This is a genomic window from Alistipes shahii WAL 8301, assembly GCF_025145845.1.
Taxonomy (GTDB): domain Bacteria; phylum Bacteroidota; class Bacteroidia; order Bacteroidales; family Rikenellaceae; genus Alistipes; species Alistipes shahii.
This window is the reverse complement of record NZ_CP102253.1, coordinates 57,025-113,417: the sequence shown is the minus strand read 5'-3', so window position 1 is coordinate 113,417 and position 56,393 is coordinate 57,025. Positions and strand designations below refer to the sequence as shown.

General features: G+C 56.9%; 55 protein-coding genes, 1 tRNA gene, 1 other RNA gene and 1 riboswitch (2 of these 58 only partly in view). Of the genes, 37 read left to right on the top strand and 20 right to left on the bottom strand.

Annotation, left to right across the window (positions count from 1 at the left end; translation table 11 throughout):
- The 5 genes from NQ492_RS00555 to NQ492_RS00535 all read left to right on the top strand — a co-directional run.
- Positions 1 to 1,034, top strand: the 3' portion of a protein-coding gene (locus NQ492_RS00555) for a DUF4906 domain-containing protein (protein ID WP_015547820.1). It extends 910 nt beyond the left edge of the window; 1,034 of the gene's 1,944 nt are visible here — the last part of the coding sequence; its start codon lies beyond the left edge, outside the window; its stop codon occupies positions 1,032 to 1,034.
- 48 nt (positions 1,035 to 1,082) lie between these two features.
- A complete protein-coding gene (locus tag NQ492_RS00550; RefSeq protein WP_231839933.1) occupies positions 1,083 to 2,333 on the top strand; it encodes a DUF6047 family protein in 1,251 nt (416 codons plus the stop codon).
- Positions 2,334 to 2,455: 122 nt separating this feature from the next.
- On the top strand, positions 2,456 to 2,815 hold the full coding sequence (locus NQ492_RS00545; protein WP_044054571.1) for a hypothetical protein: 360 nt from the start codon (positions 2,456 to 2,458) through the stop codon (positions 2,813 to 2,815).
- 26 nt (positions 2,816 to 2,841) lie between these two features.
- Positions 2,842 to 3,123 carry a helix-turn-helix domain-containing protein gene (locus NQ492_RS00540; protein ID WP_015547818.1) on the top strand — a complete coding sequence of 94 codons (282 nt, stop codon included), beginning with the start codon at positions 2,842 to 2,844 and terminating at the stop codon, positions 3,121 to 3,123.
- Position 3,124: 1 nt separating this feature from the next.
- Positions 3,125 to 3,427 carry a helix-turn-helix domain-containing protein gene (locus tag NQ492_RS00535; RefSeq protein WP_015547817.1) on the top strand — a complete coding sequence of 101 codons (303 nt, stop codon included), beginning with the start codon at positions 3,125 to 3,127 and terminating at the stop codon, positions 3,425 to 3,427.
- Positions 3,428 to 3,469: 42 nt separating this feature from the next.
- On the opposite strand, the gene NQ492_RS00530 is transcribed toward NQ492_RS00535, so the two are convergent.
- Both NQ492_RS00530 and NQ492_RS00525 read right to left on the bottom strand, forming a co-directional pair.
- Positions 3,470 to 4,732 carry a site-specific integrase gene (locus NQ492_RS00530; protein WP_015547816.1) on the bottom strand — a complete coding sequence of 421 codons (1,263 nt, stop codon included), beginning with the start codon at positions 4,730 to 4,732 and terminating at the stop codon, positions 3,470 to 3,472.
- Positions 4,733 to 5,039: 307 nt separating this feature from the next.
- A complete protein-coding gene (locus NQ492_RS00525; protein WP_015547815.1) occupies positions 5,040 to 5,315 on the bottom strand; it encodes a putative quinol monooxygenase in 276 nt (91 codons plus the stop codon).
- A 217-nt stretch (positions 5,316 to 5,532) separates the two neighbouring features.
- On the opposite strand from NQ492_RS00525, the gene NQ492_RS00520 reads away from it, so the two are divergent.
- A complete protein-coding gene (locus NQ492_RS00520) occupies positions 5,533 to 6,351 on the top strand; it encodes an NYN domain-containing protein (RefSeq protein ID WP_015547814.1) in 819 nt (272 codons plus the stop codon).
- Positions 6,352 to 6,374: 23 nt separating this feature from the next.
- Here the strand turns inward: NQ492_RS00520 and NQ492_RS00515 are convergent, their stop codons facing one another.
- On the bottom strand, positions 6,375 to 7,316 hold the full coding sequence (locus NQ492_RS00515; protein ID WP_044054867.1) for an NAD(P)H-dependent flavin oxidoreductase: 942 nt from the start codon (positions 7,314 to 7,316) through the stop codon (positions 6,375 to 6,377).
- Positions 7,317 to 7,442: 126 nt separating this feature from the next.
- An RNA gene (gene ffs, locus NQ492_RS00510) (signal recognition particle sRNA small type) lies at positions 7,443 to 7,540 on the bottom strand.
- Between the two features lie 48 nt (positions 7,541 to 7,588).
- Here ffs and mltG point away from each other — a divergent pair.
- The 10 genes from mltG (at position 7,589) to NQ492_RS00460 (ending at position 20,340) form a co-directional block, all read left to right on the top strand.
- Positions 7,589 to 8,602 carry an endolytic transglycosylase MltG gene (mltG, locus tag NQ492_RS00505; RefSeq protein WP_015547813.1) on the top strand — a complete coding sequence of 338 codons (1,014 nt, stop codon included), beginning with the start codon at positions 7,589 to 7,591 and terminating at the stop codon, positions 8,600 to 8,602.
- 21 nt (positions 8,603 to 8,623) lie between these two features.
- Positions 8,624 to 9,226, top strand: a complete 603-nt coding sequence (locus tag NQ492_RS00500) for an L-threonylcarbamoyladenylate synthase (RefSeq protein WP_015547812.1) — start codon at positions 8,624 to 8,626, stop codon at positions 9,224 to 9,226.
- A gap of 65 nt (positions 9,227 to 9,291) precedes the next feature.
- On the top strand, positions 9,292 to 9,807 hold the full coding sequence (locus NQ492_RS00495) for a DUF4199 domain-containing protein (protein ID WP_015547811.1): 516 nt from the start codon (positions 9,292 to 9,294) through the stop codon (positions 9,805 to 9,807).
- 2 nt (positions 9,808 to 9,809) lie between these two features.
- Positions 9,810 to 10,766, top strand: a complete 957-nt coding sequence (locus tag NQ492_RS00490; protein ID WP_015547810.1) for a glycosyltransferase family 2 protein — start codon at positions 9,810 to 9,812, stop codon at positions 10,764 to 10,766.
- A complete protein-coding gene (locus NQ492_RS00485) occupies positions 10,767 to 11,234 on the top strand; it encodes a DUF4293 domain-containing protein (RefSeq protein ID WP_015547809.1) in 468 nt (155 codons plus the stop codon).
- 246 nt (positions 11,235 to 11,480) lie between these two features.
- On the top strand, positions 11,481 to 13,817 hold the full coding sequence (locus NQ492_RS00480; RefSeq protein WP_044054570.1) for a BACON domain-containing protein: 2,337 nt from the start codon (positions 11,481 to 11,483) through the stop codon (positions 13,815 to 13,817).
- A gap of 116 nt (positions 13,818 to 13,933) precedes the next feature.
- Positions 13,934 to 15,160, top strand: a complete 1,227-nt coding sequence (locus tag NQ492_RS00475) for a DNA/RNA non-specific endonuclease (RefSeq protein ID WP_259873405.1) — start codon at positions 13,934 to 13,936, stop codon at positions 15,158 to 15,160.
- Positions 15,161 to 15,204: 44 nt separating this feature from the next.
- Positions 15,205 to 16,239, top strand: coding sequence for an endonuclease/exonuclease/phosphatase family protein (locus tag NQ492_RS00470; RefSeq protein ID WP_015547807.1), 1,035 nt, complete (start codon positions 15,205 to 15,207; stop codon positions 16,237 to 16,239).
- An 18-nt stretch (positions 16,240 to 16,257) separates the two neighbouring features.
- The gene (locus NQ492_RS00465; RefSeq protein WP_015547806.1) at positions 16,258 to 19,092 is read left to right on the top strand and encodes a TonB-dependent receptor; all 2,835 of its coding nucleotides are present in this window, start codon (positions 16,258 to 16,260) and stop codon (positions 19,090 to 19,092) included.
- Between the two features lie 18 nt (positions 19,093 to 19,110).
- Positions 19,111 to 20,340 (top strand): DUF5689 domain-containing protein, encoded by a 1,230-nt coding sequence (locus tag NQ492_RS00460; RefSeq protein WP_044054569.1) that lies wholly within the window; start codon positions 19,111 to 19,113, stop codon positions 20,338 to 20,340.
- Between the two features lie 69 nt (positions 20,341 to 20,409).
- Here NQ492_RS00460 and NQ492_RS00455 read toward each other — a convergent pair whose 3' ends face one another.
- From NQ492_RS00455 to NQ492_RS00435, 5 genes are all read right to left on the bottom strand, one after another.
- Complete coding sequence (locus tag NQ492_RS00455) at positions 20,410 to 22,467, bottom strand: LTA synthase family protein (protein ID WP_015547805.1); 2,058 nt, start codon at positions 22,465 to 22,467, stop codon at positions 20,410 to 20,412.
- 120 nt (positions 22,468 to 22,587) lie between these two features.
- Positions 22,588 to 25,386: a M16 family metallopeptidase gene (locus NQ492_RS00450; RefSeq protein WP_259874109.1), complete on the bottom strand. Its 2,799-nt coding sequence runs from the start codon at positions 25,384 to 25,386 to the stop codon at positions 22,588 to 22,590.
- A gap of 35 nt (positions 25,387 to 25,421) precedes the next feature.
- Positions 25,422 to 25,643 (bottom strand): helix-turn-helix domain-containing protein, encoded by a 222-nt coding sequence (locus NQ492_RS00445; RefSeq protein WP_044054568.1) that lies wholly within the window; start codon positions 25,641 to 25,643, stop codon positions 25,422 to 25,424.
- 51 nt (positions 25,644 to 25,694) lie between these two features.
- A complete protein-coding gene (locus tag NQ492_RS00440; RefSeq protein ID WP_015547802.1) occupies positions 25,695 to 26,408 on the bottom strand; it encodes a DUF2975 domain-containing protein in 714 nt (237 codons plus the stop codon).
- Between the two features lie 144 nt (positions 26,409 to 26,552).
- The gene (locus NQ492_RS00435; protein ID WP_015547801.1) at positions 26,553 to 27,164 is read right to left on the bottom strand and encodes a hypothetical protein; all 612 of its coding nucleotides are present in this window, start codon (positions 27,162 to 27,164) and stop codon (positions 26,553 to 26,555) included.
- Positions 27,165 to 27,249: 85 nt separating this feature from the next.
- On the opposite strand from NQ492_RS00435, the gene NQ492_RS00430 reads away from it, so the two are divergent.
- The 6 genes from NQ492_RS00430 (at position 27,250) to NQ492_RS00405 (ending at position 33,210) form a co-directional block, all read left to right on the top strand.
- Entirely contained in the window at positions 27,250 to 27,978 is a 729-nt protein-coding gene (locus tag NQ492_RS00430; protein ID WP_015547800.1) for an acyl-[acyl-carrier-protein] thioesterase, read from the top strand.
- 74 nt (positions 27,979 to 28,052) lie between these two features.
- Positions 28,053 to 28,595 carry a ferritin-like domain-containing protein gene (locus tag NQ492_RS00425; RefSeq protein ID WP_044054567.1) on the top strand — a complete coding sequence of 181 codons (543 nt, stop codon included), beginning with the start codon at positions 28,053 to 28,055 and terminating at the stop codon, positions 28,593 to 28,595.
- 244 nt (positions 28,596 to 28,839) lie between these two features.
- Positions 28,840 to 29,985 (top strand): glycosyltransferase, encoded by a 1,146-nt coding sequence (locus NQ492_RS00420; protein WP_022062534.1) that lies wholly within the window; start codon positions 28,840 to 28,842, stop codon positions 29,983 to 29,985.
- A 135-nt stretch (positions 29,986 to 30,120) separates the two neighbouring features.
- Positions 30,121 to 32,031: a glycosyltransferase 87 family protein gene (locus tag NQ492_RS00415; protein ID WP_254886356.1), complete on the top strand. Its 1,911-nt coding sequence runs from the start codon at positions 30,121 to 30,123 to the stop codon at positions 32,029 to 32,031.
- Entirely contained in the window at positions 32,028 to 32,807 is a 780-nt protein-coding gene (locus tag NQ492_RS00410) for a polysaccharide deacetylase family protein (RefSeq protein WP_015547796.1), read from the top strand. The genes NQ492_RS00415 and NQ492_RS00410 overlap by 4 nt, the downstream gene beginning before the upstream one ends.
- Complete coding sequence (locus tag NQ492_RS00405) at positions 32,800 to 33,210, top strand: GtrA family protein (protein WP_118406461.1); 411 nt, start codon at positions 32,800 to 32,802, stop codon at positions 33,208 to 33,210. Before NQ492_RS00410 ends, NQ492_RS00405 begins: the two co-directional genes overlap by 8 nt.
- 67 nt (positions 33,211 to 33,277) lie before the next feature.
- Here the strand turns inward: NQ492_RS00405 and NQ492_RS00400 are convergent, their stop codons facing one another.
- The 3 genes from NQ492_RS00400 to era are packed head-to-tail and all read right to left on the bottom strand — an operon-like array spanning position 33,278 to position 37,596.
- Positions 33,278 to 34,666, bottom strand: a complete 1,389-nt coding sequence (locus NQ492_RS00400) for an MFS transporter (RefSeq protein WP_171024723.1) — start codon at positions 34,664 to 34,666, stop codon at positions 33,278 to 33,280.
- 16 nt (positions 34,667 to 34,682) lie between these two features.
- Complete coding sequence (locus tag NQ492_RS00395) at positions 34,683 to 36,671, bottom strand: tetratricopeptide repeat protein (protein ID WP_015547793.1); 1,989 nt, start codon at positions 36,669 to 36,671, stop codon at positions 34,683 to 34,685.
- Positions 36,672 to 36,714: 43 nt separating this feature from the next.
- Positions 36,715 to 37,596: a GTPase Era gene (gene era, locus NQ492_RS00390; RefSeq protein WP_015547792.1), complete on the bottom strand. Its 882-nt coding sequence runs from the start codon at positions 37,594 to 37,596 to the stop codon at positions 36,715 to 36,717.
- Positions 37,597 to 37,953: 357 nt separating this feature from the next.
- Here era and NQ492_RS00385 point away from each other — a divergent pair, with 357 nt between their 5' ends.
- Together NQ492_RS00385 and NQ492_RS00380 are read left to right on the top strand one after the other, a co-directional pair.
- Positions 37,954 to 38,124 carry a hypothetical protein gene (locus NQ492_RS00385; RefSeq protein ID WP_229108317.1) on the top strand — a complete coding sequence of 57 codons (171 nt, stop codon included), beginning with the start codon at positions 37,954 to 37,956 and terminating at the stop codon, positions 38,122 to 38,124.
- A 47-nt stretch (positions 38,125 to 38,171) separates the two neighbouring features.
- Complete coding sequence (locus NQ492_RS00380) at positions 38,172 to 38,582, top strand: hypothetical protein (RefSeq protein ID WP_138266124.1); 411 nt, start codon at positions 38,172 to 38,174, stop codon at positions 38,580 to 38,582.
- A gap of 83 nt (positions 38,583 to 38,665) precedes the next feature.
- Here NQ492_RS00380 and ffh read toward each other — a convergent pair whose 3' ends face one another.
- On the bottom strand, positions 38,666 to 39,997 hold the full coding sequence (gene ffh / locus NQ492_RS00375) for a signal recognition particle protein (protein WP_015547789.1): 1,332 nt from the start codon (positions 39,995 to 39,997) through the stop codon (positions 38,666 to 38,668).
- Positions 39,998 to 40,117: 120 nt separating this feature from the next.
- Between ffh and NQ492_RS00370 the strand changes: the two genes are divergently transcribed.
- Positions 40,118 to 40,861 (top strand): hypothetical protein, encoded by a 744-nt coding sequence (locus NQ492_RS00370; RefSeq protein ID WP_015547788.1) that lies wholly within the window; start codon positions 40,118 to 40,120, stop codon positions 40,859 to 40,861.
- A 62-nt stretch (positions 40,862 to 40,923) separates the two neighbouring features.
- Here NQ492_RS00370 and NQ492_RS00365 read toward each other — a convergent pair whose 3' ends face one another.
- Positions 40,924 to 41,499, bottom strand: a complete 576-nt coding sequence (locus NQ492_RS00365; protein WP_022062544.1) for a DUF4294 domain-containing protein — start codon at positions 41,497 to 41,499, stop codon at positions 40,924 to 40,926.
- Positions 41,500 to 41,632: 133 nt separating this feature from the next.
- Here NQ492_RS00365 and NQ492_RS00360 point away from each other — a divergent pair, with 133 nt between their 5' ends.
- From NQ492_RS00360 to NQ492_RS00345, 4 genes are all read left to right on the top strand, one after another.
- Entirely contained in the window at positions 41,633 to 42,007 is a 375-nt protein-coding gene (locus tag NQ492_RS00360) for a thioesterase family protein (RefSeq protein WP_015547787.1), read from the top strand.
- Positions 42,008 to 42,326: 319 nt separating this feature from the next.
- A complete protein-coding gene (locus tag NQ492_RS00355) occupies positions 42,327 to 42,836 on the top strand; it encodes a hypothetical protein (protein WP_015547786.1) in 510 nt (169 codons plus the stop codon).
- A gap of 57 nt (positions 42,837 to 42,893) precedes the next feature.
- A complete protein-coding gene (locus NQ492_RS00350; RefSeq protein WP_015547785.1) occupies positions 42,894 to 43,664 on the top strand; it encodes a hypothetical protein in 771 nt (256 codons plus the stop codon).
- A complete protein-coding gene (locus NQ492_RS00345) occupies positions 43,657 to 44,790 on the top strand; it encodes a S8 family peptidase (protein WP_161989166.1) in 1,134 nt (377 codons plus the stop codon). The genes NQ492_RS00350 and NQ492_RS00345 overlap by 8 nt, the downstream gene beginning before the upstream one ends.
- Positions 44,791 to 44,946: 156 nt before the next feature.
- On the opposite strand, the gene nhaD is transcribed toward NQ492_RS00345, so the two are convergent.
- Positions 44,947 to 46,293, bottom strand: a complete 1,347-nt coding sequence (gene nhaD, locus NQ492_RS00340) for a sodium:proton antiporter NhaD (protein WP_015547783.1) — start codon at positions 46,291 to 46,293, stop codon at positions 44,947 to 44,949.
- A 145-nt stretch (positions 46,294 to 46,438) separates the two neighbouring features.
- On the opposite strand from nhaD, the gene NQ492_RS00335 reads away from it, so the two are divergent.
- Positions 46,439 to 46,509 (top strand) — tRNA-Gln (locus NQ492_RS00335).
- Positions 46,510 to 46,555: 46 nt separating this feature from the next.
- On the opposite strand, the gene NQ492_RS00330 is transcribed toward NQ492_RS00335, so the two are convergent.
- Positions 46,556 to 46,807 (bottom strand): GlsB/YeaQ/YmgE family stress response membrane protein, encoded by a 252-nt coding sequence (locus NQ492_RS00330; protein ID WP_015547782.1) that lies wholly within the window; start codon positions 46,805 to 46,807, stop codon positions 46,556 to 46,558.
- A gap of 62 nt (positions 46,808 to 46,869) precedes the next feature.
- A complete protein-coding gene (locus NQ492_RS00325) occupies positions 46,870 to 47,118 on the bottom strand; it encodes a TIGR03905 family TSCPD domain-containing protein (RefSeq protein ID WP_015547781.1) in 249 nt (82 codons plus the stop codon).
- 109 nt (positions 47,119 to 47,227) lie between these two features.
- A riboswitch (cobalamin riboswitch) is annotated at positions 47,228 to 47,428 on the top strand.
- 51 nt (positions 47,429 to 47,479) lie between these two features.
- Between NQ492_RS00325 and NQ492_RS00320 the strand changes: the two genes are divergently transcribed.
- Entirely contained in the window at positions 47,480 to 49,867 is a 2,388-nt protein-coding gene (locus NQ492_RS00320) for an anaerobic ribonucleoside triphosphate reductase (RefSeq protein WP_015547780.1), read from the top strand.
- A 305-nt stretch (positions 49,868 to 50,172) separates the two neighbouring features.
- Positions 50,173 to 50,658 carry an anaerobic ribonucleoside-triphosphate reductase activating protein gene (gene nrdG / locus NQ492_RS00315; RefSeq protein WP_015547779.1) on the top strand — a complete coding sequence of 162 codons (486 nt, stop codon included), beginning with the start codon at positions 50,173 to 50,175 and terminating at the stop codon, positions 50,656 to 50,658.
- A 56-nt stretch (positions 50,659 to 50,714) separates the two neighbouring features.
- Here the strand turns inward: nrdG and yajC are convergent, their stop codons facing one another.
- The 3 genes from yajC to NQ492_RS00300 form a co-directional block, all read right to left on the bottom strand.
- Positions 50,715 to 51,035 (bottom strand): preprotein translocase subunit YajC, encoded by a 321-nt coding sequence (yajC, locus tag NQ492_RS00310; RefSeq protein ID WP_050794787.1) that lies wholly within the window; start codon positions 51,033 to 51,035, stop codon positions 50,715 to 50,717.
- A gap of 73 nt (positions 51,036 to 51,108) precedes the next feature.
- A complete protein-coding gene (locus NQ492_RS00305; RefSeq protein ID WP_015547777.1) occupies positions 51,109 to 51,522 on the bottom strand; it encodes a DUF1573 domain-containing protein in 414 nt (137 codons plus the stop codon).
- Between the two features lie 12 nt (positions 51,523 to 51,534).
- Positions 51,535 to 52,470: a transcription antitermination protein NusB gene (locus tag NQ492_RS00300; protein WP_015547776.1), complete on the bottom strand. Its 936-nt coding sequence runs from the start codon at positions 52,468 to 52,470 to the stop codon at positions 51,535 to 51,537.
- 154 nt (positions 52,471 to 52,624) lie between these two features.
- On the opposite strand from NQ492_RS00300, the gene NQ492_RS00295 reads away from it, so the two are divergent.
- The 5 genes from NQ492_RS00295 to NQ492_RS00275 form a co-directional block, all read left to right on the top strand.
- Complete coding sequence (locus tag NQ492_RS00295) at positions 52,625 to 53,209, top strand: hypothetical protein (protein WP_157359497.1); 585 nt, start codon at positions 52,625 to 52,627, stop codon at positions 53,207 to 53,209.
- 273 nt (positions 53,210 to 53,482) lie between these two features.
- A complete protein-coding gene (locus tag NQ492_RS00290; protein ID WP_259872901.1) occupies positions 53,483 to 54,397 on the top strand; it encodes a transposase in 915 nt (304 codons plus the stop codon).
- A gap of 47 nt (positions 54,398 to 54,444) precedes the next feature.
- On the top strand, positions 54,445 to 55,716 hold the full coding sequence (locus NQ492_RS00285; RefSeq protein WP_015547774.1) for a BaiN/RdsA family NAD(P)/FAD-dependent oxidoreductase: 1,272 nt from the start codon (positions 54,445 to 54,447) through the stop codon (positions 55,714 to 55,716).
- Between the two features lie 5 nt (positions 55,717 to 55,721).
- Positions 55,722 to 56,234 (top strand): hypothetical protein, encoded by a 513-nt coding sequence (locus tag NQ492_RS00280; RefSeq protein ID WP_015547773.1) that lies wholly within the window; start codon positions 55,722 to 55,724, stop codon positions 56,232 to 56,234.
- On the top strand, positions 56,231 to 56,393 hold the beginning of the coding sequence (locus tag NQ492_RS00275; protein WP_015547772.1) for a cob(I)yrinic acid a,c-diamide adenosyltransferase. Its footprint extends 389 nt past the window's final position; 163 of the gene's 552 nt are visible here — the first part of the coding sequence; the start codon lies at positions 56,231 to 56,233; the stop codon falls past the right edge of the window. The genes NQ492_RS00280 and NQ492_RS00275 overlap by 4 nt, the downstream gene beginning before the upstream one ends.

Here is a 56,393-nt window from a genome sequence, read left to right as displayed (position 1 = left end):
ACGACGGCCTGTATTACGGAACGGCGAACTGCCATATCTGCTCCGGCGATCAGGTTACGTTCGATATTACCCCGTATCGCACGTCCCGCAGCCGCAATTACGCCTATCTGGGAATCGAGGCGGGCGATGAATACGCTCCGGCATCCGCCGGGCTGCTGTGGCAGGACAACAAGATCGTGACGGGATTCACGCTTGCGGACAACCGTCTTACGGTGCGCACGAACGGTCAGCGGGGCAATGCGCTCGTCGCGGTGTACGATGCTGGCGGGACGATTCTCTGGAGCTGGCATATATGGTGCCTGCCCAACGATCGGCCGCAGGACGAACGATATACGAACCGGGCGGGTGAACAGTTCCTTGTCATGGATCGGAATCTGGGAGCCATCGGTACGGATTTGAAAACCCGCTACGGACTGGTCTACACATGGGGGCGCAAAGATCCCTTTACGTCGAACGAGGTCTACAACGCCGCAGGACGTAAGGATCGGTTCATAAACCATTGGCCGACAATCTACACCTCGAACGGATCCGAAGCCAAAACATACGATCTGACCTATATGACCCGGCACCCGACGACGTATGTCTATACGGGGTGGTACGCCAAACTTTATACCTATTACGACAATGCCCTTTGGGGCGATCCCGCGCCTGTGGACACTTACGGTTGGGCGAGTGCGAAAAGCGTGTATGACCCCTGTCCCGAAGGGTACCGGCTGCCGAGCCGTTATACATGGACGGCTTTCGAGAATTACGTTTTTCCCGGAGAACCATATGTGGTCGGAGCGTTCGACAACGGCTATTGGTTCCAGCGCTTCAGGGGAGATACGAAGGGGACGTTTTATCCCGTACCGGTCGGGAACGACGATTTTCGGCTGGATCGTGACGGCGTTGCCGTCATGCTGACCGGAGCGGCGTCCGAACCGACATCCGCTACGCCGTATCCGACCGTCTATTTCAAATTCGAGATCAACAGCGGGTGGACGAACTTCGAAGGCGGAAAAGGCAAAGGGCTGGTGCGTTGTGTCAGGGAATAGATATTATTTCCGATTCTGTCTTGTAAAATCCTCTGAAATTTACCGTTCATGTCCCGAATCGCAGATTTTTTAGACCGCCTCATGAGGCGCAAGGTTCCGGCGAGTGTTTTCGTTACGATGAATCCGCAGATGCAGGCCGTGCGTATCGCCGTCCGAGAAAACGGACGTCAGTCTTTCGAAGATTATATACGCGAACAGGTTGCCGCCTGCTCCCGTTCATCGGTCGTTCCCGACCACACGCTGCTGCATCTGACCTTTCCCGACAGCAAAGCGATTCCGTCGCGCCGAAGTACGACGAACGAGTATTTTTACGGGAAGCTGGCTCCGGCTTTTATCCGGCAGGATATACACCCCGAGCCGGCCGTTTCGCTCCGGGATGCGGCTTTCGCACTCTCGAAAGGTCTTTCGCCCCTCTCTCCGGCAGGGCGGCGGGAACAGCTGATGCGCGATTCCGAATACCGGAGATTTACGATGCATTGTGCCCGTACGGCGCCCGACGATGCACCGCTCTATCGGGCTGTAACCTCTTCGCAGGGAACTTATCTCTTCAGCGATACGCCCAAGGGCCGGCGGGCCATGTACTGCTATATGCAATACATGACGGATCGTTTCTTCGGAATGCGGACTGATGCAGATACGCTGAAAATCTATGAATTGAAACATTTGCCGCCCCGAATCGCCGCGATGGCGGACAAGTGTATCGACAAATTCGTGAAAAGCGACCTGAAAAGCGAGTATCCGGGACTGGAGAGATCCCGATACAGTTTTACCGAGGAGAAGTGGATTCCGACATCGGTACTTTCGGAAGGCGTATGTTCGGCAGCATATTCCATATCGCCGTGCTACGAGGACTTCGAGAGGTTCGTTGCCGGGAACCGGACACAGGTATCGTCAGGCAATCACGATCTCGCAACGCTGTTGTATATCGCGGAAAACGGGTACGCCGCATCTGTGGCCGACGACGGGTTGCATCGTTTCAGACATCGGGAGTTCTTCTCCGAGGTGGCGTCGAAACTCCGGGATTGCGACCGGGCGCGTATGGGAAACCGGCAATCGACGCACGACTTCGGGTACGGTGCCTTGCAGCAGCAGGCCCGTGAAATCGCAGCGGGTATTCTTCGCACGGAATACAACATTCAGAACGGGAGATTCCTGACGGAATACAAAGAGTCATCGCCGGATGCGAAACAGCATGTTTCCCTGCCCGGAACGGGCACCGTAACCAAAAGGCGGGAAACGGAACGCAGGCTGCGGCATTCCCGTCCTGTCAGCGGCAAACGTGCCGCAATAAAAATGTAACGAATATGCGGGAAGACCGGATACGAAGTATTTACCTGACGCTCGACTGAACGCTGCATGCCGTACGTTTCGCTGTCGGAACGAACGGCGAAGAGGGTTTCAGGCATCACATCTCCGAAGAGTTGAAAAAGACGACACCCGGACGGGCGCTCGAAAACCTGTTCTATCTGCAATACGATCTGCCTCCGGAAGCATCCTTCCATGCGACGACGGAAGAAGCGAAGCGGCCCGATGAACTATACATGCGGAAATTATTGCCGGAATTGACTCGTCTGAAGTTACAGCCCCGTCATGTCGTGGCGAATGACGAGGCGTATTATGCGGTGATGAAAGGCGTAATGCTCTTTACACCGGAAGCAGAAAAGCTGATGCTGACGGAGGATTACTTTTCGGTACGACGGCAAATCCGGCTGTGTGCACCGGATTTGAAACGACGAAATGAAACACGACGGCATCCGATGCCGGTGCTTAAATTATACTAAATACTAATTCATAAAACATTCGACTTATGGAAGTAACCATGATGGAACACGATGCCTATCTGGAACTGAGAAGGCGTCTGTGCGGCCTGTCGGTCGCCGTAACGGAATTGTATCGTAAGGTAGCTCCGCCCACACGGGAGAAATGGCTCAGCACGCAGGAAGTATGCGAGGCGCTGCATATCTCGCAGCGGGCTTTGCAGAATTACCGCGATCGGGGAATCATCCCATATTCCACGATAGGTTCCAAATTCTATTACCGGGAGACCGACGTCGAACGTGTCATCCGCGAAGCTTTGATCCGCAGATAGTATGTCGGACATTATTACGAAGCGATCCGAAGAGTTCAAGGAACTGACGGATTGGATGGTGCAAACCACGCGCGAGATCGAAACGGCCATGAAACATTTGCGGCCGACGATCGGTCAGGAGCATTATCTGACCGGAGATGAGATTTGCAGACGCTTCCATGTGTGCAAACGGACGTTGCAGACCTTGCGGGATACGAAAGCGATTCCCTATACGACGCTCGGTGGAAAAATCCTCTATCCCGAATCCGGTATCTTCGAGGTGCTGAAGAAAAACTACCGCGACTTCCGGCCCTGGAATAAGTAAACGGACGGCGACCAGACTGATCTGGTCGCCGTTCGTTTAGGGTTAAGCCTCTTTGGAAAGCAGCCGGGTCGTAGGCTGTGTGAGTTCATACAGATTGCCGATGCGCTGCGTAAGAAGACGTACGTCTTCCTTCATCTTGTTGGCGGTTAATTTGGCGTAGATTTGAGTCGTCGTAATTTGCTTATGTCCGAGCATTTCCGAAACGGTTTCGATAGGTACTCCTTTCTCCAATGTGACCGTCGTTCCGAACGTATGGCGTCCGATATGCGTCGATAGATTCTTGGTAATACCGCACTTTTGGGCAATGCGTTTTATTGTCGTACACATACTTTTTCGACTTTTCACGGGAAAGACCCGCGTTTCGTCGATCTTACCCGGATACCCTCTATATCGTTCGATAAACTCCTGCGCAATGGGCAGCAACATGATGTGATAAGGCGTACCGGTCTTCTGACGGCGATTGTAGATATATTGTTCTCCCGTCGGAGTTGTTACGATATGATCGTAAGTCAGATTCTTCAGATCTATATAAGCCAGTCCGGTGAAACAACAGAAAATAAACATATCCCGCACGGCCCGCTGCCGATGATAACGCAATTCTATATTCATAAGCCGTTGTATTTCTTCGTCGGACAGGAACATGCGGGGCTTATAATCCGGTGCACATTTGAACGCCAGAAAGGGATGACGGTCTATCCAGCCTTGCTCAACGGCTACATATAGAACACATTTCAACGTCTGGGTGCGTTTGAAAGCCGTTGTCTTGCCGCAATGTCCGTCTGAGAGCATCCATGCGTAATATCTTTCGATGAACGTAACATCCAACTCCTTCAAAGTCACATCTTCCAGTTTTTTCAGAACCAGATACCGCATCAGGCAACGGCGTTCTTCCATCAGCCTATCGTAAGTACGTTGCGCTCTGTCACGTCCGATTCTCGCTTTTATAGAATCGGCATGGTAGTCGAAAGCTGCGATAAGCGTTTTATATCGGTCGCCGAAACCATGGTAAGCATTCTTGACCTTATTGGCCGTGACATACGCATCACGGTCACTGATCGACTGATAGTGTTTGGCGATTTGCGCTTTGATGTTTTCAAGCATCTGGTGAATTTCGCGCGAAAGCGTATTTCGTTGCGATTTCAGATAATTGGTTTTCTCATCCCATAGCGCTGGGTCGATATTCAACTTGCAACTGAAACCGGCTTGCGTGCCATTGACCGTGATGCGCCCCATGACCGGAACTTTCCCGTCTTTCGAGATTTTATCCTTTTTCAGATAAAACAGAACTTTGAACGTACTTTTCATAACTCAACAATTTTTAATGTGACAAAGGTATCGGTTGTTGAGTTCTCAAGAATTACGTATATTTGCGCAAGAAATTGTAATTCAGTCGCATATATGCTATTATAAAGCAATTCGACGGGGTTACGATTTGGTAACGAAACTCCCGTCGAATTCTACTTTTAATAGCCTTTGCATCCGAAATCCGTGTAAATAACGGAATTTTAATATATTGATTTTCCGCTATTTACATTTTGTCTATTCCAATTATAAAAAAACACTCATCCTGTAAACCGCGGAGGTTTTTTTGTGCCCGGGTCGCGGGAACGGATCAGAAGACGAACTTTTCGATTTTCAGTTCGCCCAGCTGTTCCAGACGCGGCACGAGGGTCGTGAAGTGCGACGCCTGTTCGTGGGCCGCGAGGGCCTTTGCATTGCTCCAGGTTTCGCAGATCATCAGCACGTCGCTGCGCGTGGCGCTTTCGAACAGGTCGTAGGCCACGCATCCCTCGTCCTTGAGCGAAGCGGCTGCCAGCTCCTTGGCTGTGCGCACCAGTTCTTCGCGGTTGCTTTCCGTCGTGCGGATAAATACATTGAGACGTATCATTGTTTTCCAGTTTTTTGGTTTTGTCGTTTTGCAAATATAACGAATTTTTCGGTGACGGTGCGCCGTCGGCGGAAACAAATTGTCGACTTCCCCGGAAATCCCGCCGGAAGTCCCGCTTCTGCGGCGTCGGGGAGGAGTCCGCGAGGGAACCGTCCGGCGGCTGCGGGGTGCGAGTTGCCGGAATTTTTCGTATCTTGTGCCTTTAACCGCATTAATTATGGAACTGAACGACAAGAAATTCGCAGTGCTGGTCGATGCCGACAACATCTCGCACCGCAAGATAAAGGATATTCTGGATGAGATCGCCAACTACGGCACACCGACGATAAAACGCATTTACGGGGATTTCACCAATCCGAAATTCGCCGCCTGGAAAGAGGTGCTGCTGGAGAACTCCATCACGCCCATTCAGCAGTACGCCTATACGACGGGCAAGAACGCGACCGATTCGGCGCTGATCATCGACGCGATGGACATTCTGCACAAGGAGGGCGTGAACGGATTCTGCATCGTGTCGAGCGACAGCGACTACACGCGTCTGGCCAGCCGTATCCGCGAATCGGGCCGGGAGGTGCTGGGGTTCGGCGAGAAGAAGACGCCGAAGCCGTTCATCAAGTCCTGCGACAAATTCATCTACGTCGAAATCCTCGGGCAGACGCCGCCGGAGAAGGCGGCCCCTGCGAAGAAAAAGGCGGACGCGAAAAGATCCGCCGGGGCCGAAGCGCCTGTGGGTCCGGCCGCCGAAACTGCCGGGGAAAAGAAACCGTCGCCGGATGCGGGGCACGCCTCGACGATCATCCGTCCGTTCGACGACGAATTCCGCACGCTGCTTGAGAACACGATCGACGATGCCGCCGACGACAGCGGCTGGGCCTCTCTGGGCGACGTGGGCAGCGTGCTGTCGAAGAAGATGCCGGATTTCGACCCCCGCAACTACGGCTACAAGAAACTTTCGCTCCTGGTCCGGGCGCTTTCCGATGCCGTCGACATGAAGACGGAGCAGCAGCGGGTCTACGTCCGCAACCGGGTGGGGTAGGGCTTTCCGTATTTCGGGAGGGATCAGAGCGGGCCGAGGCTCCCGCGGGCGGCTTCGTATTCGGCAACGAGACGGCGGAGGATCTCGCCGGCCGGCGGCAGGTCTTCGATGAGCGCGGCGATCTGTCCGATCTCCAGTTCCCCTTCGTCGAGGTCGCCTTCGAAAATCCCCCGTTTCGGGCGTCCGCGGCCGATCAGGGCCGACAATTCTTCGGCGTCGGCGCCGCGCGATTCGGCCTCCTCGACCGTGCGGCAGAAACCGTTGCGGACGAGGCGCGTCGGGATCACCTTTTTGAGCGTCAGGATCGTGCCGCCCTCCTGTACCTCTACGCACCGCCGTTTGAACGCCTCGCAGGCCGAACTCTCCCGCGACAGCGCAAAGCGCGTCCCTAACTGGCATCCTTCGGCGCCCAGGGCGAAAGCGGCCAGCATGCCGGCCCCCGTGGCGATGCCTCCCGCGGCGATGAGCGGCAGGTCGACGGCCTGCCGCACCTGCGGGACGAGGGCCATCGTCGTCGTCTCCTCACGGCCGTTGTGACCCCCGGCCTCGAATCCCTCGGCCACCACGGCGTCCACACCCGCTTCGCGGCTCTTGAGCGCGAATTTCGAACTCGACACCACGTGCGCCACGCGGCAGCCTGCGTCGTGCAGGCGTGCGGTCCAGGTCGCGGGGTTGCCCGCCGAGGTGAAGACGGCCGGGACGCGCTCTTCCGTGATGACGTCCATCAGCTGGGGCGCATAACGGTAGGCCAGCGGCACGTTGACGCCGAACGGCCGGGAGGTGGCCGCACGGCATTTGCGGATGTGCTCGCGCAGCAGTTCGGGGGTCATCGAGCCGGAGCCGATCAGCCCCAGCCCGCCGGCCTCGCTGACGGCGGCGGCCAGCCGCCAGCCGCTGCACCAGACCATCCCGCCTGCGACGACGGGGTAGCGGATGCCGAAAAGGGTCGTGATTCTGTTTTCCATCGTTTTCTGGTTTTCTGCGGGATTAAGATACAATTATTTTTCCAAAACGGGAGCGGATGTTCCGGAAGGTATGCGCAAAAAAAACGGCGCTTCGACCCGCCGGGTCAAAACGCCGTTATGAAAAAAAAGGGTGAGCTACTTACATCGCACCGCTACGACCACATACCCTTGCTCGATTCCTCGCCTGGGGGATTCTGTAGGAGCTGGTCGTGTAAGACTCACCCGGGCACAAAAGTAGGAAAATTTTATATCTTTGCAAAAAAAAAACTGAAATGCGTAAGAAAATATTAGGTTGGGGCCTGCTGGCGGCGTTCGTCCTGACAGCCGGCGCAGGGCTTGTCCTGCGGCAGCAGTTCTATGGAAATGCGGTCGTTACGGAGCGGGACCTCTACGTGAGCGCCCGGGCCGAATACGGGCAGGTCGCGGACTCACTGCTGCCGCAGATCAAACACCGCCGGGCTTTCGACGCCTATGCCCGGAGGATCAACCTGGCCGAAACCTTCAAGCCCGGGCATTACGTGCTCAAACACGGCATGAGCGTCATCGAAATCGCGCGCATGCTCAAGCTGGGGTTGCAGACCCCCGTGCGGGTGACGATCAACAACGTGCGCATCCCGGCCCAGCTGGCGCAGAAACTCGCACGGCAGATCGACGCCGATTCCACGGCGATCATGCAGGCGTTGACCTCGAAGGAGCTGGCCGCGGAGGTCGGATTCGACAGCGTGACGCTCTTTTCGATGTTCATTCCCGACAGCTACGAGTTCTACTGGACGGTGACGCCCGGGGAGTTCGTCAGGCGCATGAAGCGCGAGTACGACCGTTTCTGGACTTCCGAACGCGATGCAAAACGCAAGCGCAGCGGATTGAGCCGGCTGGAGGTGATGACGCTGGCTTCGATCGTCTACGAGGAGACCCGCAAGAGCGACGAGATGCCCCGCGTGGCCGGGGTCTACGTCAACCGCCTGAAGAAGGGCATCAAGTTGCAGGCCGACCCGACGGTGAAGTACGCCATGCAGGATTTCGGCCTGCGCCGCATCCTCTACCGCCATCTGAAATACGATTCTCCCTATAATACGTATGTGAACGAGGGGCTGCCGCCCTCGCCGATCTGCATGCCCGGAAAGAACGCCATCGACGCCGTGCTGAACTACGAAAAGCACGACTATATCTTCTTCTGCGCACGGCCCGAATTCGACGGTTACCACAACTTCGCCAAAACCCTTCGCGAGCACAATAAGAACGCCCGGGCGTACAGCGACGAACTCAATCGGCGTAAGATTAAATAATTTTCGTATCTTTGTCATCCCATGCTTGCGAAGATATACGAACAGAACCCCTCGGAGAAGGAGTTGCAGCGCGTCGTAGACGCCCTGGAGCGGGATGAAATCATCATTTATCCCACCGACAGCGTCTATGCCTTCGGCTGTTCGCTGCGCTCGCCGAAGGCCATCGAGCGGCTGCGCCGCATCCGGGGCAAGAGCGAGGAGAAGTTCACCGTGGTCTTCGAAAACATCGCCCAGGTCGCGGAGTACTGCCGGGTGGACAATGCCGTTTTCCGGATTCTGAAGCGCAATCTGCCCGGGCCGTTCACCTTCGTGCTGGCGGCTTCAGCGCGCATTCCGGACAAGGCGCTCGAACGGCGCCGCACGATCGGCGTCCGCATTCCGGCCAGCCCCGTCGCGCGGGCCGTGGTCGGGGCGCTGGGGTGTCCGATGATCACCACGTCGGTCAAGGACGACGACCAGGTGGTGGAGTATACGACCGATCCCGAGCTGATCCACGAGCGTTACGGCCGCGAGGTCGCGCTGGTCATCGACGGAGGCATCGGCGACAACGTCCCCACGACGGTCGTGGACCTGACGGGCGACGGGCCGGAGATACTGCGCGAAGGCAAGGGTGAACTGCAATGAAGAGGGGCTTGATGCCGCCGCGCGGCAAGGCTGGCGCCTCGGAGTGTTAAAAACAAAATAGAAAAATGGAGAAGAAGAATTTCTGGAACGATGCCGCGAAATACGGCGTGATCATGGCTCTGGTCGCGATCCTTTTCGACGTGCTGGGCTTTTACGTGCAGAACACGCTGCTGTCCCTGCTGTCGCTCGTCATTTTCGTCCTGCTGCTGGGGTATCTCACCAAACGCCGCGCGGAACGCTTCGGAGCCAGGGGATACGGCTACGGGCAGTGCCTGGGTTTCATGGTCAGCGTGATGCTCTGCGCCGGGTTTATCGAGGGAGCCTTCATGGGCGTCGCCTCCAACTGGCTCTTTGCGGCCAGATACGAGGCGATGATCGGTCCATCGATCGCCATGCTGGAGAACACCGGGTTCTACACGGGCGACCAGATCGAGATGATGATGAAACTGATGCGTTCGCCGCTGGTGCAGCTCTTCAGCGGAATGCTCGCCTCGGCTATCAAGGGCGGCTTTTTCGGTCTGTTTATTGCTGCCTTCACCAAGCGTGATCCCGACGTTTTCTCGGAAGGCACTAACCAATAAGGATGGATAAACTGAATATATCGGTCGTCGTGCCGCTCTACAACGAGGCGGAGTCCCTGCCCGAACTGGCGGCATGGATCGACCGCGTGATGCGCGAAAACGGGTTTTCGTACGAGCTTATTCTGATCGACGACGGTTCGTCGGACGGCTCGTGGGAGGAGGTCGAACGGCTCAAGACGCAGTATCCGGCCATCCGGGGCATCGGTTTCGCGCGCAACTACGGCAAGTCCGCGGCCCTCTACTGCGGATTCGCGGCTGCGGAAGGCGAGGTCGTCATTACGATGGACGCCGACTTGCAGGATTCGCCCGACGAAATCCCCGAGCTGCGCCGCATGATCCTCGAAGAGGGCTACGACCTGGTCTCGGGGTGGAAAAAGAAACGCCACGACCCGATCGGCAAACGCTGGCCCAGCAAATTCTTCAACTGGACGGCCCGGGCCGCGTCGGGCATCCGGCTCCACGATTTCAACTGCGGGCTGAAAGCCTACCGCCGCAAGGTGGTGAAGGCCATCGAGGTCTACGGCGAGATGCACCGCTTCATTCCGTTCCTGGCCAAGCAGGCCGGGTTCGGCCGCATCGGCGAGAAGGTCGTCGACCATCGCGCCCGCAAGTACGGCAGTTCGAAATTCGGCCTCGAACGCACGGTGAAAGGGTATCTGGACCTGATCACGGTGCTGTTTATGACGCATTTCGGGCGTTCGCCGATGTACTTCTTCGGCAGCCTCGGAACGCTGATGTTCCTCATGGGCGGCGGCACGACGGTGTGGATCATCGCCGAGAAGCTCTGGAAGCAGAGCCGCGCCCTGCCCCTGCGGGCGGTTACGGACCAGCCGCTGTTTTATCTGGCGATTTTGGCCGTAATTCTCGGCGTTCAGCTGTTTTTGGCCGGATTTTTGGGCGAGCTGATCAACAGAGGGTCTTCCGAGCGGAACAAATACCTGATCGACAAAACTTTGTAAATGATGATACAACGAATCCAAACGCTTTATTTGCTGATCATTGCGGCGCTTATGGCCGTGACGCTCTTTTCGGGGCTGGCGTGGTTTGCGGGTGACGCCGGCGAGTTCGGGCTTTACGCCTTCGGGTTGAAAACCGCCGAAGGGGAGCTTGTCCAGTCCACCGTCTATATGGGCGTCCTGCTGGCGCTGGCCTGTGCGCTGCCGCTGGTGACGATTTTCCTGTTCCGTCGCCGTTTGCTGCAAATACGCCTCTGTGTGGTGGAAATGGTGTTGCTGTTAGGCTCGCTGGTGATGGAAGGCGTCTATTACTTTTTGAGCTGGCGGGTCTTCTCCGACCTGACGTTCCATACGCAGGGCTTCAAGCCCGCCATTGTGCTGCCTCTGGTCTGCCTGCTGTTTGCCTATTTGGCGGCCCGTGCGATTTTCCGCGACGAACTGCTGGTGCGCGCAGCCGACAGAATACGCTGATCGAGCGGATACTGCTGACCCGGAGTATGCCCGAGCGCATGTTCCGGGTCTTCTGTCCCCGTCGGCGAACTGCTGTTCGGACGGAAAAGGGTTGCAATTCGGACCGATCTGATTATTAAAAGAATGTTACAAACCTTTGCAGGTCCGGAAAATAATTTTAACTTTGAGGCATAATATTGTCATTATGTAGTGAATTTAAAGAATTTTGGCTACAAACAATACATTTTTTAACTAACACTCAACTCTATGAAAGTAGTAAATTTTTGGAAGACATTGTTCTGTGCAGCGCTGGCCGTGACGGCTTTTAGCGCATGTTCGGACGATGACGAAGAGGGCGGTTATTCGGGCATGCCCGAAATTACCGTGAACGGCGGCGAGTCGGTGACTGTCGCCGGGAAACTCGAGGGCGGCAAGCTCGAACAGACGGTCGAGGTCGTTTCGAAAGGCGACTGGACCCTGACATTCAAGAACTCCGGGGATTCGCAGTGGGTTACTCCCAGCGCGATGTCGGGCAAGACCGGTACGACGCAGCTTACCTTCACGCTGGGTCAGGCTTCGGGAGAGCGCAGCGCAATCCTTGTTCTGACCGCCAGCTCCACGGTCGAGGGCTTCCCGCTTACGGACGAGGCTACGATCACGGTCGTACAGAGCGACAGCGATGTTCCGACGGGTAACGCTCTTTACAGCGAGAACTGCGGCACGAAGGTCGAGAAAGTCGATGGCTACTGGCCTTATGTGGACAAGTTCGAAGGTTGGACCCGCGGCGGTTCGCTCGATCAGAAGGCCGTTACTTACACCGGCAACAGCGCTTCGGTAGCCAACAGCGGCAAGGTTTTCGATCCTGCCGAGGATGAAACGACGGTAGTTACGGGTCCTCCCTATGTTTCGATGAACAAATCGACTTCGGTTTTCAACATCAATGACATCAATATCGCATCGAACACCAATTTCACCTTCACGTTTACTGCCGCTCAACAGATTAACTATTCCAATGGCGTAGTGCTGGGCGACATGACGGATGAAACGATTCGGTTCTCGGTGTCTACCGATGGTTCGAGCTATGCTCCCGTTGCTCTGAAAGTCAAAAAAGTCGCTTCCGGCTACTGGTATCTCTGCACCGCCGAATTCAAACTGCCCGCCGGTGTTTCGACCGACAAGATCTGGGTTCGTTTCGACGGCTATGCAGGACTTGAAAACCACGGTCTGCGTATCGACGACTTCAAACTTTATGAAGGCGGCAACGGTTCGGAACTCGTCGTTCCTTCGGTGGATTATACGAAGGGTACGGTTGCCGAGGCTATCGCAGCCGGAGCCGGCAAGAACTACGAGGTCGCCGCTACGGTCGTAGCCATGCACACGCAGGGTATCCTGATCGGCGATGCGTCGGGTGTCATGCTGGCGTTCCTTGGCGAGGCTCCTGCGGTAGCTGTTAACGATGCCGTTACCGTTAAGGGAACGACCGAATTGCGGAATGGCGTCATTCAGTTCGGCAAGGAGGGTCTTTCGGTCGCCAAGACCGGCACGGGCAGCTATAACACGCCTGCTCCCGAGGTGATGGACGGCACGGCTGTCACGGCCTATATCGCAACGGCCTTGGAAAATAAGGCTGTGTACAAGTATGTGAAATACAACGGTGAGTTTACTGTCAGCGGCAACTATTACAATGTCGTTATCGCCGGTACGACCACGAAAGGCTCTGTTGCCTATGGCAAATCGGAGTGGGCGTCGTTTAATGGCAAACCGGTGACTGTCGAAGGCTGGCTGCTCGGCGGTACGGCCAACTATCTCCAGACGATGGCTACGTCGGTGACGGTCGATTCTTCGACGCCGATTGTTAAAATCTCCGCTCCCCAGCAGTTCGCTGCAACCTCTCCCGTGGCTCAAACGCTCAACTATACGGTTACCAACACGACGGCTTCGGCTGTAACGTTCGCAATCGAGGGTACGAATGTCGACAAGTTCTCGCTCGGCGCCAAGACTGATAACACCATCGTCGTAAGCGCGAAAGGCGACAACACGGATAAGACAGCCTATACGGCCAATCTGGTTGCCAAAGTTGCCGGTGCGACGGTTGCAACGGTTGCTCTGAAGCAGGCTGCGCCTACGAGCGGTTCTGGCTATGCGAAGATTGAAAAGGTTGCCGATCTGAAAGAAGGAACGGGCTATCTGGCAGGCCTTGTTAATGGTAAATATCAGACTTGGACAGGAGTACTTACCAATAAGCAGTGTGAGACAGTTCCTTATTCATATACCGAGGCAACGGGTGCATTTGTTGCTGATGATGCCGCAGGTGCAGAGATTTCACTTGTAGCTGTAAGCGGTGTTTCTAATGCTTATTATATTAAGTATGGTGAAAAATATCTGACAGTTGGTGCTGCCGGTAAGAATCAACTTGTATTGGCTGATTCTGCGGGCGATAACTATTGGACGTTTACTGATGACACTGATGGTGTTAAGGCAACCGCAAAAGCATTTGCGTCTATTATGATGACATCGACTGGAGCTATGTCGAAATATATTCGGTCGTATGCGACGATGAATACGTCTGGTGTTGCCGGTGTTGTATTCTTCCTGGCAAAATAACAACAGTCGAGGAAACCGACTTGTAAAACCAACCACTCTTGGCGGGGATAACTCCCCGTCAAGAGTTTGGTTTCTAAATGGGTCTGCGGACCAAATGTTATACTTTATTCTGAATGATGTTGAAAATTAAACAGATAGGCATGCTGCTCGTGACGATGTCGGCGATGCTTGTCCTGTTTGCGGGATGCGGCGACAAGGACGACGGGGGCGACAAGGAGTCCCTCGCGACGCTCGTTGCAGAGACCGTGAGCAGTTCAACCACAACGAACAAGATTTCGACCCAAGGCCCGTCGGGCATCACCTTCGAGGCGACGATCGTCTCGCAGGGCGGGGATGCGGAGTGGTGTTCGTTCGATTTGAATAAGCAGGTATCCTCCGCCGGCGGAAACGTCGGGGACCCGGCCTACCTCTATTTGGACAAAAACAATTCCGACGACGACCGCACGGCGCGGATCGACGTAACCTATACCAACGGTTATTCCACCTCCCTGACGCTGACGCAGAGGGCCGCGGGCTTCATCGACTACGACCGTTCGTGGGGCGAGCAGCCCGAATATCGTTCCGACGACGCTTATATCTATAAGACCTATTATGCGACGTTTGTGAGCAATCAGTTCTTTCCGGGCGGAAAACTGCGCAACTATTCGGTATGCTACGATGTCGACCGGCATATTTCGCATTGGGTGGCTTATCCGATCTTCAAGAAGGTCTACGAAACGCCCGTTTTGAGCCGGGTCAACGATTTCAATTACGATCCCAATGACCAGCTGCCCGTGATTCCCACCCGCGACCAGCAATACATCGGGACAGGCGGCAACGGCCGCGGTTACGGTGCAGGGGGTTACGACCGCGGGCACATGCTTCCGCAGGCTTCGCGTTACAACAATTACGAGCCGAACCGGATGACTTACTACGGCACCAACATGATGCCCCAGAACAGCACGCTGAATCAGAATATCTGGGCCTCGCTGGAGGGCAAAGTCCGTGGCTGGGGAGGCTTGCAGACCTACGATACGCTCTATGTGGTGACGGGAGCCGCTTTCAAGAGCACGAAGACCATCGACAATGCCAACGGACCGATCGCCGTGCCGTCGCATTGCTGGAAAGTGCTGCTGCGCCAGCGGGGCAACCAGAACCGGCAGATCTCTCAATTCAAGGCGGATGAACTGAAAGCCATCGGCTTCGTGTTCACCAACGATGACGCCGGAGCCGCCACGTCGATCGAATCGGCTGTCCGTTCGGTGAAGGAGATCGAGGAGCTGACGGGCTTCAAGTTCTTCCGCAACCTCGACCCGGCCGTGGCCGATGCGGTGAAAAGCCAGAAGAACCTCGCCGACTGGTAGGGATTATGATACAATGAATTGAACCTTAACAACAAAAATCGTTTATGAAGAGAATCTTTTTGACAGGACTGTTTGCCTCGCTGATCGCGGTGGCATGCTTCGCGCAGAAGCCCTACAAAGTGGTCTTCTACAACTTCGAGAACCTGTTCGACACCATTCACGATCCCGGCGTCCTCGATGAGGAGTTCACGCCCGAAGGACCCAAGAAGTGGAACTCGGCCAAGTACACCAGGAAAATCGGGAACCTCGAACGGGTGTTGTTCGACATCGCCGCCGAGGATAAGGATTATCCCGTGGTGATCGGCGTTTCGGAGATCGAGAACCGCTCGGTGATGGAGGATGTGATCGCGCAGCCGAAACTCGCGCCCGGCAACTACCGCATCGTGCATTACGATTCGCCCGACGCACGCGGCGTCGACGTGGCGTTCTACTACCGTCCCGACGTTTTCAAGCTGGAGGGAAGCGCCGCCATTCCGTTCAAGATGCCGGAACTGCCCAACTTCAGGACGCGTGATTTCGTCACGATGTGGGGCACGATCGACAGCGAGCCGTTCTTCTTCCTCGTGAGCCACTGGCCTTCGCGTCTGGGCGGCAAGGAGGCTTCGGCCCCCAAGCGTCTGGCTGCCGCCAAGCAGGTGAAGCACATCGTCGACTCGGTGACCGCCGCCAACCCGGCCACGAAGGTGGTCGTCATGGGCGACCTGAACGACGATGCCACGGATGACAGCATCGTCGAGGGCCTCAACGCCAAGGGCAAGATCAAGGAGGTCGGCAAGGGCGACATGTTCAACCCCTTCATCGGCCTGCTGAAAGCGGGTTACGGCACGCTGGCTTACCGCGACGAGTGGAACCTGTTCGACAACATCATCGTTTCGGAGAACCTCGCCACCGGTTCCACGGGCAGCCTGAAAATCCAGCCCGCCGGCAACTCGAAGTTCTACGGCGGCATCTTCCGCCGTCCCTACATGATCCAGAAGGAGGGCCAGTACAAGGGCTATCCGCTGCGTACGTTCGTGGGCAACGATTTCCAGGGCGGTTTCAGCGACCACTTCCCCGTATATATCTACATCGCCAAATAAACACTCTAAAATATTTGTATGAAACTCAAAGTTCTACTTATTCTGATGCTCGCCGCCGTGACCTTCACGTCCTATGCGCAGGACGGAGGCATCCGCGGTAAGGTGGTTTCGCGCAACGGTCGCGTGGCCTTGAGCAATGTACAGGTGAAGATCGAATCGCTGGGTCTGACGGCCATGACCGACAAGGACGGCAACTTCATCTTCGAGAATCTTCCTGCGGGCAGCTACACGGTGCTCTTCTCTACGCCCGACTTCGAGGACCTCAACCTGATGGTCCGCGTGGGCAATGAGCATGTGCAGGACCTCAAGTCGGTGATCATCGTGCCGTCGGGGCAGAGTGCGGTTCTGGACGACGCCGTTTTCGCCGAATTCGACAGCGACTCCTCGTCGTCGGACACGCAGGTGCTGCCTTCGTCGCTCTCTTCGTCGAAGGACCTCTTCAACAACATCGCATCGTACCGTTTCAGCGAGATGCGTTTCAACGTCCGCGGCTACGATTCGCAGTACTCGGACATCTACCTGAACGGCATCCGCTTCAACGACGCCATGACGGGCTACGGTCCCTGGTCGCTGTGGAGCGGACTGAACGACGCGACGCGTAACCAGGAGAACTACACGGGCCTCGAAGCGTCGGATTTCGGCATCGGCGGCATCGGCGGCATGACCAACGTCAACGCCCGCGCCTCGCAGATGCGCAAGGGATTCCGCGTGAGCGTGTCGAACGGCAACCAGATGTACCGTTTCCGTGCGATGGTTTCCTACGGCTCGGGACAGTTGGACAACGGCTGGTCGTACGCCTTCTCGGTGGGAACCCGCCAGGGCGGCAACGGCTATGTGGACGGCGTTTACTACAACTCCTATTCCTATTTCGCTTCGGCCGAGAAGCTTTTCGGACAGAACCACCGCCTTGCGTTGACGCTGCTGGCTTCGCCTTCGGAGCGCGGCGCGCAGCAGGCTTCGACCGACGAGGCTTACGCCCTGTTCGGCAACAACTACTACAACCCCAATGTGGGTTACCAGGCCGGCAAGCTCCGCAACTCGCGCGTGCGCAACACCCACGAGCCGATCGTGATGTTGAACTATACGTGGGACATGTCGGAGAACACGCGTCTGAACGCCGCCACGTCGCTGCGTTTCGGCAGGAACGGCTATTCGGCCCTGACGTGGAACGCCGGAGCGGACCCCCGCGGCGACTACTACCGCTATATGCCGAATTCGGATAAGACGCAGATCGTGCCGGGCATAACCACCGACGAGACGATCTATTTTTACGCGATGGATGGCGCCATAGCGAAAGGCGTGTGGGACGGTATGCTCGACTACGACAAATTCTTCCAGACGAATATGCGGAATATCGACACCGATCCGGTGCTGTCCAAACTGATGGGCAATAACAGTCGTTCGAACTACATGATCGAGGAGCGTCACACCGACCAGCTGGACTACAACCTGGCGGTCAACGTGCAGCATAACATGCGCCACAACATGCGCATCGTCGGCGGCGCCAACCTGCGCGTCAACCGCACGAATTACTACTCGGAGATCAAGGACCTGCTGGGCGGCGACTATTGGTATGACATCGACAAGTTCGCCGAGCGCGACATGGCCAGCGCCGAGGCTTACCAGAACGACCTGGATTACTACTGGGCTACGGGGCACGCCCGCATTGCCCGTGTCGGCGACAAGTACGGTTACTACTACCGGGCGCACCTGCTCGAAACCAATGCCTGGGCCAACTACACGTGGGGCATCGGCGGTTTCTCGCTGGGCGTCTCCGGATCGGTCGGCTACTCGAACATGTACCGCGAGGGCATGTGGCGCAAGGGATTGTTCCCCAACGATTCGAAAGGCGATTCGAAGAAACTCGACTACCTGACCTACGATGCGAAACTTGCGCTGGGCTACAAGTTCTCTGGAGCGCATTCGATCGAGGCCAATGTGGCTTACATGCAGCAGGCGCCCAAGTTCGCGACGGCATTCGTGTCGCCCCGTACGCGCAACACGACCACGCCGGGGCTGAAGGCCGAGAAGGTGTTCGGCGCAGACCTCACCTACAACCTCAACCTGCCCTACATCAAGGCGCGTCTTTCGGGATACTATACGACGATCGAGGACCAGTCGAAGGTCATCTCGTTCTACGACGATACCCGCAGTTCGTTCACCAACTTCGCCATGAGCGGCATCGACAAACGCTACTACGGCGTTGAGTTGGGCCTTTCGGTTCCCGTATGGAACGGCCTCTCGGTCGTGGGTGCCTTGAGCTGGGGCGACTATACCTATACGTCGAATCCCAACTTCGTGCAGACGGTTGACAACGTGGACAAGATCGTACTGAAAGATAAGGTCAACTGGGACGGTTATCATGTGGAAAGCTCGCCGCAGCTGGCTTTCAACATCGGTCTCGACTACCGCGGACCGCGCAACTGGTTCGCCGGTGTGAACTTCAACTACTACGACAACATCTATCTTTCGATGAACCCGATGTACCGTACGGCTACCGCCATTAAGTATTATACGAATGTGCTGACTTCCAATACGGCCACCAATGCGCAGAAGGCATCGGCCCTCTCGTCGATCAAGACCCTCCGCAAGCAGGAGAAGTTTGACAGCGCATATACGTTGAGCGCCAATATCGGCAAGAACTGGTATATCCACCGGGTCTACATGCTGGGCTTCAGCCTCGAGGTGAAGAACATCCTCAACGATCAGGACATCCGCACGGGCGGTTACGAGCAGATGCGTATGAGCAAGGTCCGCGGCGAGGGCGGCGAGCAGATTTACGGCCGCTTCCCCTCGAAGTATTTCTACCTGTTCGGTACGACCTATTACCTGAATGTCTATTTCCGTTTCTAATCGCGCAAAGCATAATTTATGAAAAGTCTTAAAATAGCATTGGCGGCTCTCGTCGGTCTGGTGGCCGTGAGCTGCTACAACGATTTCGACACTCCGGCTCCGCAGAAACTCTATGTGGACGACGATATGGCCGCAATGGGGCTTACTCGGATCACCATTGCCGAAGTGAAGGAAAAATTTGGTCCGATCTCCAATACGGGAACCAACGACAATTTCTCCACGACCAAGACCCTCAAGTTCGGAACCCGCACGTCCGAGGAGGCCAAGTTCGACGGCCTCATGGAGTGGCCCGAGGCTTCGAAATACTACATCAAGGGCAAGGTGATCAGCAGCGACCGTCAGGGCAATATCTACAAGTCGCTCTATATCTACGACGGCACGGCCGGTATCGAGCTGAAGCTTTACAACGGCCTTTATCTCGACTTCCTGCTCGACCTGGCTTCGAAGCCGATCAAGAGCCAGTGGGTCTACGTGCGTCTCGACGGTCTCTATCTGGGTAACTACCGCATGATGCTTTCGATCGGAGGCGCTCCCTCGGACGGTATCAACACGGCCGGCAACCACAAGTTCTACGCCAACTCGAACCTCGACAACCCGAAGGTCGCCGCCCTGAACGTCTTCCGCGGCGAATACACGACGCTCGACGACTCGGACATCAAGGAGGTCGACGGTTCGAACTACACGTCGCTCGGCGAGGCCGATCTGGGCCGGCTGGTGCGTTTCAACAAGATCAAGATCCGCTATGCGGGTGTGAAGAATCAGGACGGCGTGACGCCTCCGAACCTCAAAAACGGCGGAAATGCGAATCCCTATCCGAGCTGGATCGTGACCGACTGGGGAACGCCCATCTTCGGCGCGTGGTATCGCTGGGCCTACAACAACAGCGAGCAGAATATCCGTCTCTACGGTTCGGTGCTGATGAGCTACAACGATGCGGCGGAGTACACTTCGGACCCGGGCGTTTACGGCATCCGTACGAGCGGTTACAGCCAGTTCGCCATGAAGCCCATCCCGAAGGACGGCACGGAGGGTACGGTGCTGGGCATCTACGGCATCTATGCGAAGAAGAGCGATTTCACGGGAGGTTCGGAGGACTGGGCGCAGTACCAGATCTCGGTGAGCCGTATCGAGGACCTCGGCTTCCCGCCCGAGTCGCTGCTTTCCGAGGAGTGGATCAGGGCCAATACGCCCGCCTCGTCGCTGACGCCTCCCGTGAAGAACGGCGGCGATGATTACGAGGGTGACTGATCCCGCGTTTGAGCAATAAAAAACTGCGACCCAAAAGGGTCGCAGTTTTTTTGTGCCGCGGCGGCAGCGCTACCGCTTGTTCCATTTGCAGGAGGTCTGGTAGTAGCCGATCGCGCGGTCGACCTGCATGGCGTCCTTCCGCTCCATCGTTTCGAGGTGGTGGGGATTCTCCTCGGTGGGAACCACGCGGTACTGCTCGAAGCGGCGCACGGGCGACAGAATCGTGAAGGTGTCGCCTTCGAGGTAGCCGAGGTCCTGATAGGTGGCGATGAACGCGCGGTTGACATATGCCGGGTCGAAGATGCTGCGGCCGTAGAAATGCGAGTCGTAGCTCATGTTGAGCAGCGACAGCAGGGTGGGCATCAGGTCGATCTGCGAGACGATGCCGTCGACCACTCCGGGTTCGATAAGCCCGGGGGCGAGGATCAGCGCCGGGATGTGGTATTTCTGCAACGGAATCTCGGTGCGGCCGGCGCTCGAAGCGCAGTGATCGGCCGTGACGAGGAAGATCGTGTTTTCGAACCACGGCTGCCTGGCTGCTTCGGCGAAGAACCGTCCCAGCGAATAGTCGCTGTAAAGCACGCCTCCGGCGCGGCTCTTCGAGTCGTTGGGAATGCGGATTCGTCCGGCGGGGTAGGTGAAGGGGCGGTGGTTGCTGACGGTCATCACATGGGCGAAGAACGGCTTGCCGCTGCGGGTCTCCTCGTTGAGCGTGCGGATGACCTTCCGGTAGGCGTCTTCGTCGCAGACGCCCCAGATGTTGGCGAAGGTGATCTCTTCGGGCTTGTAGCTTTTCTGGTCGACGATGTCGTATCCGTTGCCCGAGAAGAAGGTCTCCATGTTGTCGAAATAGCTGTTTCCGCCGTAGAAATAGGTCACGTTGTATCCCTTGTCGCGCAGCAAGGCTCCCGCGGAGTGCATTCCGGCGTTGTTCGGACGCTTGATGATGCTCTGGCCCGGGCAGGGCGGCAGCGAGAGCGTCACGGCCTCCAGGCCGCGCACCGTGCGGTTGCCCGTGGCGTATACGCGGTCGAACGCCAGTCCCAGTTTGTAGAGCGAGTCGAGTGCGGGCGTGATCCGTTCCGTGTTGCCGAACCGCTCCATGTACGAGGCGCTCATGCTCTCCATGGTGATCAGCACGATGTTGCGGCGGATCTCCTCCCCTTCGGCGCGCACGGCGTGCAGGTTGTCGCCCGTGCTTTGGTAGACCCCGTGCACGAAGGCTTCGGCCTCGGCTTCGGGACGCGTGAGGTAGAACTGTTCGTAGTCGAGCGTGTTCTTGACGAAGGCGTCGTAGAACTTGTAGAGTCCGTTGGCCTGCAATTCGTTGACGTAGACGTTGTCGCTGTCCTGGAAGCGGGTGTTGAAGTTCAGCAGCCCGATCGCGGCGAACAGCGCCGCGACGTAGGCCGGTCCGATTACGGCTTTCCACCTCCAGCCTTTCAGGCATTCGGTCTGCACGAGTTCGCTGCGGAAGAAGTACCACGTCACGAGCAGCGTCACGACGACGATGCCCAGCGTCATCGGAATGACGGGGTAGGACTCCATGATGTTGCCCACCACCTCGTTGGTGTAGACCAGGTAATCGACGGCGATGAAGTTGTAGCGGACGCCGAATTCGCTCCAGAAGAAATATTCGCTGATGCCGTTGAAGATGATGGCGCCCACGTAGACGACGATGAAGAGGGCGAACCACACCGTGGTCCAGTGGCTGCGGAATCCGGGCAGGAAGAGCCGCAGTGCGAAGCTGCCGGCCCAGTAGCCCAGCACATAGAGGGCGATTTGCGGCGCGACGCTTCCGTATTCGTCGAAGATCGTGTTGAAGAACGCCACGTAGCAGAACGCCGCCACGAGCAGGGCGAGGAGGATGTAGCCCCACGGCTTTTTGTACTTGGTGCGCGAAACGCTCAACATGAAGAGCCAGAGGAAAATGAATCCCGCCGTCGCGGCGCAGAAATCGTTCACGGCGCCCAGCAGGAAGACTTCGCACCATTCGCCGAATGAGAAGGCGAGTGAGGTGGTCTGCTCGTTGAAAAGCAGTACGACGCGCAGCACGAGGCCGACGGCGACGGTCAGCAGCGACAGTTTGAGATAGAGGCCGGAGACCAGCCGAATACTTTTTTGCATGATGAATTTGGTAATTAACGGTACAAAGTTAACCATTTTCAGCCCGTTCGGAAAAAGAAAAGGCAGTCAACTGGGTGACTGCCTTGTTCTGTCGGTTTGAAAAATTGATCGTTTTGTCGCTTACTTCGACGGGCGCATGACGACCTTCACGAGGTTTCCGTCCGCAAGGATCTTCTTGGCGAGCGCCTGCACGTCGGCGTTGGTCAGGTCGCGGATCGCCTGTTCGTGGTCGGCGATGTAGTTCAGGCCCGAGCCGTATTTGATCTGGATGTAGTTCATCCATGCGCCGTTCTGTTCGAGGCTGTTCTTCCAGCTCTTGAGCATGAATTCGCGGTGTTTCTCGATGTCCTCGCTCTTGGGACCGTTGGCTGCGATCTCCTCGATCTCCTTCATCACGATCTCGCGCAGTTCGTCGGCCATCTCCTCGTTGGTGTCGAACGAAATGGTCATGCTGTAAGTCTCGCGGGGGATGTACTTCGTCGAACCCTGGACGCGCACGCCGTAGGTTCCGCCCTTCTCCTCGCGGATCGAAACGAGATAGCGCGAATTGAGCGCCTGCGTCAGGAACGTCAGGGCCATTTTGTTTTTGAGCGTGTAGGGCATCTCACCCGAGAAATGGTAGTTGACCGAGACCTTCGGCTGCTGCATCGGAGCCGTGAACTCCTCCGTAACCTCGCCTTTCACCGGATAGGCCTTGTCGTCGACGTAATTGATCGGTTTGCGGGCGGCGGGGATCGAACCGATGTATTTCTCCACGAGGGGTTTCAGCGTTTCGGGGTCGATGTTGCCCACGAACGTGAAGACGAATCCGTTGGCTCCGGGGTAGAGCTTGGCGTAAATGCCGGGCAGCTGTTCGAAGTCGAACTTATTGACGATCTCCGTCGAGATCATCTGACGGCGGGGATTGTGGCCGTAGGTCACGTCGGCCACCTTCTCCTGCATCAGGAAGTCGGGATTCGACTTGGCATTGGCGAGCTGGGCGAGGAGCATCTTCGTGAGATTGTCCACGTCGTCCTTGTTGAACCGGGGCTGCGTGAAATTGAGGTAGAGCAGCTGGAGCATCGTCTCGATGTCCTTGGGCGAGCAGACGCCGCCCATGGCGCTGGTGTAGTTCTCCACCGAGGGCTGCACCGAGGCCGTTTTGCCCGAAAGCTGTTTCTTGAGTTCCGTGGCCGAGAATTTGCCGACACCCGACATCGAGTTCACGGCGGGCATCATTTCGCCCATGTAGTACTCCTCGTCCGAGAGCAGCGACAGGCCGCCCTTGCCGACTACGCCCAGGCGCACTTCGTCGGCCTTGAAGGTCGTGGGTTTCACGACGACCTTCGCACCGTTGGCCAGCGTCCATTCCGTCGTTCCGAGCTGTTTGTCCTCGACCGTCTTCTTCACGGGCGAGCCTTTGAGCACGGTCCCTTCTGCGATCAGCGGCTCCTTGACCACGTTGTCCTCATAGGCCGTGACCTCCGATGCGGCCACCTTGTCGCGGATGGCGAGAATCTCCTCGGCGGTGGGCGTTGCGACGCCCTCCTTCTCGGGAGCGTTGATCACGATCACCTGATTCGTCGGGAGAATGGTCTGCTTCGCGAAGGCGTTGACGGCATCCACGTTGAGCATCTTGATCAGCATGCTGTCGAGCTGCCATTCGGTCTCGGCATCGGGCATCGGCTGGTTTTTCTGGTAGTTGTTCAGATAGGTCTGCACGAATTCGTTGTTGCGGCGGTCGTTGCGGTTGGCGTACGAGCGTTCGGCCTGACGCATCAGGTTCTCCTGGGCGCGTTCGAACTCGCCCTGCGTGAATCCGTAGCGGCGCACCTTCTCCATTTCGGTATAGAGGGTCTCGAAGCCGCGGGCCAGCTTGCCGTCCTCGGTCATGGCCACGAATACCGTGGCGTCGAGCGTCGGGATGATGCCGATCACGTCGCCCGTGCCCATGCCGGCGCCGAGGAACGGCGCGTCGGGCTGCATGGCGATCTCCTGCAGGCGGGCGTTCTCCATCGTGGTCATGTAGGCCTCGATCACGTTGTTGGCCTCGGCCAGCACCGTGTTGGCGAGCTGTTCGGGAAGCGCCGGGCGCTTGATGAAGAGCTGCACCTTCGTACCCTGCATTTCGGGATCGGTGTAGATGCTGACGATCGGCTCCTCGTTGTCGGGAACCTCGATGGTCTCCTTCTGCGGTGCGCCGGCGGCGGGAGCCGGAATGTCGGCCATCAGCGTCTTGATCTTGGACTCAATGGCGTCTACGTCGATGTCACCGACCACGATTACGGCCTGGTAGTCCGGACGGTACCATTGTTTGTAGAAATCCTCCAGCTCCTTGTGCCGGAAGTTCTTCAGTCCGTCGAGGTAGCCGATCAGGTTGCGGCGCTCGTATTTCGTGCCTTTGCCCAGCGCCTGCAACAGCTTCATCGTCGAACGCCACGACGCGCCGTCGCGCGTGCGCAGCTCCTCCATGATCACGCCGCGCTCCGAGTCGATTTCCGACGGCTCCAGCGCGATGAAGTGCGACCAGTCGTGCAGGATCAGCAGCGCCGAGTCGATGATTCCCTCGCGCGAGGTCGGCACGTCCTTCATGTTGTAGCACGTGTAATCCCAGCTCGTGCCGGCATTGAGGTTGGCGCCGAATTTCACGCCCACGGTCTCCAGATACTCCGTGAGCTGTTTGCCCGGGAGGTTCTTGGTTCCGTTGAAGGCCATGTGTTCCAGGAAGTGGGCGAGGCCCTGCTGCGAATCGTTCTCCTGGATGGCTCCCACATCGTGGAGGATGTAGAAATCAGCCTGGCCTTTCGGCTTTTCGTTGTGGCGGATGTAGTAGGTCATTCCGTTTTCCAGTTTCCCGGTGCGGACCTCCGGATCGGCCGGGATCGGCTGGTTCATCTGTGCCGCGGCGCTGCCGGCGGCGAACGCCGCGACGGCCAGCATCAATAATTTTTTCATGGGCATTTGTGGTATAAGGTTTATTGTTTCTGTGTCTCTTCGGGGCGGTATTCGATGATATCACCCGGCTGGCAGTCCAGCTCGCGGCAGATCGCTTCGAGCGTGGAAAACCGGATGGCCTTGGCCTTCCCGTTCTTGAGGATCGAGAGGTTGGCGGGCGTGATGTCGACCCGTTCGGCCAGTTCGCCGAGCGACATCTTGCGTTTGGCCATCATTACGTCTATGTTTATGATTATCGCCATAAAGTCGTCCCCCCCCCTTTTATCGTTTGCATTTCTCTCATGTCGTCTGTTTTAGATGGTCAGTTTCTGCTCCTCGCTCAAATTCTGGCCGATGGCGAAGACCTCGGCGGCGAAAAGGATCAGGATACCCATGATGATCATTGCGTAGGAGACGTGGAAACCCGCGTCGACGGTGTATCCGCTTCCGGCGAGCAGTTCGGCGGCGCGGCTGTTCATCACCCAGTCCACAGTGTCGCTGATCAGTTCGGTGACGATCGTCAGCATGCCGATTGCGCGCAGATACCAGACGTTGCGTTTGTCGAGCGTGCGCTCTTCGCGGATCGAGCGGCGCAGCGAGTGGATGATCACGAACATCAGTACGATGATGGCCAGATAGAGAAGCGGGCAGAGCATAACCAGCGCATAGAGCCATGCGCTGCCGCCGATCGAACGGAATGCCAGCCCCAGCGGGGATGTGCCCGGGGCGTTCTGCTCGACGACCAGGGCGAGTTTGCGGACGTTGGCTTTGATTTCCACGCCCGGCGCCGCGGCGATTTCGACAGCCGTTTCGGGTTGTCCCGTCACCCGGATGTCGCCCAGCATGTAGATCATGCGCGGCACGCCGGATTTCCACTTTTCGGCGATGTCGTTACCGAGTTCCGCGCCTTCCGCCGCGCCCCGCGAGAAATTGGGCAGGATTCCGTGGGCGATGCTTGCCACGAGTACGATGAAAAACGTAATGTAAATGACCAGCAGGCGTTGCAGGAGCGATTTTTTGTTCTGCATGTGTGACTATTTTGGTTTTACAGTTGCAAAGATAGAATTAATTTTCGAAAAACAAATAATATTTATCGTTTTTCGATAAAATTTTTCGCAGCGGACAAAAAAGGACGGCACAGGCGGCCGTCCTTCGGATCGTCTCCGGAGCGTTTACTCCACGTTGTCTTTCAGCTGTTTCCAGAATGAAGCGCTGATGGACATTGAGATCGAGATGGCCAGCACGTAGAGGATGAACATGACGACGAACGTGATGAAGCCGATGCCGATCGCATTGCAGATGGCCTGGAAAATGCCGAATACGATGCCGAACAGTACGCCGACGACCAGCGACACGAAGAACATGGTCCATTTGCTGCCGTAGGTGGCGTCGTTCGAAGCCTTGATGGCCTGTATCGGATTTTTGCCCTTTTCGATGAGGAAATAGTAGGAGAGCGTCCATGCGATCGAGAGCACGATGCCCGGGATGACCATGAAGAGCACGCCGATGAAAATCGGGAAAATCATCAGGCCCATCGTGATGAAGAACTCGCCCATGTAGCGGCGGTATTTGCTGTCGAAAATGCCCAGGGGATTGACAATCTCACCCTTGGCCAACTGTGTGGGCAATAAGGTGATGGCGATTGTGGTCCCCACATTGAGATAAGGTATCCAGATCGTAATGAGCCATAAGGCCACTGCTGCGATCACCGAAGGTGCGTTCTTTACGCCGATGGCGACGGAATCCTTGAGGGTTTCTCCGAAATCGAGTTTTTTCACTTCCATAACTAACAGGTTTAAGGGTTAACATCAAAAACAAAAATACGAAAAAAATCGTATCTTTGCCTGCATAACCGTAAAATTCAATGCAATGGCTGAAAAATCTCGCTATAATTACCGGGTTGAACCGCAGGACGTGGATTTCACGCTGCGGGCGACAATCCCTTCGCTGGGCGGCTCGATACTCAACACCGCGGGCATCGACGCCCACGGCAAGGGGTTCGGAGTCGATGCGCTGAATGCCGACAACCATTCGTGGGTGCTTTCGCGCATGGCCGTCGAATTCGACTGCCAGCCCACGCAGTACACCGACTACACCGTGGCTACGTGGATCAGCGATTACGGCCGGGTGCTCTCGACGCGAAACTTCACGCTGACCGATGCCGCAGGCCGCGAATTCGGCCGCGCCGTGACGCAGTGGGCGATGATCGACCTGCAGAGCCGTTCGGCGATCGACCTCTCGTGGGTGGGCGATGCGCATGCCGACGCCATCGTCGATGCCGCGCCCCCGACGGACAAGCCGCGCAAGATCCGTGCGGTAAGCCCTACCGCGACGGCCGAACACCGCGTGGTTTACAGCGACATCGACTTCAACCGCCACGTCAACACGATGCGCTATATCGAAATGATGCTCGACATGCTGCCCGTCGACATGCTGACGCAGGAGGCTCCGGTGCGGCTGGACATTCATTTCCTGAAAGAGTGCCGCTTCGGGCAGACGCTGACGGTGGGGTGCGAGTTGCGCGGGCGTTCGGCGCTGTTCGAAATTTCGGCCGACGGCGCTGCGGCTGCCGTGCGTGCCTCTATCGAATGGAAATAGGCCTGCGGGGAACGCTTCGCAGGGCGCTTGTGGAACGGGTTTTGCAGTTTACGGCTGCAAAACCTTTTTTCATTATGGAGAGCGCAACCAAAACACAAGCGAAAAACAAGTATCAGGTAAGCATCGACCTGCTGAACGATGCCGTGGGCAAGGAGATCGCCACTTCGTTGCAGTACATGTATTTCCACACTCATTTCGAGGACGACCGCTACCAGTATCTCTCGAAGATCATGCGCGAGATTTCGATCGCCGAGATGCGCCACATCGAGGAGTTCTCCGACCGCATCCTGTTCCTGCAGGGCGACGTGGACATGAACGCCTCGTTCCGCACCCGGCAGGTCACCGACGTGAAGGAGATGCTGCGCATGGCCATGCAGCTGGAGCAGAGTACGATCGACAGCTACAACGAAGCCTCGCGCATCGCCTCGGAGAACAAGGACGCCGTAACGCACAAGATGTTTCAGGACATCATCGGCGAGGAGGAGCAGCATCTCGACACCTTCCGCACCGAGTTGCAGAACCTGATCGACTACGGCGAGGAGTACCTCGCGCTGCAATCGGCCGCCGGCAGCAAGCATACGTCGAAGAGTTTCAACCATTCCGGCGGCGGCGAATAGCGGTTCGCGCGGCGGAAAGCACTTCTGACGCAAAAAACGGAATCCTTTTGCCGGGGTCCCGTTTTTTCGGTTATCTTTGTACCTGAATCATTCGCGGGAACCTGTGCAAACCCCGGCCGGCGCATGAGTTCCTCCCGGGGGAGGGATTCGGGGCGGGGCGGGCCTGCCGACGCGGCCGGAGGCCGCAGGCGTCGGGTTGCCGGATCGGATGAACGGCATGAAATCGCCGGAATGCTCTGATACGATGAAAATAACGATTTTAGGACCTGCCCATCCCTACCGCGGGGGCCTGGCCTCGATCATGGAGATCATGGCCCGCACGTTCCAGCGGCGGGGCGACGAGGTCGACATCAAGACCTTCACGCTGCAATATCCCTCGCTGCTGTTTCCCGGCGAGAGCCAGACGGTTGCGACGCCTCCGCCTGCGGACCTCCGCATCTGCCGCTGCGTCAATACGATGAATCCGCTGAACTGGGTGCGCGTCGGCCGCCGGATACGCCGCGAGCGTCCCGATTTCGTGCTGATGAAGTACTGGACGCCCTTCATGGCCCCCTGTTTCGGGACCATTGCCCGCATCGCCCGCGGCAACGGCCATACGAAGGTGCTGTGCCAGATCGACAACGTCGAGCCGCACGAACACCACCTGACCGACAAACCCTTCAACCGCTACTACCTGCATTCGGTGGACGGCTTCGTCTACATGTCCGAGCAGGTGCACAGCGAACTTCGCGCGTACAGCGACGCTCCGGCCCTGTTTTCGCCGCACCCGCTGTTCGAGAACTTCGGCGAGCGGGTCGAACGCTCCGAGGCGTGCGTGCGTCTGGGGCTGGACCCTGCGAACCGCTACGTGCTTTTCTTCGGGCTGATCCGCGATTACAAGGGGCTTGACCTGCTGCTCGACGCCTGGGCGCAGCTCCGGCGTGCGGGCCGCACCGAGGGCCGCCGGCTGATCGTGGCGGGGGAGTTCTACACCGCCCGGGAGCCGTATCTGAACCGGATCGCCGACAACGGATTGCAGGACGAGGTGCTGCTCCACGACCGCTTCATCCCCGACGACGACGTGAAATATTATTTTTCGGCGGCGGATTTCGTCGTCCAGCCCTACAAGACCGCCACGCAGAGCGGCGTGACGCAGATAGCCTACCAGTTCTGCGTGCCGATGGTCGTCACGAAAGTCGGGGGACTGGCCGAGATCGTGCCCGACGGCCGGGTGGGGTATGTCTGCGAACCCACGCCCGAAGGGGTTGCCGGCGCCATCGAACGGATGTACGAAGGGGACACGCTTCAACGCTTCCGGGAAAACTGCGTCGAGGAACGCCGCCGCTTTTCGTGGGAGGAGATGTGCAGCCGCATCACGGAGCTGTACGGGCTGGTGGCTTCCGGAAAATAGGGGGCGCCGCAGCTTCCGGGAGAACTGTTTTTTCGGCATTTCGTTTGTTATTCAGGCGAAAAGACCTATCTTTGCGGGACCTAACTCATACTCTTGCATATTGTGGCGTCACAATTCATCAATCTGAAATCCAGGTTGCTTAACCCGTATGTGGTATTTGCCGTCTGGATGCTCTGCACGGTTTGGATCTGCATCACGCAGTCGCTGGCCGGGCCTCAGAACTACAACAATTTCCTGGTCTTCCGCGGGGTGTTCGACCATCTGTTCTCCTCGCTTCCCCTTTACGAGCCCTATCCGCTCGAATACGGGGATATCAACCATTACGGTCCGATTTTCGCCTTTATCATCGCACCTTTCGCGGTGCTGCCGCCGTGGCTGGGCATGTCGCTGTGGTGCATGAGCCTTTCGCTGCTGCTCTACTGGACCGTCCGGCAGCTGCCGATGCCCGTGGTGCTGACGAGCCTGGTGCTGTGGCTGACGCTCAACGACTTTTACGGAGCCTGCTTCAAACAGCAGTTCAACATCGCCGTCGCGGCGCTGGTCGTCGGGGCGCTGGCCATGATCGAGAAACGCCGCGAAGGATGGGCCGCACTGTTCATCGTCATCGGTACGTTCGTCAAGATTTACGGCATCGTCGGGCTGGCCTTTTTCTTCTTCGTGCGGCGCAAAGGACGTTTCATCGGGTATATGGCTTTGTGGAGCGCCATGGCCCTGCTGCTGCCCCTGCTCTTCGTCAGTCCCGAATACCTCTGGTCGCAGTATGCGGCATGGGCCGCCGACATTGTGCAGAAGAACGGTGAGAACATGTTCTGTGCCTATACGAACATCTCGCTGGTGGGCTGTGTGCGCAAGATCAGCGGTTCGCCGGCCTATTCCGACCTGCTGATCATCGTCCCCGCCATGGTGCTGTTTCTGCTCTCCTACCTGCGCACCGGGCAGTACAAACACTTCAGCTACCGCCTGACGATGCTGGCTTCACTCCTGTTGTTCATCGTGCTGTTCAGCAGCGGCAGCGAACACAGCGGCTATGTGATAGCCGCGCTCGGCATGGGTATCTGGTGGGTGAATTTTCCCCCCCCCGCACGCGGCCGGCTCGAATGGACGCTGCTCCTACTGGCCCTGTTCGCCAGTTTCTCCTATAACTTACTCCCGACTAAGTTCTACCGTGGCGTATTCGTAGCCTACGCGCTGCGTTCGCTGCCGTTCTTCGCCATCTGGCTCCACTGCATCCGGAGGCTGTGGCGCGAGGATTTCGCCGTCACGGACGTCCTTCTGGACTACAAAACCCTGCCTGCGGCAGACGAGGCGGCAAACGAGGCGGCAGAATCCCGTCCCGCGCGGCCGGGCGACGGGCTCGACATCGTATGCCCGTGTTACAATCCGGCTCCGGGGTTCGTCCCTGCGCTGGCCCGCTCCTATGCGGAGCTTTGCGCCCGGTATCCGGACAAGCGCCTGCACCTGATCGTCGTCAACGACGGTTCGCCGCATGGTTTCGGCGAGGAACAGCACGGGGCGCTGCGGCAGGCCGTTCCGGATGTCGAGATCGTCGATATTCCGCACGGCGGCAAGGGCGCTGCCATCCGGGCCGGCATCGCCCGTTCCCGGGCCCCGTATACCATCTATACGGACATCGACATGCCCTATACGGCGGAGTCGATGTGCGAGGTGATCGACCGGGTGTTCGCAGGGACCGACGTGGTGATCGCCGTGCGCAACCGGAGTTACCATTCGCGGCTTTCGCCCATGCGCAAGATGATGTCCTACGGGTCGAAACTGCTTAACCGCATCTTCCTCAACATCCGCCATACCGACACGCAGGGCGGTCTGAAGGGCCTCTCGCCCCGCGCTCGGGCGGTGATGCTGCGCACACGCATCTCCGATTTCCTGTTCGACACCGAATTCGTCGTCCTCGCCGCACGCGACAAACGCCTGCGCATCGAGGAGGTCGAGACCATGCTCCGCGACGGCATCGTCATGTCGGCGATGTCTCCGCGGGTGTTGTTCCGTGAATTGAGAAACTTTTTCCGTATCGCCATCCGCCTATGACTGTGACACTCGGTTTCGACGTCGAGGAGTTCGATTTTCCGCTCGAAAGGGGCCGCGGAATCGATTTCGGCACCCAGCTTGCGGTCAGCTCCGAGGGGCTGGAGTTCCTGCTGGACCTGCTCGCGCGGCTGGAGCTGCGGGCCACGTTTTACACGACGGCCAATTTTGCCCTCCACCGCACGGACCTTGTCCGCCGCATCGTCGCCGGAGGCCACGAGGTGGCTTCGCATGACTATTACCACGGGCTGACCGCCGGGTCGGACCCTGCCGGCAGCCGGCGGACGCTCGAAGAGCTGACCGGACAGCGCATTGTCGGCTACCGTGCCCCGCGGCTGGCCGCCGCTTCGTCCGCGGCGCTCGCGGCGGCGGGGTACAGGTACAATTCGTCGATCAATCCGACGTGGATTCCGACGCGCTACAACAACCTCCGGGCCCCGTGCTCCGTGTCGCGGGAGGAGGGGCTCACGATCTATCCGGTTTCGGTCTCCGCGCCTTTCCGCGTGCCGCTGTTTTGGATTTCGCTCCACGTCATGCCGCTGCCGCTCTACAAACTGCTGTGCCGCAGCGCCCTGCGCCGCGACGGGCACCTGAACCTCTATTTCCATCCGTGGGAGTTTTCCGCACGGCTGCGCGAGCCGGCTTTCGGTGTTCCGGGCTATCTTACGCATTGTTCGGGGACGGACCTGCAACGGAAATTCATCCGGCTGCTGGAGTGGCTGAAAGCCCGCGGCTGTCGGTTTTTGACCACCCGCGAATACCTCGGATGCGATGAGTAGGGTAGCGATGATGCTCCGGAGGCTCTATGAGAGTCCGTTCGTGCGCTTCGCCGTGGTGGGAGGCGTCGCCACGGCGGTCAATTACGCCGTTTACGTCGTGCTGGTGCGGTGTTTCGACGACCTCTGGCCGGCCCTTGCCTATTTTTGCGCCTTCTGCGTCAGCATCGTCTGCAACTTTCTGCTGTCGAGCTATTTCACCTTTCGGGTACGGCCCTCTGCCCGCCGTGCCGTGCGGTTCCTGACGGCCCACCTCATCAACCTTGTGAACGAACTCGTACTGCTCGAAATCTGGCTGTGGGCGGGCGTTCCGAAACTCTATGCGCCGCTGTGCGTTTTTCTGGTCGCCTTTCCGGTCAATTTCCTGATGGTGCGCTTCGCCCTGCGCGGGCGTTTGAAATCCTGAAAAAACGGACCCTGCCGTGCGATGCGCGGCAGGGTCTCCTTCTTCATTTATTCGGGTGTAGCTTGGGCTACTTCTTGATATTGGGCAGTTCCAGCCCGTATTTCTTTTTCCGGTCTTCCGCTTTGAGCCACAGTCCCAGCAGCATCGCCAGCACGCCGCATGCGACGAAAATCAGCATCGGACGGGTGTAGTCGTAGGGCATTCCCTCGGTCCGTCCGGCGTTGAAATATTTGAGTGCGAAGCCGAAGAGCATCGGGAAAAGGCACAGTCCGATGTTCTGAATCCAGAATATCAGCGAATAGGCGGAACCCAGATAGCGCGTCTCCACGATCTTCGGAACCGAGGGCCAGAGTGCGGCCGGAACCAGCGAGAACGAGATGCCGAGCAGGACGATCGAGCCGTAGGCGACGGGCTTGCTCGGGAACTCCGGGAGCACGAAGGCGAAGGTCAGGTGGCAGACGATCATCAGAATGGCGCCTAAAATGAGCATCGTGGCGCCCTTGCCCTTGTGGTCGAGGTATCGGCCCAGGAAGGGGGTGATGGCCGCCGCGCCCATCGGGAACCAGCGGAAAATGTCGGCTGCGGTCTGGGCCGATACGCCGAGGTTGCTCTCCAGCATGTTGGTGGCGAAGCGCTGGAAGGGGAAGATGGCCGAATAGTAGAGCACGCAGAGGAACGCGATGATCCAGAACACCTTGCTGCTCAAGATGTACTTCAGGTCGCTGACCTTGAACTCCTCCTCGCTGCCGCCTCCGCCCCGGCTGTCGAGACCCAGTTGTTTGTCCAGTTTGCGGTCCATGAAGGAGAAGATCACGAACGTCAGCAGGCCGATCAGCAGCAGCACGGTGCAGAATGCCACCGGTCGTACGACCGTTGCGGGAGCCATGTCGGCGAGCCACGGCGAAATGGAGAAGATGGCGAAAACGCCGACGCGGGCAATGGCCATCTCAAGCCCCATGGCCAGAGCCATCTCCTTGCCTTCGAACCACTTGGCTATGGCTTTTGATACGGTGATGCCGGCCATCTCCATGCCGCAGCCGAAGATCATAAAGCCCAGCGACGCCAGTTTGGCCGAGGCGGGGAACGAGGTCCACCACGAGCCGAGCCACGTTTCGATGCCCGAACCCGCGAACGAGTCGCTCACGGCGTAGTATTTCAGACAGGCGCCGATGAACATCAGCGAAGCCGACAGTTGGCCGGTGAACCGCACGCCCATCTTGTCGAGGATGATGCCTGCGAGGATCAGAAATCCGAAGACGTTGAGTATGAACTCCGAACTGCCGTACATGCCGAATACGTCGGGGGTCCATCCGCGCTGTGCCTCGATCATGCTTTGCAGCGGCGACATCAGGTCGACGAACATGTAACCGAAAAACATCGTGGACGCGATGAGCAACAACGCCGTCCATCGGGCTGCGGGCGAGTCGTTGAGTTTACGTTGGATAGTTTCTGCCATATTTTTTTGTGTTGAGTTAGTTATCCAGTGATGCGTAGCGTTTCAGCACCTCGTAGGCTTCGGTGATTCCCAGTTCGCCGGCTTTCGAGAGGTCGAGGCAGCCCTTGCGGGTGTCTTTCATAAACAGCTGGATGATGCCGCGGTTGTAGTAGGCCTCGGCGAATGCGGGGTTGAGTGAGATGGCTTTGGTGTAGTCCTCGAACGCCTCGGGCAGGCTGCCCGAGAGGGCCAGCAGGTTGGCGCGGTTGTAGTAGGCGTAGGCGAAGTCGGGGAAGAGCTTCACGGCCTTGTTCAGGTCGGCCACCGCCTCGTCGTAGCTGTACGTGCGTTTCGAATTGTTGTTCAGTCGGTTGGCGGGGTCCGAGTCGATCGTGATCCGCTGGTAGGAGTTGTCGATCGACGAGATGAAGTCGATCATCTCGGCGCGCGTCGTCGAGCGGTTCAGGTAGAGGAACGGGTTCGACGGGTTCAACTCGATGGCCGACGAATAGGTGCTCACCGAATTGGTGTACTGCTTGATGAGCGACTGCGTGACGGCGCGTTCGAAGAGCACGGTCCATGCGGGGTTGCTTGCGTTAAGCTCCTGCACATACTGCTTGTCGAGCATCACCAGCGTGTCGGGCGCGATGTTGCTCTCGCGGCACGAGAGGGTGAGGTATTCGTTGCCGATGCGCTTCTTGAAATCGTCGACGCGTTGCAGGTGATAGGGTTTGGCTGCGGGAACCGAGTCGGGGCGCATGAGCGTGAACTTGAACAGCGGCAGCAGGCGCATCTCCTCGTGTCCGCCGTTGTGGCCCGTGATGCGGTCGAAGCTGCCTCCGGCGAACTTGCTGTCGAACGACAGCAGGCGGTCGAAGCGCTGCGTGGTGTCGGCGTAGATCGAATAGGTGCTGTCGTTCAGGCGCGAACGGTATTCGGCGATTTTCCGCTGGGCGATCGAGCGGTCCTCTTTGGCGCCCTGCGGGTCGCGGAGCAGTTCGCGCAGCCGGCCGCGGTAGATGTAGGCGTTGGCGAAGTCGGGGTATAGCTTGATGGCCGAGGTGTAGTCCTCCACGGCGCGCTCGATCTCGCCCAGCTGGGCGTAGACGCCTGCGCGGTTGTAGTAGACCAGCACGTTGTTGGGCGAGTAGAGCGCCACTTTGTCGTAATCCTCCAGCGCGTGGTTGTAGTCGCCGATCTGCGTGCGCAGCATCGCGCGGTTGAAATAGGTCAGCGAGTTGGTCGAATCGAGCTGGATCACCTTGTCGAAATCGGCCAGCGCCTGCATCGGGCGGTTGGTGGCGTTGTAGACCAGCGCGCGGTTGAAGTAGGAGAGCAGGTAGGCCGAATCGCACTCGATGGCCTTGTTGAAATCCGCCTCGGCCTCCTTGTACTGTTCCTGCTGGAGGTGCAGCCCGCCGCGGCGGTTATAGCCGTTGGGATTCTCGCGGTTGGTGCGTATCGCGGTGTTAAAATTCTCGTAGGCGCGCGTGGTGTCTTTCAGGTGGAGGTAGCTCAATCCCCGGCAGATGAAGGCGTCGGCCACCTTGTTCTCCTGGCGGATGAACTTGTCGAAATCGTCGATGGCCTCCTTGAACTGCTGGTTCAGCAGGCGCGTCACGCCGCGGCTGTAATAGGGGCCAGGCAGGTCGGGGCGCAGCTCGATCGCCTCGCGGAAGTCCTGCAAAGCGTCGTCGTAGTTGCCCAGACGCGAGCGCGTGATGGCGCGGTAGGTGTAGGCCTGCGTGTAGACGGGATTGAGCCGGATGGCCGTCGAGAAATCGTCCTCGGCGCCCAGCAGGTCGTCGAGGTTGTATTTGGCGATGCCGCGCAGGAAGTAGCCTTCGAAAGCGTCCTCGTCGAAGCGCAGCAGGGTGTTCAGCGTGCGGATGGCCTCCTGGTAGTCGTTGTTCATCATGCACGAACGTCCGACCCAGAAAAAATATTCCCGGTTGTACTGTGCGTGGGCTTTCGTGCCGCACAGCAGGGCGGTTCCCAATATGATTCCGGCGATGAGTTTCCGCATGCTGACTGATTTTGCTCTTTAAACGGGCTTTCCGTGCGATTTATTATTCCTGTTCGTATCCGAACCTGCGTAATTGCCGTTCGTTGTTGCGCCAGTCGTCGCTGACCTTGACGAACAACTGGAGGAAAACCTTCTTGCCGAGGAACTGTTCCATGTCTTCGCGCGCCGTCTGTCCGACTCTCTTCAGCTTCTCGCCCTTGTGGCCGATCAGGATGCCCTTCTGCGAGTCGCGGGCCACGTAGATCGTCGCCGCGATGCGGTCGATCGTCGGCTCCTCCTTGTAACTTTCGATCTCGATTTCGCAGCAGTAGGGGATCTCCTTGTCGTAGAATTTGAGGATCTTCTCGCGGATGATCTCCGAGGCGAAGAAGCGCAGCGTCTTGTCCGTGAGCGTATCCTTGGGGTAGAACGCCGGGCCTTCGGGCAGCAGCGAGAGGATGGTCCGGAACAGCCCTTCGATGTTGAAATTCTCCTTGGCCGACGTGGGGACGACCTGCGCCCCGGGGATTTCGGCCTGCCATTTGTCGACCAGCGCTTCGAGCGCTTCGGGCGTCGAGAGGTCGATCTTGTTGATGACCACGACGGTCGGAATGCCGCTCCGGCGGATGCTGTCGACGATTTCGGCCGAGCGTTCGCTCTGCTCCACGGTGTCCGTGACGTAGAGGATCACATCGGCGTCGGTCAGGGCGCCCGTCACGAACTTCATCATCGACTCCTGCAACTTGTACGAGGGCTTCAGGATGCCGGGCGTGTCGGAGTAGACGATCTGGAAATCCTCGCCCGAGACGATGCCCATGATGCGGTGGCGTGTGGTCTGCGCCTTGGAGGTGATGATCGAGAGTTTTTCGCCCACGAGGGCGTTCATCAGCGTCGATTTGCCCACGTTGGGATTGCCGATGATATTTACGAAGCCGGAACGGTGCATTTTTTTTGCTTTATTCGCAGACAAAGGTAGGGATTTATTCGAATTTATCCTATATTTGTTTTACAATATGCTAAAATCGCACTGCCTATGAAAAAATGAGAACTTTTGATTCTTAATGCCGCTACGGCGGCACACGACATATAAAAGCGCATCGGCTTTTCTTCTTACATTCAGAACTTGGACACTTTTGAATCACAGAGAGGAATTAAAGTTGATGCTCGCGCTGTTTTACGGCGCGGGCATTCCTTTCATCTTTCTGTGCAGGCAGTCCAAGGCCTTGAATGTGGATGAACAGAGTTTGTCCGCGTTTTTTGTGTTTTGACATTTGCTCGATGTAAAACTCTAACTCCTTGAATGATGAAACGCTTTAATTTGCTTGTGTATGTTTACCGGGGCATAAACACGCTGGAAGAAAAATTCACCCGGAAGAACCATCCCGATTACAAATCCGACTTGAGTAAGCATGTCCTGATCGTGACGGGTGTATTTATCGGAGCGACATTAATTACCTCGCTGCTGGGGGTGTAGTTATGAGCATGCAGCACGGAAATTTCTCTCCTAATTTGTCGGTCGGCATGGGCATAGGTCTGTTTTTTCTTTCAACGACTCCGTTTCTGTGTTGTGTCGCCTACTGGATCTATTATTTGAAACGGCATTTGTATTTGTTCTCGACGACCGGTCAGAAAATCGGATATGGACTGTTCACTTGTGTGATGCTTGCTATTCTGGGACCGTCTATTTTCCCGCTGCTTATAGCTCTTGTTTTGCTGTCCATTGCCATTTCGATCGCTTTGTTCCTGTTGAGTGTCGTGATGACGATCATTGCCTTGTTTGACGGAGGAGGTTCGAAAAAGAGGCGGTTTTCGCTCGACAATGGCGATGAGGTGACCGAAAAATCGGGATTGTTCGGCGAAAAATATTATGAAGGCCGGAGCGGAAAATCCTATGAAACCAACGATAACGGCAGGACGTTCTCCGAAAAGTAGCATTCCTCACCGGGTTTCACATGACTGCAAAAAGGCTCTCGTTTCCGAGAGCCTTTTTGCAATGAAGTCTTGTAAAATGTAGCCTATCGCCGCATCATTCCGCCCGGCATCTTGGGCATCTTCATGCCGCCGCCGGCCACGGCCTTCATCATCTTGCGCGTGTCGTCGAACTGTTTCATCAGGCGGTTGACGTCGGCCATCGTCGTACCCGAACCTTTGGCGATGCGTTCGCGCCGGCGGGCGTTGATGATCTCGGGATGCTCGCGCTCGGCGGGGGTCATCGACGAGATGATCGCCTCGGTCTGCTTGAACACATCGTCCGGAATGTCCACGTTCTTGAGCATCTTGCCCATGCCGGGGAGCATCGAAGCGAGGTCCTTGAGGTTGCCCATCTTCTTGATCTGCTGAATCTGCGAGATGAAGTCGTTGAAGTTGAACTGGTTTTTGACCAGTTTCTTTTTGAGCTTGCGGGCCTCCTCCTCGTCGAACTGCTCCTGCGCGCGTTCCACGAGCGACACCACGTCGCCCATGCCCAGGATTCGGTCGGCCATGCGCTCGGGGTGGAACACCTGCAAGGCGTCCATCTTCTCGCCGCTCGAAATGAACTTGAGGGGCTTGTTGACCACCGAACGGATCGAAATGGCCGCACCGCCGCGGGTGTCGCCGTCGAGTTTGGTGAGGACCACGCCGTCGAAGTCCAGCCGTTCGTTGAACTCCCGGGCGGTGTTCACGGCGTCCTGACCCGTCATGGCGTCGACGACGAACAGCGTCTCCGAAGGTTTCACGGCGGCCTTGATGGCCGTGATCTCCTGCATCATCGCCTCGTCCACGGCCAGACGGCCCGCGGTGTCGACGATCACCACGTTGTAATTCTTCTGCCGGGCGTACTTGATACCGTTCTCGGCGATCTCGACAGGATTCCTGTTACCCTCCTCGGTGTAGACCTCCACGCCGATCTGTCCGCCGAGCACTTTCAGCTGGTCGATGGCTGCGGGACGGTAAACGTCGCCTGCCACCAGCAGCACCTGGCGGCCCTTCTTCGACTTGAGCAGCGAAGCCAGCTTGCCCGAGAAGGTCGTCTTACCCGAACCTTGCAGACCCGCGATCAGAATCACCGCAGGCGTGCCCTCCAGCCGGATGTCCGTGGCCGTGCCGCCCATCAGTTCGGCCAGCTCGTCGCGGACGATCTTGGTCATCATCTGTCCCGGCTTGACGGCTTTGAGCACGTCCTGGCCCAGGGCTTTCTGCTTCACTTCGTCGGTAAAGGTCTTGGCGACCTTGTAGTTGACGTCGGCGTCGATCAGCGCGCGGCGGATCTCCTTGAGCGTCTCCGCGACGTTGATCTCGGTGATGCGCCCCTCGCCTTTGAGAATTTTGAACGACCGTTCGAGTTTATCTGTTAAATTTTCAAACATGACTTCTGAAATTATCCGAGCGCAAAGATAATCAATAATTCACAAAGCACAATCCGCCGTGGAAATTTTGTTATGCCGTGAAAAATAGTTATGTTTACAACTGAACCTAACCGTCATGCAATGAAGAAATTTCTTTTCCTGCTGCTTGCCGTCACGGCCGGGACCGCTCCGGCGCAAACCCTCGTCTATCCCGGCGAGCACGAAATGCCACCCGTCCCGAAGACCTTCGACAACGAACTGGGCGTGCGCTACGGAGCGCAGCTTTACGTGGGCGACGGGCGGGGACCCGAATTGCAGGCCTTTTCGATCGACTATGCCCGTTATAATTTTTACAATATCGGTTTTCGAACGGGGCTGAACGTCTTCGTCGACGAGGATGCCGAGAACTATTTCTCCGTGCCGCTGCAATTCACCTGGCGGACCGGACGTATCGCCTCGTCCTGGCGCCGGGAGAGCCGGGAGCGGAGCGTGCAGAATAATTACTACAACGGCTCTTATGCAGATCCTTACGGCGCTTATTCCGGCGGAGGGGCGGACGTGGGCAGTACGTTTCTCAACGTGCTGCTTGCGATCCTGCCCTCGGGGTTCGAGGTCCATGCGGGCTTTACCCCGGGGCTGATGTGCGGGCCGTTCACGACCGAAGGCTATTCGACGACCGACCCTTCGTGGCGGCCCTATACCGTCCGGCAGCGTTTCTCCTGTACGTTCGACGCGGGTGCGCGGCTGATCATCCCGATCTGGCGGTTCAACCTCTTCGGCGACTTCACCTATCACTGCTACCTGACCGATAATTTCCGGGCCGGGGAGTTTCGGCCTTCGCGCTCCTATATGGGGCTGGGTGTGGGGCTGTCGTTCAATTTTTAGGAGCAGGATTCCGGAACGGTCCCTCCGTTACCCGGTCCCTCCGTTACCCGGTCCGTCCGTCGCTACCGGAGCAGTCCGGCTTCGTAATAAATCACGATTTGCTCGATCATCCGGTCCTCGCCCTCCCTGTCGTATTCCGACTTGAGGTTCTGACCGAAGATTTTCGAGACGCCCTGCCAGAATCCCGCCACGAAACCGCCGCGGAACTCCTTCAACACCTCGTAGGCGGTGTATTCGGTTTCGCGGTCGATGAGTTTCAGCAGCACGCGGCCCTGCGTGCGGGTCATGTGTTTCAGCACGGGGGTGTATTCGTCCTTGATCTCGTGGTAGATTTGTTTGATATACTCCTTCTGGGCCTTTTTGGTCGGCAGGCGGCACAACTCCTCCTCCATCGTCGCCATCTTGGCCTTGGCGATCTGCGCGATGGGGTAGACCTTTTTCACGGCGTCCACCAGCCGGCGGTAGCGGCGCAGGTCGACCGGGCGGCTGAAGACGTAGACCGGCAGGACGTGGACCAGCGGGATCGAATCGCCCTTCTCGACCGTCCACTCCTGATGCCAGAAGCCACGGCCTCCCTGCGCCTGCGCTTGGGAAAGCGCGGCGGCGAGCAGGGCGATGAGGAGTATCCACTTTTTCAACGGCGGCGAATTTTTTGTACCTTTGCGGCGGAGTCCGGACGAAAACCCGTGCGGTTTTGCATCCGGTTTGCCGGGGTGTCTCCGGCAAAGATAACGATTCACCGCAATAAACGAATTACGAACAGCGAATATTATGCTTGAAAAAGGACTTTCCGCCCGCAGCGCCGCAACCGTCGCCGCCGGCAACACGGCCGCCGCGATGGGTTCGGGCGACCTTGCGGTTTTCGCCACCCCCGCGATGGTGGCGCTGATGGAGAACGCCGCCATGACGGCCGTTGCCGGCGAACTTCCCGAAGGCGCGACCACCGTCGGCTCCGAGATGAACGTCACGCACATCAAGCCGTCGGGACTTGGCGCCGAAATCACCGCCACGGCCGTGCTTGCTGAAGTCGAGGGGCGCAAACTGACCTTCAACGTCGGGGCCCGCGACGCCGAGGGGCTGATCGGCGAGGGCATCCATGTCCGCTACATCGTCGACCGGGAAAAATTCATGGCCAAGGTAAAGTAACGGAAAAGCTCCGGATCTTCTGCGTCTGCGAAAAGACGTACAGCTTGATTTGTAGTTATTTATGCCGGATCGAAGGATTGGGCTCTGTGTTTGGACAGGGCTCGATCCTTTTCGTTTGTGTACAATTCTGTTCAAGTCGCCCGATGCCTGTAAATTTCTGTGCTTATACTACTTAATCTTGCTGAATTATTGGCGGTTGAATTTGCATAATTGATTTTTTTCGTTATTTTTGCCCTACATCCATTACAACTACATATTGTAATTATCCGTAAGACTCTCGCGAACCTGCCTTCAATGTTTCATCCTTAAACTTCAAACTATGAAAACTCGCATTTTGACTTTGACAGCAGCCCTGCTTCTACTGGGTGGGTTTGTCGCATGCAACGACTCGGAAGAATCCGAATATATCGGCACTCCTCCCGTCACAGCCTCCGCGGACGTATCGGCTTTTTTCAAGACCTATCTGCCTTCGAGTTCCAGTTCGCATCCCGAGCCGGAATTCAATTTCAGCGAGATCGATGATCGCGACATCGAATGTTTTGTGATCAACAGCATGGAAGAGTTCGAGGCCGTTGCACCTCCTTCGGTCGAGCTGCCAGTAATCGACTTTGACAAATATACCCTTATTATTGGACAGCATTGGATGGGGCATCCCGGATACTCTTTCGAGAAGCAGGCCGTCGATACCGAATCCGATAAGATGACATTGAATTTGGTGTATAAGCAACTGAAGGGTGGTACTCCGGCGATTATGACTATTTTTTATTTCTGGGGACTATACGACAAACTTCCCGAAAAAACGCTTACTGTCAACAAAATCATAATTTAGATATTCTTAATATCATGAAAAAGCTGCTTTCTCTTATCATTGCAGTCATAACATTTTATGGTTGCCAGGATGACATTTTGTCAGAGGAATATCAAGAAAACGTTCCCGCGACCCGTGCGTCTGTGGGTTCGTCTGATTATTATTATTTGGTGTGACGGTGTGAAAATCCCACTAACGGTCAACGAGAACAAGTCGTATGTTTTGGTTGAAACCGCAAAAATTGAAAGTGTTCGCAAATCGGCCGTAAATATCCGTGGGGGAAATACCAGAACTATTGATAACTATGCTGCGCTGGGCATAAGATCGTCAAAAGAGTTCCGCATGCAAAAAAGTCTTACGTCGTTTACGCTGGATAACGCCCAACAAAAATCGATTAATCCGCAGGATGTAGTGTATGAGGCTCCCTATTTTAAAACAAGCGATGGAGCCGATCTCGGCATAATGAATGTATTCAGCGTACAACTGACAGGAGAGCAAGACCTTGCCAAACTTCAAAAAATCGCGGAAGAGTATAATCTGGAGATATTGGGAGAAAACAAATTCGACCCGAGTATCTATTATCTTTCGTGTACAAAGGAGTCGAAAGGGAATGCGCTCGAAATGGCGAATTTTATGTATGAATCGGGCGCGTTTGAGTATGCAACACCCGAGTTTATCGTTGAGTCGATGCCCGACGCCGCTCCGAACGATACCTATTTCAGCTATCAATGGAATCTGAAAAACGTCTCTTATCCGGGGATCGATATCAATTATGTGAACGCAAGGAATGCCTTTGCTTTTCCATATATCAACGATATTATCGTTGCGGTTGTCGATAACGGTGTTTAATAACCATGATGATTTACATTTGTATAATGTCAGTTACAACGCTCACACGGGAGGAATTCCAAGTGGGCTATACGGAGATCACGGCACAAAGGTTGCCGGTGTTATCGGAGCCACGGCTAATAATGGCAAAGGCATTGCAGGCGTTGCATCCGGAGTGAAAATCATGCCCATCAGTATTTGTTATACTGATAACGAGCTTGGCATAGCTGCCTCCACCACGACCAATTTTGCGAATGCAATTCGGTTTGCCGCAAATAATGGTGCGCGCGTAATTAATAATTCATGGTCATTTGATACATCTTCTCCAATATCCGAAATCAATAATGCTATAACATATGCTCATGGTAAAGGATGCATCGTTGTTTTTTCATCGGGCAATAAAGGCAGTGCTGTATCACAGCCGGCAGCGGGAGCACCTTCTGCAACGTTAGTAGTAGGTGCAATAGATCGGAATGGGTACAAATCGGATTTCTCCGGTTATGGTTCTTCATTGGATGTTGTCGCTCCCGGGCGTGAAATCTGGACAACAGATGTGACCGGTGGATATACTTGTGTGTCGGGCACATCTTTTGCTGCTCCCCATGTTTCCGGCATCGTGGCTTTGATATGGGCAACGGATCCCGATCTTTCGGTATGGCGGGTACGCAATATTATCGAACAAACTACCCGAAAGATCGGCGGCAACACTTATGGTGTCGATCCGCTTCGATTGAACGGATTATGGAACCAATTTGTGGGTTATGGTCTGGTAAATGCCTATGCAGCTGTATCAGCGGTTTCGAGGCCCGCTCCCACCGCTCCAAACATCGGGACTTCATTGTCGGAGGTGGAACCCGGCGATCTTTCGATGATGGGTTTGGGGTATGATAAATGGAATATAGCGTATTTGGCCCGTGGAGAAGGGCAAGCAACGTGTTCTATTGAAAATTACGATTCTTCTGTCACTTATGTATGGAGCAGCACCCTGCCTCCGTACACGGGTGAGGGCTTCACATTTACCGTTGATTTTGCGTCGGATACCGATGAACCCGTACTTCACGATATCGAATGTCGGGTGTTGAAAAATGGTCTATCCACATCTTCCGGGGTACATCTGGCATTGATTCCGCAAGGGTACTCTTACTAAATTGATATTGGAGTTCCTGACTTACAAACTGCTGATAATTTGGCTGTAAATCAGAGGTTGGATAAAAATATTTTATCCAACCTCTGATTATACTGTTATGGGGCAAACCCGTGATCGGCAATATTCTGGGCGCACGACGCATCCGGAACTTTTCGGTCAAAGCCCGATCAGGACGTGTTCGAGCCAGATCACCGCGATGCCCGCCAGATAGCCGGACAGGGCCAGCAGCGAGATGCGTTTGAGGTACCAGCCGAAATTGATCTTTTCGAGTCCCATCGCCACGACGCCGGCCGCCGAGCCGATGATCAGCAGACTGCCGCCCACGCCGGCGCAGTAGGTCAGCAGGTGCCAGAACAGCCCGTCCGCCACGAAACTCTGTGCGAAAGCCGGGTCGGCGCTCGCCGCAGCCGTTGCGACGTCGGCCACCGGGTACATGCCCATGCAGGCCGCCACCAGCGGCACGTTGTCGACCACCGACGAGAGGATGCCGATGGCGCCCGCGATGGTGAACACTTCGTGGACATTCTTGTCCAGCCAGTCGGCCATGTCGGTCAGCACGCCGCCGGTCTGCAACGCGCCCACGGCCATCAGGATGCCGAGGAAAAAGAGAATCGTCGGCATGTCGATGTGCTTGAGGACTTTGGATACGCGCGGCTGGATCGACTCCTCCATGTTGCGGATGCTGCGTTTGCGGTCGTAGATGATTTCAGTCAGAATCCACATGAATCCCAGCGACACCATCATGCCCATGTAGGGCGGCAGTCCGGTGAGGCTCTTGAACACCGGCACGAACAGCAGACTTACGACGCCCACGATAAGGATGAATAGCCGCAGGCGCGGACCGATGCATTCGGGGCATCCCGATGCGAGGGCCTTGGCGCTGACCGCGGCGGCGGGGCGGTCGGCGACGTAGCGGCTGGCGATGGCCGCAGGGATCACGACCGACACGAGGCACGGCAGGAAGAGGTTGGCGATCAGGTTGGCGGCCGTGACGTTGCCGCGCATCCACAGCATGATGGTCGTCACGTCGCCGATGGGCGACCAGGCGCCGCCGCTGTTCGCGGCGATGACGATCACGCTGGCGAAAATCCACCGTTCCTTCTTGTTGGCGATCAACCGCCGCAGCAGCATGACCATGATGATCGTGGTGGTCATGTTGTCCAGTGCGGCCGACATGAAGAAGGTGATGATCGCCAGCAGCCACATCAGTTTGCGCTTGTTGCGCGTGGTGATGTGGTCGGTGATGACGTTGAAGCCGCCGTAGCTGTCGATCAGGTCCACGATGGTCATGGCCCCGATCAGGAAGACCAGGATTTCGCACGTGTCGCCCAGCTGGTCCACCAGCTCGTGCTGAATGTGCGGGTCGTTGCCCAGGAGGCTGAACACGGTCCAGATCGCTCCGGCCATCAGCAGGGCGACGGCCGATTTGTCGATCCTGGTTTTGTGCTCCAGCGCGATGAACAGATAGCCCACCACGAAGAGCAGAATCATTGTCGGAATCATATCGTTTGCGTTTATTTACAGGGTAACTGAAGCAAAGATACGAAAAATCCGGCAGAGGTCCGGTTTTGTCCCTGCCAATTTTGCATCCGGGGGTTGGTTTTTGCGATTTTTTGTTTATCTTTGCAGTCGCTTTCGAGCGAATGTTTGAGCTGTGGTGTAATGGTAACACAGCAGATTTTGGTTCTGTCGTTCTGGGTTCGAATCCCGGCAGCTCAACACGAAAAGGCGGTCATGCGACCGCCTTTTTCGTGCATACGTTTGTTTAGCGGATCTTGCGGTGTGAGATGAGCGCGGCGATCCACAGCAGGATGACCGAGCCGATGACGGCCGTCGCCAGACTGCCCAGCGTGCCGACGGGAACCCATCCGAAGAGCGAAAAGAGCCAGCCGCCCAGTACGCCTCCGATAAGCCCGACGATCAGGTTGACGAAGAGTCCCGAACCTCCTCCCTTGACGATCAGGTTGGCGATCCATCCGGCGGCCAGTCCGATCAGCAGATACCATAGAAAATACATAGTCTTGCATTTTGGAACGCTTTTCGGAGTGCAAAATCCGTACCCGGCCGGGCCGGGGCGTTTTATAAAGCCTTTTTCAGCGCTTTTGCCAGCTGATCGGGACACGACGTGCCGCGGCCCCGGCAGTCGATGCCTTCGAGCCGGGCGACGGCTTCCGCGGCCGTCATCCCGCGCACGAGCGCCGCGATTCCCTGCTGGTTGCCGTGGCAGCCGCCCGTGAAGGAGACGCTTCGAACGACGCCGTTTTCGAGTTCGACGTCGATTTGCCGGGAGCAGGTTCCCTGGCAGACGTGTGTTATTTTCTGTGTCATGGAGTTACGATTTTCCGGTTTGCGGGGGCGAAGATACGAAATTCGGAGCCTTTCACAAAATGTTGAAAACTTCCTGCTCCGGAATTTTGAAAGTCGGGGAATAATGGAGACTTTTGTGACTCGCAAAGGTATCCTTCGTCCCGCCGGGGCGGAGGATAAGAGGGAATCGGGTGCGAATCCCGGACAGTTCCCGCTGCTGTATGCACTTCAATGCCGCAGGCGAATCGTCGAGCCACTGTCCCGCGGGGGACGGGAAGGCCGCCTGCGGGTCGGTGCGAGTCAGAAGACCTGCCTTTGCGCATGCAATGTCGGCCCTGCGGGGAAACGGGGCCTGTTGTGAAACGTATATACTCATATTACAATGGATTACACGCAGATTTCCATCATCAAACGTGATGGTAAAACCGAGCCTTTTTCTCTGGATAAAATCGTCCGCGCCATCACGAAGGCCTTTCGCGCGGGCGGCATAACGGACGAGGGGCAGGCCGTCGAGCAGATCGCATCCGACGTGGCGGCGGCAATTACGAAGGCCGAGATTTCGGTCGAGGAGATTCAGGACATGGTCGAGGAGCGGCTGATGAAACGCAACCCCTCGATCGCCAAACGTTATATCATCTACCGCGAGTGGCGCAACGTCGAACGCGACCGCCGCTCGTCGATCAAGAGCGTCATGGACGGCATCGTGACCGTCGAGAAGAACGACATCAACCTTTCGAACGCCAACATGTCGTCGCACACGCCCGCGGGGCAGATGATGACCTTCGCCTCGGAGATCACCAAGGACTACGCCCTGAAATATCTGGTGGGCGTGCGCCACGGCCGCGCCCACCGCGACGGGGACATCCACATTCACGACCTGGACTACTATCCCACCAAGACCACGACGTGCATTCAGTACGATCTGGGTGACATCTACGAACGGGGATTCTCGACGAAGAACGGCTCGGTGCGCACGCCGCAGTCGATCCAGAGCTACGCCACGCTGGCCACGATCGTCTTCCAGACCAACCAGAACGAGCAGCACGGCGGGCAGTCGATCCCGGCGTTCGACCATTTCATGGCTCCGGGCGTGCTGAAAACCTTCCGCCGTCACCTGACCGACATGACGCTGTTCCTGTGCGGCGTGCGGGGCGGCGTGACGCTGGAGCGCGCCGAGCTGAAGGCCCTGGTCGCCGAACACGTGCCGACGATCGAACCCTGCGAGACGGCGGTGGGGCGTCTGTTCGCCGCCCTGCGCCAGTCGGGCGTGGAGGTCGCCGACGAGGACATCCGACGCATCTGGCGGCAGGCATACGACACGACGCGCCGCGAGACCCATCAGGCGATGGAGGGATTCATCCATAACCTCAATACGATGCACTCGCGCGGCGGCAACCAGGTGGTGTTCAGCTCGGTGAACTACGGCACGGACTTTTCGCCCGAGGGCCGCATGGTCATCCGCGAACTGCTTTCCGCCACGATCGAGGGGCTGGGGCACGGCGAAGTGCCGGTCTTCCCGATCCAGATTTTCAAGGTCAAGGAGGGCGTTTCGTGGTCCGAAGAGGACTATGCCGCAGCGGTGAAGGACTTCGACAAGGCACTGGCTGGGGAGATCAAGTTCAAAACTCCGAACTTCGACCTGCTGATCGAGGCGTGCCGCACCACGTCGGTGGCGCTGTTCCCCAACTTCATGTTTCTCGACGCACCGTTCAACCGCCACGAGAAGTGGCGCATCGACGACCCCGACCGCTTCCGCTACGAGGTGGCGACGATGGGGTGCCGTACGCGCGTCTTCGAGAATCTGCACGGCGAAAAGTCGTCGTGGGGGCGCGGCAACCTCTCCTTCACGTCGATGAACCTGCCGCGGCTGGCCATCGAGGCGATGCGCGAGGCCGGGGACATGATTCCCGACGGCAACAAACACGCGATCCGCAAGGAGGCGCGCGAAATTTTCCTCGAATCGGTGCGCAAGACCGCCACGATGATGGCCGAGCAGCTCTACGAACGTTACTGCTTCCAGCGCACGGCCCTCGCGCGGCAGTTCCCGTTTATGATGTCGAACGATGTCTGGAAGGGCGGCGGCCGGTTGCAGCCCAACGACGAGGTGGGCGACGTGCTCAAGCACGGCACGCTGGGCATCGGCTTCATCGGCGGACACAACGCGATGGTGGCGATTTACGGCGAAGGCCATGCGACCTCGAAGGAGGCGTGGCAGACGCTCTACGACGCCGTGACGGTGATGAACCGCGTGGTCGAGGAGTACAAGGCCAAATACGGGCTGAACTATTCGGTGCTGGCGACCCCGGCCGAGGGATTGAGCGGACGCTTCACGCGCATGGACCGCAAGCGTTATGGGGAGATTCCGGGCGTCACCGACCGCGACTACTACGTCAACTCGTTCCACGTCGACGTGCGCGAGCCGGTTTCCATCGTCGAGAAAATCCGCCTCGAAGCGCCGTTCCACGCCATCACGCGCGGCGGGCATATCACCTACGTCGAACTCGACGGCGAGGCCCGGAAGAATCCCGTGGCGATCCTCAAGATCGTCAAGGTGATGCAGGACGAGGGGATCGGCTACGGCTCGATCAACCATCCGATCGACACCTGCCGCAAGTGCGGCCACCGCGGGGTGATCTACTCGAAATGTCCCGTCTGCGGTTCGGACGACATCCTGCGCATGCGCCGCATCACGGGTTACCTGACAGGCAGCCTCGAATCGTGGAACTCGGCCAAGCAGGCCGAGGAGCGCGATCGGGTAAAGCACCGGTAATTTCGATTCTCACCGGCATCTTTTGCACTTCCCTTGCGGGGCGAAACAGTTACATACGTTCGTATGCTCCTGCTTCGCCCCACTTCACGAAGCCCGAAAACCGCTCTGCGATAATCGAAATTGGCGGCCCCCTGTCCGCCCGCCTAAAATCAAAATTCACCCGGCGGAAGAATCCCTTTTTGCCGCCGTCTCCGGTCGCGTGCGGCAAGTCCCCGCCTAAAGTTTAGAGGTGGGTCAGATTTGTAAACACGGCGTTCCGCCGTGAATCGCGACCGACGGAGTTGTATTCATGTTATGAAAACGCAATGGAATTATTAAGAATCATCGGCATCTATCCCGAAACCATCTCCGACGGTTACGGGTTGCGCTATGCGATCTATTTCGCGGGGTGCGCGCACCGTTGTCCCGGCTGCCACAACCCCGAGAGCCACGATCCCCGGCGGGGCGAGCCGCTGACCGTGGAGCGTGCCGAAACTATCTGCGCCGCAATCGCCGCGAATCCGATTCTCGACGGGGTGACGCTCAGCGGCGGCGATCCGCTGTTGCAGCCCGAAGCCATGGCAGCCTTTCTGCGGCTGGTGAAGGAGCGCACGGGGCAGAACGTCTGGTGCTATACGGGCTATACGCTCGAAGAGTGTCTCGCCGACCCGGCCCGCCGGGAGTGCCTTCGGTGGATCGACACGCTGGTCGACGGACGCTACGTCGAGGCGCTGCGCGATCTGTCGCTCGATTTCCGGGGGAGTTCCAACCAGCGGATCATCGACGTCGGGGCCTTGCACCTGTTCGGATAGGTGTGTGAAAAAAGAGCTGCAAATCCTTGCAGCTCTTTTTTATGCGCGGGTTATCTCTACTGACGCTGGAGGTCCGAATTGTCGGCTACGACCATGTTTTTGTCGATGCGCAGCGTCACATTGCCGTCGACCTCGATCAGCAGGGTGGTCTCCTTGATCTCCTTCACGACGCCGTAGATGCCGCCGGCGGTGATGACTTTGTCTCCTTTTTTCAGACCGTTGCGGAACTCCTGCATCTGTTTGCGGCGCTTGGCCTCGGGACGCCACATGAACAACCAGAGAACCAGCACCATGAGGCCGATCATAATAATGAAACTGTACTGCTGCATGAATCTCGGTTGAGGCTCTATGGGGACCGTCTGAAGAAAATTAATCATAATTGTATTCGTTTTAAGTGTTTATTCCATTGAACGAAGCAAAGGTACAAATTATTGCCGAATAAACAAGGATTTATTTTATGTCCGCTTCCACGAACAGCCGCAGGGGCCGCTGCCCTCCCGCCAGCGTGATGTCCAGCGCCTTGAGTTGCCAGCCCCGTTCGCCGCGCGAATCGAAGGTGAGCGTCACCTGCCGTGCGTCGCCCGGTGCAATCGGTTGTGCGTCAAATTCGAGCGTCGTGCATCCGCAGCTGCGCCGGTAGGAGGCGACGGCCACGGGACGGCTCGCGTCGTTGGCCAGCCAGAGGCGCAGCACGGCGATTTCGCCGGACCCGAGGCGTCCGAAACGCACGGTGTCCGTGCCTCCCGTGGTGAGAATCGAATCCGTTAGCGAGATAATCCGGCCCTTGCGTTCGACCGCACGGGGAGATGTGCCGCAGCCAACGGCGAGTGCCGCCAGGGCGAGGATCGCGAGCATGCGGGTCATGGCCGGCAGGGGTCAGATCAGGCCGCGCCCGGCCTTTTTGATGCGTCCTTCCGCGGTCAGCGACTCGACGATCTTGTCCAGCACGCCGTTGATGAAGGTGCTGCTGCCCGGGGTGGAGTAGTATTTCGAAATTTCGATCCACTCGTCGAGCGTCACCTTGACGGGAACCGACGGGAACGAAGTCAGCTCAGCCATCGCCGTGCCGATGATCAGGTTGTCCATGAAGACGATGCGCTCCACGTCCCAGTTGGCCGTGAACTTCTCGATGTAGTCCTGGAAGGCGGAGTAGTTGACCAGCGACTTTTCGAACAGCGTCTTGACGAATTCGGGGTCCTCGCTGCTTTTGAACTTCGCGGGAACCTTCAGTTCGGTGTGCGAGACGCGCAGGTTCGAAAGCGTGCGCAGGACCATGATCACGATGTAGGGAAGGTCGTCGGTCCAGAGGATCGACATCTCCTCCAGCACGTCGTCCAGCGCCTCGCAGCTCTGCAACTCCTTGAAGAAGTCCTCGAGCAGCTTTTTGTCGTCGTCGAACGAGCGCTCCTCGCGCTGCATGTAGTCCTTGTAGTAGTCGCTCTCGGTCAACTGCGCGTAGAGCGTGCGGATCAGTTCGGGATAGCGTTCCCATCCCAGTTTGCGGGCCGCCACGTGATCGTTCACCGCGTCGCTGTTGGCGATGGTGCGGATCACGGCGTTGTCCACGAACTTGGTGTTGGGATTGAGGTCTTCAAATGTCGGCAGTTTCTTCTGTTTGGCCAGCTCCTGACGCTGTTCGGCGTAACGCGCGATCTCCACGGGGAGGATCAGTATCTGGAAATAGAGGTCATAGGCCTTGTCGACGGACGCCATCAGCGTTTTTTCCGACGCCATCATGTTATCCGCGCCCGATTTGAGATGGGCGAACAGCGCCTTGACGACCTTTATACGGAGTAATCTTCTGCTCAACATTTTTTTAGAACGATTTTTAACGGCCGCAAAAATACAACTAAAAATCAAGAATAAAAAATTAAGCCGGGAGAATTCTTTCTCCGGGCGATTTCCGCGCGGCCGTCGCGGCGGATTCCGGCGTATCCGAAAAAACGGGAGGCGCGATGGCCTCCCGATGCTGCAACTACTTTTCCCGGATCGACTTTTTCTTGCCTACATGACTTTGATAGACACAATAAACGATTCCGGCCACGAGCAGGACAAGGATGCAATAGCCGGTGCTTCGGGCGCTGGCTTTGAGCATGCTTTCGAGAGACATTTCCGGATAGAGAAGCGCGAAGACACAAAGGAAATAGATGAAGCAGGCGCCCATGTTTCGCAAGGTGAGGAACCGGGAAATACTCAAATCGTCGTCTTTCGTCTCTTTTGCATCGGGAACCGGACACGTATCGGGACGTTTATCCGGACCCTTTCTGATTCGGTTCCAAAAATAGACGGCCGAAAAGATCACGATGCTTACGATCGTATAAATGATGATGCACCGCACGAGGCGTCCCGGAGAGCAATCTTTTCCGGGTGTGGGCAGAAACGCTATAATCATCAGAACGACGTAGAAATTAGCCAATCCTTTGAGAAACACTTTCAGCTCGGTTTTGTTCATGGCAGATTCATTTTAAATTCCCTCTTCGGCCTCGCCTCCGAAATAATAGCAATGGCGTTTTATATTGGTCTTAATTTAGGACATTGGATTTTGAAATAAAAGAGGCGAACGGATAAATAGAAAAAAATATACTGAATTGCGAAAGAAATATACTCTGCCGACCGCCTGCGGGGCTCTTTGCATCCTGATTTTTAATTTTTAATTCTTAATTCCAATCAGCAGTTGAACTGCTGTGATTTATAAGTTTAACTGAGGTCATTTAAGCCTCGGAATTAGTTGTAAATATTTGAAAATCAAGGGATGAAAATACTTGCAAAATCCTTGGAAATCAGTAACTTAAAGTAAAAAAAATACCCCTATTTTTTGCTTGTTATGATTCCCAAGGACAAAGAGTATAGACTAATAAAAATCTATATGTATATCTGCGATATGTACGAACAAAGCCTCAAATACCATTGCCAAAGATACAGCAATAATTCGAAACCGTTGTTCTCCGACGAGGAAATCCTCACGATTTATTTCTTTGTCGGTCATGAGCAGAAGTACACCCTCATCAAGGATATTCACAACTTCGCTAAAGAGTACTTGCGCGACTGGTTCCCGAACCTGGTGTCCTATCAGACATTCAATTACCGTCTCAACAGGATGGCCGGTGCTGTTAGGGAACTGTCCTCGCAGTTATTAAGGATGTTCAGGCCTTCTGACTGTCAGGATGATACCGTGATTGTTGACTCGATGCCGATAATCACATGCTGCGGAAGAAACCGTACAGGCAAGGTCGCCAGAGATATCGCAGACAAAGGATACTGTTCCACCAAGAACCTGTACTATCATGGACTAAAGCTTCACATGGTAGGATATCGCAGGAAAGGGCATCTTCCTCATCCGTGCCAGATAGCGCTCTCTCCTGCCTCCGAGAATGACCTGAAGGTCTTCCAGAGCGAATGCATGCCGGATCTTTTCAACAAGAAGATCTTCGCTGACAAGATATACCGAAGCAATGACTACTGGGAGCAGGAAAGACGCGATAAGGCCAATGAGTTCTACGCTCCCGTCAAGTCAATCAAAGGGGCTCCTGAAGAAGAGAAGCAGAGAAACAAGGCCGCTGATGACATTTATTCTCAAGCCGTTTCATCTGTCAGGGAACCCATTGAAGCGCTATTCAGTTGGCTGAACGAAAAAACAAATATTCAAAGAGCTTCAAAGTGCCGCTCTACTTGCGGACTGCTAATTCATACGATGGGAAAGGTAGCCATCGCATTTTTATATCTTATTTTCAACTACTGATTCAAATTCTTAATTTTTAATTTGCTTTTGCCTATCTTTGCACCCGTATGGAACAATTGGAAGAAAAACAGCCTTTCGACGTGATCGTCATCGGGGCGGGCGCTGCGGGCATGATGGCTGCGGGCACGGCGGCGCGCAGCGGCAGGCGCGTGCTGCTGATCGAAAAGATGGAGAAGTCGGGCCGCAAGGTCCGCATCACCGGCAAGGGACGATGCAACGTCACCAACGCGCGTCCGGCCGAGGAATTCGCCGATCAGGTGCGCACCAACGCCGAATTTTTCAAGGTCGCGTTCTCGGAGTTCAACAACCGGGCGGCGATCAAGTTTTTCGAACGCGCAGGCGTGAAACTCGACATCGAACGCGGCGACCGGGTCTTTCCGCAGAGCGGCAAGGCGTGGGACATCGTCAACGCCCTGCTGGAGTTCTGCGTCGAAAACGGCGTCAAGATCATCTACAATACGCGTGTTACGGAGATTCTGACCCTCGGGGACCGGGTCTTCGGTGTGAAATACATCAACAGGCGCGGTTTCGAACGCAAGGAGGAGTGCGCGCAGGTGATCCTCGCCACGGGCGGCGTCTCCTATCCCGCGACCGGATCGACGGGCGACGGCTATGCCTTCGCCGCCGACCTGGGTCATACGATCGAGCCGCTGCGTCCGTCGCTGACGCCGCTCTTGTCGTCGCACGCCCAGATGAGATACCTCGACAAGGTGCTGCTGCGCAACGTGCGCGCGACGCTCTATGTCGATAACGAACCCGTGCGCGAGGAGTTCGGCGAGATCGGATTTTCCGACCGCGGCATCGAGGGCGCCGTGGCGCTGCGCATGAGCCGCGACGCGGTGGACGCCCTGATCGAAGAGAAGCGCGTGAAGCTGGTCCTCGACCTGAAACCCGCGCTCACGGAGGAGGTGCTGCACGAACGCATCGCCCGTGAAATCGCCGAGCTGCAACCCAACGAGTTCTTCGGCGAACTGCTGCGCAAGCTGGTTCCCAAGCCGCTGGTGATGCCGCTGGCGCAGGAGGTGGACATCCGTGCGAACTGTTACGTCGGCAAAATCACCGAGGAACAGATCACGCGTCTGGTGCGTACGCTCAAGGGACTGACTTTCCCGATCACGGACTATGCGCCGTTCGAATACGCCGTGGTGACGGCCGGCGGCGTGCGCTGTGACGAAGTGAATCCCTATACGATGGAGTCGCTGAAAGTCAAAGGGTTGTATTTTGCCGGCGAGGTGCTCGACATCGACGCCAATACGGGCGGTTACAACCTTCAGATCGCCTTTTCGACGGGCCGCCTGGCCGGGTCGCTGAAAAAATAGACGTTATGAAGATCGTCGGCCATCCCATTTCTTTCCGGTTGCCCGGGCGGGTTTCCGAACTGCGCAACCGGCTCTCACGCGTCCGTTATTTCCGCGGTCACGGAGTCCATTCGCCGTTCGTCTACGACATTGTGCGCAGCGTCTTCATGCGCGACGACCTGCTGCCGGGCCGCCGGGACCTGTACGAAGCCCTGCTCACGGCGGGCGTTTCCCGCCGTCGGGCGGTGCAGTTGCAGAATCTGATGATTCATTGCGGCTATACGACCTTTGGCCTGAATCGTGCGGATGCTGAATTCTGCGTCGCCACGTGCGGCCTGCCGCGCCCTGCGACGCTCGCGCTGGTGCGTGCGGCGGCCGAAGCGGGGCATACCGTGGCGCTGATGTCGCCCTACGACGGCTGCGAACGGCAGGCGCTGTGCGGGCAGATTATCGCGGGACACGCTTCGACGACGGTGGATAACCGCGGTTACCTGTTGATTTTCAACAACCATTTGCCGAAACAACATTTCAGGATATGAAGGTATACACGAAAACGGGCGACAAGGGAATGACCTCGCTGATCGGCGGCGAGCGGGTCTTCAAGACCGACGAACGGGTCGAGGCTTACGGTACGGTCGACGAACTGGCTGCTTTCACGGCTCTGCTGGCCGACAACATGCGCGGCGACGCTGCGTTGG

What these genes read in the sequence shown, in the direction of transcription:
- NQ492_RS00485 (WP_015547809.1), top strand. Translation starts at nt 10,767, where the DNA reads ATGATGATACAACGAATCCAAACGCTTTATTTGCTGATCATTGCGGCG.
- ffh (WP_015547789.1), bottom strand. Translation starts at nt 39,997, where the DNA reads ATGTTTGAAAATTTAACAGATAAACTCGAACGGTCGTTCAAAATTCTC.
- NQ492_RS00515 (WP_044054867.1), bottom strand. Translation starts at nt 7,316, where the DNA reads ATGGAAAACAGAATCACGACCCTTTTCGGCATCCGCTACCCCGTCGTC.
- NQ492_RS00500 (WP_015547812.1), top strand. Translation starts at nt 8,624, where the DNA reads ATGCTTGCGAAGATATACGAACAGAACCCCTCGGAGAAGGAGTTGCAG.
- nhaD (WP_015547783.1), bottom strand. Translation starts at nt 46,293, where the DNA reads ATGATTCCGACAATGATTCTGCTCTTCGTGGTGGGCTATCTGTTCATC.
- NQ492_RS00385 (WP_229108317.1), top strand. Translation starts at nt 37,954, where the DNA reads ATGAAACGCTTTAATTTGCTTGTGTATGTTTACCGGGGCATAAACACG.
- NQ492_RS00290 (WP_259872901.1), top strand. Translation starts at nt 53,483, where the DNA reads ATGATTCCCAAGGACAAAGAGTATAGACTAATAAAAATCTATATGTAT.
- NQ492_RS00520 (WP_015547814.1), top strand. Translation starts at nt 5,533, where the DNA reads ATGGAACTGAACGACAAGAAATTCGCAGTGCTGGTCGATGCCGACAAC.
- NQ492_RS00305 (WP_015547777.1), bottom strand. Translation starts at nt 51,522, where the DNA reads ATGACCCGCATGCTCGCGATCCTCGCCCTGGCGGCACTCGCCGTTGGC.
- NQ492_RS00475 (WP_259873405.1), top strand. Translation starts at nt 13,934, where the DNA reads ATGTTGAAAATTAAACAGATAGGCATGCTGCTCGTGACGATGTCGGCG.
- nrdG (WP_015547779.1), top strand. Translation starts at nt 50,173, where the DNA reads ATGGAATTATTAAGAATCATCGGCATCTATCCCGAAACCATCTCCGAC.
- NQ492_RS00280 (WP_015547773.1), top strand. Translation starts at nt 55,722, where the DNA reads ATGAAGATCGTCGGCCATCCCATTTCTTTCCGGTTGCCCGGGCGGGTT.
- NQ492_RS00430 (WP_015547800.1), top strand. Translation starts at nt 27,250, where the DNA reads ATGGCTGAAAAATCTCGCTATAATTACCGGGTTGAACCGCAGGACGTG.
- NQ492_RS00405 (WP_118406461.1), top strand. Translation starts at nt 32,800, where the DNA reads ATGAGTAGGGTAGCGATGATGCTCCGGAGGCTCTATGAGAGTCCGTTC.
- NQ492_RS00420 (WP_022062534.1), top strand. Translation starts at nt 28,840, where the DNA reads ATGAAAATAACGATTTTAGGACCTGCCCATCCCTACCGCGGGGGCCTG.
- NQ492_RS00525 (WP_015547815.1), bottom strand. Translation starts at nt 5,315, where the DNA reads ATGATACGTCTCAATGTATTTATCCGCACGACGGAAAGCAACCGCGAA.
- NQ492_RS00295 (WP_157359497.1), top strand. Translation starts at nt 52,625, where the DNA reads ATGCTGCAACTACTTTTCCCGGATCGACTTTTTCTTGCCTACATGACT.
- NQ492_RS00495 (WP_015547811.1), top strand. Translation starts at nt 9,292, where the DNA reads ATGGAGAAGAAGAATTTCTGGAACGATGCCGCGAAATACGGCGTGATC.
- NQ492_RS00550 (WP_231839933.1), top strand. Translation starts at nt 1,083, where the DNA reads ATGTCCCGAATCGCAGATTTTTTAGACCGCCTCATGAGGCGCAAGGTT.
- NQ492_RS00395 (WP_015547793.1), bottom strand. Translation starts at nt 36,671, where the DNA reads ATGCGGAAACTCATCGCCGGAATCATATTGGGAACCGCCCTGCTGTGC.
- NQ492_RS00325 (WP_015547781.1), bottom strand. Translation starts at nt 47,118, where the DNA reads ATGACACAGAAAATAACACACGTCTGCCAGGGAACCTGCTCCCGGCAA.
- NQ492_RS00320 (WP_015547780.1), top strand. Translation starts at nt 47,480, where the DNA reads ATGGATTACACGCAGATTTCCATCATCAAACGTGATGGTAAAACCGAG.
- NQ492_RS00350 (WP_015547785.1), top strand. Translation starts at nt 42,894, where the DNA reads ATGGTTGCCAGGATGACATTTTGTCAGAGGAATATCAAGAAAACGTTC.
- NQ492_RS00445 (WP_044054568.1), bottom strand. Translation starts at nt 25,643, where the DNA reads ATGGCGATAATCATAAACATAGACGTAATGATGGCCAAACGCAAGATG.
- NQ492_RS00465 (WP_015547806.1), top strand. Translation starts at nt 16,258, where the DNA reads ATGAAACTCAAAGTTCTACTTATTCTGATGCTCGCCGCCGTGACCTTC.
- yajC (WP_050794787.1), bottom strand. Translation starts at nt 51,035, where the DNA reads ATGATTAATTTTCTTCAGACGGTCCCCATAGAGCCTCAACCGAGATTC.
- NQ492_RS00490 (WP_015547810.1), top strand. Translation starts at nt 9,810, where the DNA reads ATGGATAAACTGAATATATCGGTCGTCGTGCCGCTCTACAACGAGGCG.
- era (WP_015547792.1), bottom strand. Translation starts at nt 37,596, where the DNA reads ATGCACCGTTCCGGCTTCGTAAATATCATCGGCAATCCCAACGTGGGC.
- NQ492_RS00360 (WP_015547787.1), top strand. Translation starts at nt 41,633, where the DNA reads ATGCTTGAAAAAGGACTTTCCGCCCGCAGCGCCGCAACCGTCGCCGCC.
- NQ492_RS00440 (WP_015547802.1), bottom strand. Translation starts at nt 26,408, where the DNA reads ATGCAGAACAAAAAATCGCTCCTGCAACGCCTGCTGGTCATTTACATT.
- NQ492_RS00355 (WP_015547786.1), top strand. Translation starts at nt 42,327, where the DNA reads ATGAAAACTCGCATTTTGACTTTGACAGCAGCCCTGCTTCTACTGGGT.
- NQ492_RS00410 (WP_015547796.1), top strand. Translation starts at nt 32,028, where the DNA reads ATGACTGTGACACTCGGTTTCGACGTCGAGGAGTTCGATTTTCCGCTC.
- NQ492_RS00300 (WP_015547776.1), bottom strand. Translation starts at nt 52,470, where the DNA reads ATGTTGAGCAGAAGATTACTCCGTATAAAGGTCGTCAAGGCGCTGTTC.
- NQ492_RS00425 (WP_044054567.1), top strand. Translation starts at nt 28,053, where the DNA reads ATGGAGAGCGCAACCAAAACACAAGCGAAAAACAAGTATCAGGTAAGC.
- NQ492_RS00530 (WP_015547816.1), bottom strand. Translation starts at nt 4,732, where the DNA reads ATGAAAAGTACGTTCAAAGTTCTGTTTTATCTGAAAAAGGATAAAATC.
- NQ492_RS00535 (WP_015547817.1), top strand. Translation starts at nt 3,125, where the DNA reads ATGTCGGACATTATTACGAAGCGATCCGAAGAGTTCAAGGAACTGACG.
- NQ492_RS00435 (WP_015547801.1), bottom strand. Translation starts at nt 27,164, where the DNA reads ATGGAAGTGAAAAAACTCGATTTCGGAGAAACCCTCAAGGATTCCGTC.
- NQ492_RS00400 (WP_171024723.1), bottom strand. Translation starts at nt 34,666, where the DNA reads ATGGCAGAAACTATCCAACGTAAACTCAACGACTCGCCCGCAGCCCGA.
- NQ492_RS00450 (WP_259874109.1), bottom strand. Translation starts at nt 25,386, where the DNA reads ATGCTGGCCGTCGCGGCGTTCGCCGCCGGCAGCGCCGCGGCACAGATG.
- NQ492_RS00370 (WP_015547788.1), top strand. Translation starts at nt 40,118, where the DNA reads ATGAAGAAATTTCTTTTCCTGCTGCTTGCCGTCACGGCCGGGACCGCT.
- NQ492_RS00470 (WP_015547807.1), top strand. Translation starts at nt 15,205, where the DNA reads ATGAAGAGAATCTTTTTGACAGGACTGTTTGCCTCGCTGATCGCGGTG.
- NQ492_RS00480 (WP_044054570.1), top strand. Translation starts at nt 11,481, where the DNA reads ATGAAAGTAGTAAATTTTTGGAAGACATTGTTCTGTGCAGCGCTGGCC.
- NQ492_RS00460 (WP_044054569.1), top strand. Translation starts at nt 19,111, where the DNA reads ATGAAAAGTCTTAAAATAGCATTGGCGGCTCTCGTCGGTCTGGTGGCC.
- NQ492_RS00540 (WP_015547818.1), top strand. Translation starts at nt 2,842, where the DNA reads ATGGAAGTAACCATGATGGAACACGATGCCTATCTGGAACTGAGAAGG.
- mltG (WP_015547813.1), top strand. Translation starts at nt 7,589, where the DNA reads ATGCGTAAGAAAATATTAGGTTGGGGCCTGCTGGCGGCGTTCGTCCTG.
- NQ492_RS00455 (WP_015547805.1), bottom strand. Translation starts at nt 22,467, where the DNA reads ATGCAAAAAAGTATTCGGCTGGTCTCCGGCCTCTATCTCAAACTGTCG.
- NQ492_RS00330 (WP_015547782.1), bottom strand. Translation starts at nt 46,807, where the DNA reads ATGTATTTTCTATGGTATCTGCTGATCGGACTGGCCGCCGGATGGATC.
- NQ492_RS00380 (WP_138266124.1), top strand. Translation starts at nt 38,172, where the DNA reads ATGGGCATAGGTCTGTTTTTTCTTTCAACGACTCCGTTTCTGTGTTGT.
- NQ492_RS00285 (WP_015547774.1), top strand. Translation starts at nt 54,445, where the DNA reads ATGGAACAATTGGAAGAAAAACAGCCTTTCGACGTGATCGTCATCGGG.